The organism is Deltaproteobacteria bacterium RIFCSPHIGHO2_02_FULL_44_16 (genome assembly GCA_001798185.1).
GTDB lineage: Bacteria > UBA10199 > UBA10199 > 2-02-FULL-44-16 > 2-02-FULL-44-16 > 2-02-FULL-44-16.
The window spans coordinates 57,672-102,147 of the sequence record MGRM01000005.1; the positions used below are offsets into that span (position 1 = coordinate 57,672).

The 44,476-nt window shown below is 43.1% G+C and carries 44 protein-coding genes and 2 tRNA genes (1 of these 46 running past the window's edge); 36 read left to right on the forward strand and 10 right to left on the reverse strand.

The features are described from left to right. The 11 genes from A3C46_05925 to A3C46_05975 all read left to right on the forward strand — a co-directional run. Positions 1–415, forward strand: partial view of a hypothetical protein gene (locus A3C46_05925; GenBank protein OGQ23329.1) — the 3' portion only. The gene continues 623 nt to the left of window position 1, outside the view; only the last 415 of its 1,038 coding nucleotides appear in the window; its start codon lies beyond the left edge, outside the window; it ends in the stop codon at positions 413–415. After that, complete coding sequence (locus tag A3C46_05930) at positions 412–1,179, forward strand: hypothetical protein (protein ID OGQ23330.1); 768 nt, start codon at positions 412–414, stop codon at positions 1,177–1,179. Before A3C46_05925 ends, A3C46_05930 begins: the two co-directional genes overlap by 4 nt. Continuing rightward, positions 1,169–1,891 carry a hypothetical protein gene (locus A3C46_05935; GenBank protein ID OGQ23331.1) on the forward strand — a complete coding sequence of 241 codons (723 nt, stop codon included), beginning with the start codon at positions 1,169–1,171 and terminating at the stop codon, positions 1,889–1,891. Before A3C46_05930 ends, A3C46_05935 begins: the two co-directional genes overlap by 11 nt. A 61-nt stretch (positions 1,892–1,952) precedes the next feature. Then, positions 1,953–2,816 (forward strand): hypothetical protein, encoded by an 864-nt coding sequence (locus tag A3C46_05940; GenBank protein ID OGQ23332.1) that lies wholly within the window; start codon positions 1,953–1,955, stop codon positions 2,814–2,816. Further along, positions 2,813–3,694 carry a hypothetical protein gene (locus tag A3C46_05945; protein ID OGQ23333.1) on the forward strand — a complete coding sequence of 294 codons (882 nt, stop codon included), beginning with the start codon at positions 2,813–2,815 and terminating at the stop codon, positions 3,692–3,694. Before A3C46_05940 ends, A3C46_05945 begins: the two co-directional genes overlap by 4 nt. A 3-nt stretch (positions 3,695–3,697) precedes the next feature. Beyond that, positions 3,698–4,426: a hypothetical protein gene (locus A3C46_05950; GenBank protein ID OGQ23334.1), complete on the forward strand. Its 729-nt coding sequence runs from the start codon at positions 3,698–3,700 to the stop codon at positions 4,424–4,426. Further along, a complete protein-coding gene (locus tag A3C46_05955) occupies positions 4,420–5,181 on the forward strand; it encodes a hypothetical protein (GenBank protein OGQ23335.1) in 762 nt (253 codons plus the stop codon). Before A3C46_05950 ends, A3C46_05955 begins: the two co-directional genes overlap by 7 nt. After that, complete coding sequence (locus A3C46_05960; GenBank protein OGQ23336.1) at positions 5,165–6,226, forward strand: hypothetical protein; 1,062 nt, start codon at positions 5,165–5,167, stop codon at positions 6,224–6,226. Before A3C46_05955 ends, A3C46_05960 begins: the two co-directional genes overlap by 17 nt. After that, the gene (locus tag A3C46_05965) at positions 6,223–7,686 is read left to right on the forward strand and encodes a hypothetical protein (GenBank protein OGQ23337.1); all 1,464 of its coding nucleotides are present in this window, start codon (positions 6,223–6,225) and stop codon (positions 7,684–7,686) included. The genes A3C46_05960 and A3C46_05965 overlap by 4 nt, the downstream gene beginning before the upstream one ends. Before the next feature lie 3 nt (positions 7,687–7,689). Continuing rightward, a complete protein-coding gene (locus A3C46_05970; protein ID OGQ23338.1) occupies positions 7,690–8,436 on the forward strand; it encodes a hypothetical protein in 747 nt (248 codons plus the stop codon). Between the two features lie 151 nt (positions 8,437–8,587). Beyond that, complete coding sequence (locus A3C46_05975; protein ID OGQ23339.1) at positions 8,588–9,676, forward strand: hypothetical protein; 1,089 nt, start codon at positions 8,588–8,590, stop codon at positions 9,674–9,676. A 38-nt stretch (positions 9,677–9,714) separates the two neighbouring features. On the opposite strand, the gene A3C46_05980 is transcribed toward A3C46_05975, so the two are convergent. Next, complete coding sequence (locus tag A3C46_05980) at positions 9,715–10,593, reverse strand: hypothetical protein (protein OGQ23340.1); 879 nt, start codon at positions 10,591–10,593, stop codon at positions 9,715–9,717. A 40-nt stretch (positions 10,594–10,633) separates the two neighbouring features. Here A3C46_05980 and A3C46_05985 point away from each other — a divergent pair, with 40 nt between their 5' ends. The 12 genes from A3C46_05985 to A3C46_06040 all read left to right on the forward strand — a co-directional run bounded on the left by A3C46_05985 (position 10,634) and on the right by A3C46_06040 (position 21,659). Further along, positions 10,634–11,476, forward strand: coding sequence for a hypothetical protein (locus A3C46_05985; protein OGQ23341.1), 843 nt, complete (start codon positions 10,634–10,636; stop codon positions 11,474–11,476). After that, the gene (locus A3C46_05990; GenBank protein OGQ23342.1) at positions 11,477–12,034 is read left to right on the forward strand and encodes a dTDP-4-dehydrorhamnose 3,5-epimerase; all 558 of its coding nucleotides are present in this window, start codon (positions 11,477–11,479) and stop codon (positions 12,032–12,034) included. Then, positions 12,031–13,047, forward strand: coding sequence for a dTDP-glucose 4,6-dehydratase (locus tag A3C46_05995; GenBank protein OGQ23343.1), 1,017 nt, complete (start codon positions 12,031–12,033; stop codon positions 13,045–13,047). The genes A3C46_05990 and A3C46_05995 overlap by 4 nt, the downstream gene beginning before the upstream one ends. Then, a complete protein-coding gene (locus tag A3C46_06000) occupies positions 13,044–13,910 on the forward strand; it encodes a dTDP-4-dehydrorhamnose reductase (protein OGQ23344.1) in 867 nt (288 codons plus the stop codon). The genes A3C46_05995 and A3C46_06000 overlap by 4 nt, the downstream gene beginning before the upstream one ends. After that, entirely contained in the window at positions 13,910–14,785 is an 876-nt protein-coding gene (locus A3C46_06005) for a glucose-1-phosphate thymidylyltransferase (protein ID OGQ23345.1), read from the forward strand. The genes A3C46_06000 and A3C46_06005 overlap by 1 nt, the downstream gene beginning before the upstream one ends. Then, positions 14,772–14,969 (forward strand): hypothetical protein, encoded by a 198-nt coding sequence (locus A3C46_06010; GenBank protein OGQ23346.1) that lies wholly within the window; start codon positions 14,772–14,774, stop codon positions 14,967–14,969. The genes A3C46_06005 and A3C46_06010 overlap by 14 nt, the downstream gene beginning before the upstream one ends. After that, positions 14,966–16,081 (forward strand): cell wall biogenesis protein, encoded by a 1,116-nt coding sequence (locus A3C46_06015; protein OGQ23347.1) that lies wholly within the window; start codon positions 14,966–14,968, stop codon positions 16,079–16,081. Before A3C46_06010 ends, A3C46_06015 begins: the two co-directional genes overlap by 4 nt. Positions 16,082–16,245: 164 nt before the next feature. Then, on the forward strand, positions 16,246–17,064 hold the full coding sequence (locus tag A3C46_06020; GenBank protein OGQ23348.1) for a transketolase: 819 nt from the start codon (positions 16,246–16,248) through the stop codon (positions 17,062–17,064). Then, positions 17,061–18,041 carry a hypothetical protein gene (locus A3C46_06025; GenBank protein ID OGQ23349.1) on the forward strand — a complete coding sequence of 327 codons (981 nt, stop codon included), beginning with the start codon at positions 17,061–17,063 and terminating at the stop codon, positions 18,039–18,041. Before A3C46_06020 ends, A3C46_06025 begins: the two co-directional genes overlap by 4 nt. Then, a complete protein-coding gene (locus A3C46_06030; protein OGQ23420.1) occupies positions 18,022–18,753 on the forward strand; it encodes a sugar transferase in 732 nt (243 codons plus the stop codon). Before A3C46_06025 ends, A3C46_06030 begins: the two co-directional genes overlap by 20 nt. Next, positions 18,750–20,597 carry a hypothetical protein gene (locus A3C46_06035; protein ID OGQ23350.1) on the forward strand — a complete coding sequence of 616 codons (1,848 nt, stop codon included), beginning with the start codon at positions 18,750–18,752 and terminating at the stop codon, positions 20,595–20,597. The genes A3C46_06030 and A3C46_06035 overlap by 4 nt, the downstream gene beginning before the upstream one ends. 15 nt (positions 20,598–20,612) lie before the next feature. Continuing rightward, positions 20,613–21,659, forward strand: a complete 1,047-nt coding sequence (locus A3C46_06040) for a hypothetical protein (GenBank protein ID OGQ23351.1) — start codon at positions 20,613–20,615, stop codon at positions 21,657–21,659. A 9-nt stretch (positions 21,660–21,668) separates the two neighbouring features. Here A3C46_06040 and A3C46_06045 read toward each other — a convergent pair whose 3' ends face one another. After that, positions 21,669–23,312 (reverse strand): hypothetical protein, encoded by a 1,644-nt coding sequence (locus A3C46_06045; protein OGQ23352.1) that lies wholly within the window; start codon positions 23,310–23,312, stop codon positions 21,669–21,671. Positions 23,313–23,361: 49 nt separating this feature from the next. Between A3C46_06045 and A3C46_06050 the strand changes: the two genes are divergently transcribed. Continuing rightward, the gene (locus tag A3C46_06050) at positions 23,362–24,975 is read left to right on the forward strand and encodes a hypothetical protein (protein OGQ23353.1); all 1,614 of its coding nucleotides are present in this window, start codon (positions 23,362–23,364) and stop codon (positions 24,973–24,975) included. Between the two features lie 24 nt (positions 24,976–24,999). Here A3C46_06050 and A3C46_06055 read toward each other — a convergent pair whose 3' ends face one another. Next, on the reverse strand, positions 25,000–26,319 hold the full coding sequence (locus A3C46_06055) for an inositol-3-phosphate synthase (protein OGQ23354.1): 1,320 nt from the start codon (positions 26,317–26,319) through the stop codon (positions 25,000–25,002). 143 nt (positions 26,320–26,462) lie between these two features. On the opposite strand from A3C46_06055, the gene A3C46_06060 reads away from it, so the two are divergent. Continuing rightward, a complete protein-coding gene (locus A3C46_06060; protein OGQ23355.1) occupies positions 26,463–26,855 on the forward strand; it encodes a hypothetical protein in 393 nt (130 codons plus the stop codon). Between the two features lie 136 nt (positions 26,856–26,991). Here A3C46_06060 and A3C46_06065 read toward each other — a convergent pair whose 3' ends face one another. The 4 genes from A3C46_06065 to A3C46_06080 are packed head-to-tail and all read right to left on the reverse strand — an operon-like array spanning position 26,992 to position 30,723. Next, complete coding sequence (locus A3C46_06065) at positions 26,992–27,996, reverse strand: hypothetical protein (protein ID OGQ23356.1); 1,005 nt, start codon at positions 27,994–27,996, stop codon at positions 26,992–26,994. Beyond that, a complete protein-coding gene (locus A3C46_06070; protein ID OGQ23357.1) occupies positions 27,993–28,715 on the reverse strand; it encodes a hypothetical protein in 723 nt (240 codons plus the stop codon). The genes A3C46_06065 and A3C46_06070 overlap by 4 nt, the downstream gene beginning before the upstream one ends. Further along, positions 28,712–29,353: a hypothetical protein gene (locus A3C46_06075; GenBank protein ID OGQ23358.1), complete on the reverse strand. Its 642-nt coding sequence runs from the start codon at positions 29,351–29,353 to the stop codon at positions 28,712–28,714. The genes A3C46_06070 and A3C46_06075 overlap by 4 nt, the downstream gene beginning before the upstream one ends. Beyond that, positions 29,350–30,723: a hypothetical protein gene (locus tag A3C46_06080; GenBank protein ID OGQ23359.1), complete on the reverse strand. Its 1,374-nt coding sequence runs from the start codon at positions 30,721–30,723 to the stop codon at positions 29,350–29,352. Before A3C46_06080 ends, A3C46_06075 begins: the two co-directional genes overlap by 4 nt. 132 nt (positions 30,724–30,855) lie before the next feature. Between A3C46_06080 and A3C46_06085 the strand changes: the two genes are divergently transcribed. Next, on the forward strand, positions 30,856–31,827 hold the full coding sequence (locus A3C46_06085; protein OGQ23360.1) for a hypothetical protein: 972 nt from the start codon (positions 30,856–30,858) through the stop codon (positions 31,825–31,827). 104 nt (positions 31,828–31,931) lie between these two features. On the opposite strand, the gene A3C46_06090 is transcribed toward A3C46_06085, so the two are convergent. The 3 genes from A3C46_06090 to A3C46_06100 form a co-directional block, all read right to left on the reverse strand. Beyond that, positions 31,932–32,007 (reverse strand) — tRNA-Thr (locus tag A3C46_06090). 45 nt (positions 32,008–32,052) lie between these two features. Further along, a tRNA-Leu gene (locus A3C46_06095) sits at positions 32,053–32,138 on the reverse strand. Between the two features lie 55 nt (positions 32,139–32,193). Next, on the reverse strand, positions 32,194–32,403 hold the full coding sequence (locus A3C46_06100) for a DNA-directed RNA polymerase subunit omega (protein ID OGQ23361.1): 210 nt from the start codon (positions 32,401–32,403) through the stop codon (positions 32,194–32,196). A 241-nt stretch (positions 32,404–32,644) separates the two neighbouring features. Here A3C46_06100 and A3C46_06105 point away from each other — a divergent pair, with 241 nt between their 5' ends. From A3C46_06105 to A3C46_06150, 10 genes are all read left to right on the forward strand, one after another. Further along, entirely contained in the window at positions 32,645–34,579 is a 1,935-nt protein-coding gene (locus A3C46_06105) for a hypothetical protein (protein OGQ23362.1), read from the forward strand. A gap of 37 nt (positions 34,580–34,616) precedes the next feature. After that, positions 34,617–35,567: a hypothetical protein gene (locus A3C46_06110; GenBank protein OGQ23363.1), complete on the forward strand. Its 951-nt coding sequence runs from the start codon at positions 34,617–34,619 to the stop codon at positions 35,565–35,567. Then, positions 35,530–37,935 (forward strand): type II secretion system protein GspD, encoded by a 2,406-nt coding sequence (locus A3C46_06115; GenBank protein OGQ23364.1) that lies wholly within the window; start codon positions 35,530–35,532, stop codon positions 37,933–37,935. Before A3C46_06110 ends, A3C46_06115 begins: the two co-directional genes overlap by 38 nt. 75 nt (positions 37,936–38,010) lie before the next feature. Continuing rightward, complete coding sequence (locus A3C46_06120; protein OGQ23365.1) at positions 38,011–39,708, forward strand: type II secretion system protein GspE; 1,698 nt, start codon at positions 38,011–38,013, stop codon at positions 39,706–39,708. 6 nt (positions 39,709–39,714) lie between these two features. After that, complete coding sequence (locus tag A3C46_06125) at positions 39,715–40,944, forward strand: type II secretion system protein GspF (protein OGQ23366.1); 1,230 nt, start codon at positions 39,715–39,717, stop codon at positions 40,942–40,944. Between the two features lie 29 nt (positions 40,945–40,973). Next, positions 40,974–41,414 carry a type II secretion system protein GspG gene (locus A3C46_06130; GenBank protein OGQ23367.1) on the forward strand — a complete coding sequence of 147 codons (441 nt, stop codon included), beginning with the start codon at positions 40,974–40,976 and terminating at the stop codon, positions 41,412–41,414. Continuing rightward, on the forward strand, positions 41,383–42,030 hold the full coding sequence (locus A3C46_06135) for a hypothetical protein (protein OGQ23368.1): 648 nt from the start codon (positions 41,383–41,385) through the stop codon (positions 42,028–42,030). Before A3C46_06130 ends, A3C46_06135 begins: the two co-directional genes overlap by 32 nt. Then, positions 42,023–42,493: a hypothetical protein gene (locus A3C46_06140; GenBank protein ID OGQ23369.1), complete on the forward strand. Its 471-nt coding sequence runs from the start codon at positions 42,023–42,025 to the stop codon at positions 42,491–42,493. Before A3C46_06135 ends, A3C46_06140 begins: the two co-directional genes overlap by 8 nt. Then, positions 42,490–43,185 (forward strand): hypothetical protein, encoded by a 696-nt coding sequence (locus A3C46_06145; GenBank protein ID OGQ23370.1) that lies wholly within the window; start codon positions 42,490–42,492, stop codon positions 43,183–43,185. The genes A3C46_06140 and A3C46_06145 overlap by 4 nt, the downstream gene beginning before the upstream one ends. Further along, positions 43,175–44,413, forward strand: a complete 1,239-nt coding sequence (locus A3C46_06150) for a hypothetical protein (protein ID OGQ23371.1) — start codon at positions 43,175–43,177, stop codon at positions 44,411–44,413. Before A3C46_06145 ends, A3C46_06150 begins: the two co-directional genes overlap by 11 nt. Positions 44,414–44,476: the final 63 nt, after the last annotated feature.

A 44,476-nucleotide genomic window follows, 5' to 3' on the forward strand; every position in this document is an offset into this window, starting at 1 on the left:
TGCCTTAGGGAGAGCAAGCACTGGTTCTCTTATTCCGAAAACAACTTCTGCTATTAAGGCTTCGGAAGCAGTATTGAAAAGTCTTCGAGATAAATTTTTATCTATGTCGTATCGTGTGCCGACGATGATTGTTTCATCCGCTGATCTTTCCGTGCAGCTTGAAAAACAGACCACACTTGAAGAAGTCAAGCAGGCTTTTGAAGAGATGGCTCAAAACCAAAAGTGGAATATCATTTATAATAACAAAGAAGCCCTCGTTTCTACGGATTTTACGGGTTGCGCCTCTTCAGCGGTAGTCGACCATCGCTGGATGAGACTGAATGAACATAATTATTTAAAAATGGTCCTCTGGTACGACAATGAGTGGGGTTACTCTTCCCGTGTTGTCGATCTCATTGCTTATATTTCACAATGATTATTCCAAAATGTATTGCTTTTGATTTTGATGGTGTCCTCTGCGATTCTTTAGATGAGACCATGGTTGTTTCCTATTATGCTTATGGTACGTTACATGAATTAAATCGGATACATCCTTATAGCTGTGATCATGTTCCTCAGGAACTCGCAAAAATATTTTTCCATTTCCGACCACTGGTACGAGTTGCAGAGGAATATTATCTTCTGTGGGCGCTCATCCTTGAACGCGCAGATCTCAAAGAGACAGAGCCGCTTTGTGAACAAGCTCAGCACATTCCGTTTCCAAAGCAACAATTTCGCGAGCTTTTTTTTCAAGAGAGGAAAAATTGGAGAGCCAACAATGAAGCATCATGGAAGAGGCATCTCTCACTTTATCCGGAAATGAAACTTACCTTAAAAATTTTAAAAGATCGTGAGACTCCTACTTTTATTGTTTCATCTAAAGATGAAGCCGCGATACGTCAAATTCTTTCCTTGCATGATGTTTCATGGCGAGCTGAAGATATTTTTGGTGCCGAAAAAAACCTTGATAAGGATCGACTTTTTCAGTTGTTATTGAAAGTCAAACAGCTTTCTTCTTCTGAACTTTTTTTTCTTGATGATAATTTAGTGAATCTTCGCTTGGCAAAGCGTATTGGCATACAGGGAGCAATGGCAGCGTGGGGTTATAATTTTAAACACGAACAGAAAATAGCCCTCGATGAGGGATTTGAAATTTTTCAACTTAAAGACATCCACACACGTATTCATTATGTTTCATGAATTGTCATTAAAACAGTATAGTCTTCTCAATTCTCATTACCGTATGATAGAGATAAATAATGTATTGTATCTTGAAAAAAAGATTACTCTTCATCCCTCATGGGGAAGACCTCATGTTGAAGCGCTTTTTGAGCTCACGCTCACCTATATTGAACAATTGCAGAAAGCGAATATTTATTTTCCTGCTGTCAAAACTGCAACTAGAGGAGAAAATTATTTTCTCTTTTTGTGTGAATATAAAGGAATCAATGGGGTTCAGTATATAGAGGAGTATGGGTTTCCCATGTTTCTTGCTCCAGGTGGCTTTTTGAATCAAATGTTTGAAATCATTCGTCAAGCGCAACATCAAAAAATTTCTCTCGATCCCCATATCAAAAATTTTGTCTTTGATGGAGAAAAAGTTTGGTATGTTGATTTTTCCCCGCCGTGGGGAAAGGAATATTATCAGTTACGTTTTTCAGTTGCTTCAGGTGAAGAAAAAAAAATTCTTCGTTCCTTTTTTTCCTGTTTTGAACCAAAACAACTAGGGTATCATGCAGCAAGTGATCTTCTCAAAACTGACTCTTCATCTCTTGCGATGATGCCGAAAATCTATGATGCATTGCATAAGCGAGGTATGGTCACGAGTTTGTATGAATATTTTCTGGAAGAGGGAAGCAGAATTCGTGAGGCTGAAGCAACTCGCGAGATGAAGGACCTTTTCCTTTTATAATAAGTTTTACCTTGATAGGAGATTTTTTATGAAGAGACGGCTGCAATTATTACTGTATTCAATGCGTTCGCAACTTGCACATTTTCCAGGTATGTTTGCTTTACTGAAGATTTTCATGCTGTTTTTACCCAAAAATTTGAAAGCGAATTATTATGGCGTAACCATGTATATCGATTCTCGAGATCTTCGCTCAATGAAGGAAGCTTTTTTAAAATCTCCTTATGAAAACAAAATGCATGAAACTTTTAACAATGTTCTTAAAGCAGGTATGTCAGTTGTTGATATAGGTGCACATATTGGATTGTTTTCGCTTATTGCAGGTCAAAAAGTTGGAGCAGAAGGGCATGTGTATGCTTTTGAACCCATGCCCAGATGTTATGAATTACTGCAAAAGAACATTCAACTTTATAATCTCAATAACGTGGAAGCAATTCAATCCATTGTGACGAATAAACAAGGGAAAACGGAATTGTGGATGGATAAATATTATTCGATTCTGGGTTCGCTTCATAAAGACAATCTTATGAATAAGGGAGAAAAAGTTGAAGTGGATGCTATAACCCTTGATCATTTTTTTCTCGGCACAGATAGTCATGAGCGTCGTATAGATATTATTAAAATGAATATTCAGGGTGCTGAAGGGTTAGTGATTGATGGGGCAAAGCAATTACTTCGCTCAAAAGGACCAACCATATTTATGGAGTTTTGGCCTTTTGGCTTAAAAAAAATGGGGAGTGATCCAGAGCAACTCTTCGATACGTTAACGGGCTATGGGTATCAGGTTTATAGGATCCATATGGATGATGCCAGTTTAAAACCGATGAAGAAAAGTGACATTTTCCCCCTCTCTGATTTTTATATGAAAAAATCAGTAGCAATGTATTTGCTGTGGCAAATGCCCAGAACAAATGAGTTGTCTCTATGAAAACTCTCTTTCGTTTTTTAAAACGTGCTGGTTTGGGTCGGGTTCCTGGTTTGCTGCAGCTCTATAATTTTCTCTATAGTATTTTTATTCGATTCTCTCGCATCGACCCTATTGTTCATCTTGACGGACAAAAAATTCTGGTAAGCAAAGAGGATTTGTCTACTTCAAGAAGATTATTGGTATATGGTGAACATGTTCAAGAAACAGCAGAATTTCTCAAAAATATTGTGAAAGAGGGAATGATCGTAGCTGATATCGGGGCGAACATTGGTTATTATACATTACTTTCAGCAAAGCGCGTTGGGACGAAGGGGCGTGTTTATGCTTTTGAGCCGGATCCCCGTTGTGTTGAGATTTTACAAAAAAATATTTTGCTCAACGCTTATTCAAACATTTCTATTGTGCAGAATGCTGTTTCTCATACAACTGGAAAGACAATTCCAGTCTATCTCGATAAACATCATTTTTCTCTCACATCTTTAGCAAAAGAGAATGTAACTACCACTGAAGAAAAAATCGAAATTACCACTATCTCTTTGGACGATTTTTTTGAGAAACAAATTGGCAATAGTCGTTTGGATTTTGTAAAGATGAATATTCAAGGGGCTGAAGGTTATGTCATTGAAGGTGCGAAAAAATTGTTTCAAAAGAATAACCTCACCTTGATTACGGAATTTTGGCCGGAGGGTCTGGAAAAGTGCGGGACGGATCCACAAAAACTTTTGTTGATGTTGAAAGAGTTAGGTTATACGTGGAGACCTGTTGGTCATAATGAGGAAAAGAAGAAATCATATTCCATTGGTGAGATTATTTCTCTGGGAAACAAGTTTATTCACCAAAAAAAGAAATCTCTCCATCTTGTTGTTTCAAGAGTTTAATTTATGAAAACATTGATTCTGGCTGCAGGTCTTGGCTCACGGCTTCAGCATAAAACACAACATTCACCTAAAGCTTTAGTTCGCATCCATGACAAGCCAATTTTGGCCTATCAGTTAGATGCCTTGTCAGCGTGTGGCATGAAGGATATCGGTATTGTTCTTGGATATCAGGGAGAAATGATCAAAGAGTATATCGAGCAAAATTATTCTTTTCTTCATACGACTTTTTTTTGGAATCATGACTATGCTTCTTCCAATAGTTCCTATTCCTTTTGGATGGCAAAAGATTGGATTGCGGATGAAAGTTATATTCACTTGAATTGCGATATTCTTTTTTCACCCACATTGTTACAGAAACTTCTGAAGCACAGGCATGAAAACGTCATTGCGATAAAACGAGATGTGTCGCTGGGTGGACGCCTTGAACATGTCGTGGTGAAGGGTGAGCAGATCCAAAAAATGTCGATCGAATATGATCCGCAAGCGACAGGAAAAGCCTTTGGCCTGGCGAAGCTTGGAACTTTGAGTCACGTTATTTTACAGAAGCTAATTGCAACGTATCTTGCTCAAGGGGATAAAAATCAAAATTACTTTGGGATGATCCGTCATGCCATTCATCAAAAAATTCCTTATTATGTACTCGATGCCACGCATGAAGAACTTTTTGAAGTGAACACCTTAGAAGATTACAAAAAAGTAGAAGAGTATGTAGCGCACAAAAAACTATGTTGAAATCATTTCTTCTTGCCCTTTTTCCCTTTCGATTTGCACTTCTTCTCTTTTTTTTCGGTCTTCTCTTTTTATTTGTCCGAAAAGAGCGTTTGGCAAAGAGAGTGCTTGTGGTGAGTTTTTGTATTCTTTTTTTGGGGAGTCTTTCTGGTTTTTCTGGGCGGCTTCTTTTCAATCTTGAATCGCGGTATCCTTCATTTGATGTTTTGATCCAAAAGGAAAATCTGGAAAATATAATGTACATTGTTGTCTTAGGAGATGGACATGTTGAAGAAGTTTCCTGGCCATTGACGAGTCAACTCAGCGATGAAATGCTGAAACGAACAGTTGAAGGGATGCGACTGCATCTGCAGTTGCCGCATACCAAAATTGTGGTTTCAGGTGGTAAGCTTACGAAAAAAAGTGAGGCTGAGGTGATGCAAGAGTTGCTCGTTTCACTCGGGATTTCAGCAGACGACATTATCACCGAAAGAAAATCTGCAAATACCTACGAACAAGCACTTTTTTTGAAGCCGATCTTACGGCAGCAGCGGTTTATTCTGGTGACTTCCGCCAGACATATGCCTCGTGCCATGAAACTTTTTCAAGAACATGACCTCCAGCCTCTGGCAGCGCCAACTGCACATTATGTTTTGAGTACCAAAAGTTTTATTCCCAGCTTAAGACATTTTCAAAAACTTGAAATTGCCCTCTATGAATATTTAGGATTGATAAAAAATGCTTTTTTGCAAAGAACCGAACATGAATCTTCCAACTGAAAAAATAAGCGTTGTTATTCCTTGTTACAATGAAGAAAGATACATTGGAAAGTGTCTTGATTCGATTCTTGCGAATGATTATCCACATCACTCTCTTGAAATTATCGTTGTGGATGGCCGGAGTGATGATAGAACAAGAGATATTGTTCATCTCTATCAAGAAAAATATTCTTTTCTTCGTTTATTAGAGAACCCGGAACGTTTTACCACCGCGGCGCTGAATAAAGGTATTCAAGCTGCATCGGGCGAGATCATTTTAAGAATAGATGCCCATTCTGTCTATCCCACCGAGTACATTTCAAAATGTGTGAAATATTTGCGACAGTATGATGCAAGTAATGTAGGAGGTGTTTGGCGTATTCGTCCTGGAGAAGAAACTTTTATCGCGAAAGCCATTGCTCTTGCTCTGGCGCATCCCTTTGGTATTGGGCTTGCTCGATATCGAACCGTCAAAGTGTCGCATTCTCCGCAAGAGGTGGATACCGTTCCCTATGGCTGTTTTCCGAAAAAGATTTTTGAACACATCGGTTATTTTAGAGAAGATCTGCCTCGTTGGAAAGGGAGGTGCAATGAAGACATTGATTTTAATAAACGGATTCGAGAGAGTGGAGGAAAAATTTTTCTCATTCCGGAAATTATTGTCTATTACTATGCACGTGGGACTTTAAAGTCTTTTTTACAACATAATTTTAATAATGGAGTTCTTGTCACCATGCCACTCGGAAATAACGATATGGATTTTTCGTATCGACATCTGGTTCCGGGGTTTTTTGTTCTGAGCTTTATGACATTGATACCTCTCTCTTTTATAAGTCCTTTTTTTCGTACTCTTTTTTTCTTTCCTATGGCACTTTATCTCAGCCTCAGTCTTTATTTTTCCTTTAAAAGAATGTTCGTCTACAAAAATCCTCTTTATTTCTTTTTCATGCCCGTTGTCTTTTTTGTTCTTCATCTCAGTTATGGCTTGGGCTCTCTCTACGGTCTTTTAAAAGCATTTCGCATGAAATGGCAAAATGCGGTGAAGTTGGAGAAACCTCTTTCATGACCATTTCTTCAAAACAGCTTATTCGAAATATTACGAGCATTACATGCGCCTATGTAGGACGGAAAGCTCTGACGTTTATCTATTTTACGCTCATTGCACGATATAGCGGTGTTGAAGTGACAGGCGCTTACTTTTTACTCGTTTCTTTTGCAGCTGTCATCACATCATTTTTGGATTTTGGTTTTTCAAACACTCTTATTCGCGAAGCTTCAAAAGCTCCCGAAAAACTCGCCTTCTATTTAAATAATATTCTAACAGCAAAAATTTTTCTCAGTGCTCTCGCCATTGTTGCGGGGACTTTTATTTTGATTTTTTTCGACTATAGTTTGCGCATAAAAATTTTGGTTGCGATGCTCGTTGCGACCATGATTTTCGAAACATTTGCGGAAACTTTTTTTTCATGTGCGCGTGTGCGTCATCACATGAAAACAGAAGCTCAAACACTTGTTATTGGACAATTTATTACGCTCATGGTGGGAGGACTCTCTCTTTGGCTTTATCCAAGTCTTTATTTGTTGATCTTGGCGCTTCTTTTAAATCAGATGTGTCATTTTTTCCGTTCATACTATCTGGTAGTGCATACCCTGTCTCTTCCATTGCAACTTTCATTTGATAAAACCACGTTCATCTCTTTAACAAAAATTGCAATTCCGTTTCATATCGCGGTTTTATTTGAACAAATTCTTTATGCGGATGCTTTTATTCTGAAATATTTAACCGAAGATAGAATAGTTGGTCTTTTTGGAGTTTCCCACGCTCTTATCAACGCCTTTCGTTTTATTCCCATTGTTCTTGGCTTAGCTATTTTCCCGGCATTAAGTTCCTTCCATGCTTTTTCACCTTCAAAATTTAAAAAACTTTTTCAAGGTTTCTATACAGTTCTTTTAAGTTTAGTGGCGCCATTGGCCATTTTTCTTCTTCTCTTTTCTTCAGAGGCGATCGATCTTCTCTTTGGAGAAAAATATATTGAGTCAAGTAGAACGCTTCAAATTTTAGCACTTTCACTTCTCCCGCTTTTTTTAAGCTATCCTTTTAGTAAATTACTGGATGCTTGTAACAAACAACTTCTGAATGCAACGTTGAAGGGAATATCACTTGTTATTCACCTCACCTTGACTGTTGTTCTTATTCCTTCCTTTGGTGCTGTCGGGATCGCTCTTTCCTGTCTTTTGAGTTATACATTTCTTTTCCTTGCCTCCATGCATTATGGATCAAAAATGCTTCCTCATGTTTATTCATTTTGTTTCAAGAATATGTTGTATGTCATGTTAGCATCCTGTTTTATGGGGTATTGTCTTTTTATTTTAAAACTGTTTCTGCATCCTTTTGTTCTCATTCCTTTTGGATTCTTCCTTTATATATCTTCTCTCATTCTTTTAAGAGGAATGACCCGAAGCGGTTTTAATAAAGATGAAGCTTATAGGGAATGGTTATTACTTGCGAAACGTGCTTTGCGATAAAATATGAACGATAACATTTCCCAACCTGTTATTTTGATTACCGGAGCAAGCGGCGGCATTGGAGCTGGTGTTGCTGATTCTTTATTTGAACGTGGATATACACGGATTGCATGTCAGCATCGTTCGTCTTCGGATCATCTTGGACGCATTATCCAAAAATATACTTTGGATCCCAAACAACATTTATTTCAAGGTGATCTGACAAATGAAGCGTATGTTGAGGAACTCGAAAAAAAAATAAACGAACAGTTTGGTGCCGTCGATGTGCTCATTAATTTAGCAGGAGGCTCAACAAACGGGCTTTCCTGGAAGCTATCGCTCCAAGAATTTCACGATGTTATGGCGATGAATCTTACGACTACTTTTCTGACGTGCCGACAATTTATTCCTCGCATGCGAGAAAAAGGATTTGGAAGAATTATAAACACCTCCTCTGTTGTTGCTTTCAAAGGGACAACAGGAGCGGCGCATTACAGCGCAGCAAAAGCAGCCGTTGTGGGATTTACCAAATCGCTTTCTTTGGAACTCGCGAATAAAAACATCACTGCGAATACGCTTGCTCTGGGATATTTTGATGTTGGCATTATCAATCACGTTCCTGTTGAGATGCAGCGGAAGATCCAGCAAGACATTCCCTTGAAAAGATTTGGTACGGTCAAAGAGATTGGTCGGCTTGTTGAATATCTCTTAAACGATGAGTCTGCATATATTACCGGTCAAATCTTTCATATTAATGGTGGGCTGTATTGAAAAGTCCGCAGGAGGCGATTGTCGAGCGGCGTCTTCAGACACTGGAAACGAAGCCTCAATATCCAGTAGGCTGAAGCACAGGCAAAAATCCGGCGTGTGAGGATTTTTGCCGTAGTGAGACAACGCCTCCGAGAGACTTTTCAATTTATAGATGAAGATCACATTCGATCAATTCAACCGACAAAAAAATTTACACGAGCAGCGAAAACTTTATGCTCACTGCTTTCCCGAAAGCCATTTGTCCGCAGAAGAGAGCGAAGCTCATTATCAATGGCAATTTGCAAGTTTTCCTCATCTTCATCAAGGTAGTGCTAGCTATGAGTATGCAGCTTTCGATAATGATGAAATGGTTGGCTACTATGCAGCGCTTCCTTATCGATATAACATCGAAGGGGTACTTTGTACGTGTGGCATGGTCTGCGATGTCATGACCCATCCGCAGAAGAGAGGACAGGGCATTTTTAAACAACTGGGAATGTTTGCGACAGAAGATCTAAAAAGAGCTCAGCTCCATTTTACCTCTGGGTATCCTATTCGCAAGGATGTGATGCCCGGTCATCTCAGTGTCGGATGGAAAGTCGGTTTTAAATTGCCGATGTTTGTCTCTTTTTTGGCATCGCGTGCGATGCTTCAAAAAATTCATCTTTCTCTTGTGGCTCCATTTGCTGATGCGTTGTTGATTTTTTTCAATGCTCTTTTGAGTTTTTATTGGCGCAAGAAAATTCCCTTCTATGATGTGGAGTCCAGAGAAGCTTCCGAAACTTCCTTACAATCTCTTCTCCCCTTTATTGCTCTTTGGGAAAAAGAGCAGAATTTTTTTTTGATCAAAGATTTTGAGTTTTTGAGGTGGAGACTGGGAAAAAAAAATGCTCATTACAAAATATTTTTTCTTCAAAAAAGTGATGACATTGTCGGTGCTGCGCTGGTTCGATATACAAATTTTTACGGTATTCCCGCGGCAGTCATTCTCGATTGCATGGTTCTTCGGGATCATCTTCAAGCGTCACCACGGATGTTTTCGGAGATAAAGAAAGCGGCGTTTCAAGACAGATGTGAAGCTGTGGTGGTCATGATGAGTGGTCACTGGGGAAAGAGGTATCAACTGCGCAAGGCAGGTTTTTTGAGATCGCCCTATGTGTTTCAATTCATTTCAAAAAAATTGAATTATTCCATGGAAGAAAAAAATTTTCTCGATGAAAAAAACTGGCATCTGATGTGGATCGATTCTGATCGGTTTTAGTGTCGTCATTCCCGCGCAGGCGGGAACAGGGATAACATTCAAGAATGTGATTGATACTTTTTAACATATTCTTCCATTGTGAGAAATTCGACATTGTGTTTTGCAATCCAGGAAAAGAGTTCGTGATTCATGATGTGAATTTTTTCTCCAAGATAACGCCTTCCCATCCAGACACGAAGCGGAAATCCTCGAATAAGCCATGTGCGATGGGGAATGAAAAGTTTCCAGGAAAAAGGAATGCGCTTTTCATAAACAAACTCGTGGGGATGGACCAGATACACAATCGGTTTTCCTGTCAGTTTTGATTCAAGATAAAAAAGTTCAAATAAACATTTCATAAAGGTGACACCAAAAATACGAAGCGTTGTGGAAACAAAAGGGATCATAAAGGCAGAGACTGGAATTTCAAAAAGTTTCATCTCTCCCTTTCGGTAAGGAGATGTTTTGCTGGGATGATAAGGGTTTCGAGGAGCAATAAGCCAGCCAGGATTTATGAGGTTTGAAGAGAGAAAATCGAGTCGCTGGGAACACACGGAAGAATCAACACTGTAGCCGAGCTCTTCGAGGACCGACAGGGTTGAGCTTGAAGTCTTCACGCGAGGAGATCGAAAGGAACGAATGGGTTTGCCGAGAAGTTTTTCAAGACGCTCTGTCGCTTCCCCAAGTATCTGTTGTGCCGCTTCTTTTGGAAGTCGATGAAACTCTTCTGTATCGTCATGATAAAGGCCATGACATCCGATTTCGTGTCCGTCCTGAGCAATTTTCTGAAGCGTTTTGTGTTCAGCGTAAGAAGCTGTATAGAAAAAAGTAGCCTTAATTCCATTTGCTTTTGTAAGCTCAAGCGCATAATCAATGGCCTCCTCGAGCTTCTCGCAGGGATCCACGTCAAAGGTGATAAGCACGGGAACTTTTTTCATAGAGATTGTTTTTCAGAAATAACTGCGGAGCACAAGTGCTATGAATACGGCGTTGCAAAATGATTATTCCTTGATCACCGAACGAGCGGGCGCAAACGTCACACAGGAACAACTTTTGCGTGTCTATCAACGTTATGTGTTTGCGGCGCAGTATTGTCATGGCAAAGATGTTCTTGAAGCAGCATGCGGAAGCGGTGTGGGACTTGGATTGTTAGGAGATGTAGCACATTCTGTGACAGCTCTTGATTGTGAACGAAAAAATTTATTTCATGCAGAAACGACGTATCAGCAAGATTCCAAAGTTCGTATTCTGCATGGAGATGCGCAGGCAATTCCATTTCCAGACAAAAGTTTTGATGTCGTTATTCTCTACGAAGCAATTTATTATTTATCTCATCCAGAAAAGTTTTTTGCCGAATGTAAGCGGGTCTTACGTTCGGGAGGAAGGCTTATCATCGGAAGCGCCAACCGTGAGTGGGCTGATTTTAATCCGAGTATTTACAGTACCCGTTATTTTTCTGCATCTGAACTCTATGAGATGATGGAAAAAGAAGGTTTTCAGACAAAAATTTATAAAGGTTTTCCGATTGAAGAGAGCCAGGGAGGAAAACAAAAAGTACTCTCTCTCATGAAGCGAGTTGCAGTGAAGCTGCATTGCATTCCAAAATCGATGAAGTATAAAAAATTTCTCAAACGCATTTTTGTCGGTCAACTTGTTCCGCTGCCGCCGCGATTGACGCAGGGAAGTGTGGAATATAGAGAGCCAACGCCACTTTCTTTGGGAAAAGAGACGCAGTTCAAGGTGATCTATGCTGTTGGTCACTATCATCCTGAGCCCTTCGGCCTTGCTCAGGACAGGCTTGTCGAAGGACGAGGAGCGTAAATGGGCTGCCGTGTCCTGACAACAGATATTCCTGATGTCAAAATCATTCTTCCGGAGAAATTTGGAGATCATCGCGGTTTTTTTTCGGAAACGTACCATAAGAGAGAGTTCGCAACAGCGGGCATTCATCTGGAATTTGTTCAAGATAATCATGCGCTCAGTGGTCCCAAAGGAACCGTACGAGGGCTTCATTTTCAAACTCCTCCCTATGAAATGTGGAAACTGGTGCGCGTGGTGAGAGGTTCTATTTTTGATGTTGCGGTCGACATTCGCAAGTATTCTCCCACGTATGGAAAGCATGTGGCAGTGGAGCTCAGCGCTGAAAAATGGAATCAACTTCTGGTTCCTGCTGGTTTTGCGCACGGCTATTGTACGCTCGAACCCAATACGGAAGTCGTCTATAAAGTGACGAATTATTATTCTCAAGAGCATGACAAAGGTATTTTATGGAATGACGAAGCTCTCGGGATTCGCTGGCCAGTTGAAGGGAGCGCAGCTCTTTCGGAAAAAGATAAAAAGTGGCCAAGGCTTTCCGCTTCAGGAGTATATTTCTCATGAAACTTCTTGTGACAGGTGGTCTCGGATTTATCGGTTCAAACTTCATTCGATATCAGCTGGAACACGATCCGAGCTGTTCGATCGTGAACTTAGATTGCCAGACCTATTCGGGAAATCCGGAAAACTTGCGCGACATTGAAAACAATCCGCGATATCGATGGGTCAAAGGAGATATTGTTGATGCTGAGGTTGTAGGGCCCCTCATGCAGGAGGCAGAGTGTGTGGTACATTTTGCGGCAGAGTCTCATGTCGATCGCTCTATTCTTGACTCATCTGCCTTTCTTCGGACCAATGTTCAAGGGACGCACGTTCTGCTTGAGGCAGCGAAAAAATATGGCATCGAACTTTTTGTGCATGTGAGCACTGATGAAGTGTATGGTTCTGTTGAAAAAGGGGAGTCGGTTGAGAGTGATCCTTTGGAGCCTAACAGTCCCTATGCCGCCTCAAAAGCTGCGTCAGATCTTCTCGTACGCTCCTATCATGTCACGCATAAGCTTCCGACGATTATTACCAGATGTTCAAATAATTTTGGTCCCTATCAATTTCCCGAAAAAGCGCTTCCACTTTTAATGACGAACGCGCTCGAAGAAAAACCATTTCCTCTTTATGGGAGCGGAGAAAATGTTCGCGATTGGATCTATGTCTTAGATCATGCCAAGGCCATTTCGTTTTTGATTCGCAAAGGAAATGTGGGAGAAATTTATAATATTGGCGGTACGTATTCTGCGCAAAATAAAATTCTCTTCACGAAAATTTTGGAACTGATGCAAAAACCAGCTTCGCTGCTTCACATCGTTGCAGATCGACCGGGCCATGATAAACGTTATGCACTGAACTGCGATAAGTTGAAACGTCTTGGCTGGAGTCCGGAAACACCTTTTGAAGCAGCATTAGAGCAAACGATCAATTGGTATTGCGAAAGAACTGATTGGTGGCAACCCTTGAAATATGGGACTGATTTTCAGCATTACTACACATCGCAATATGCTTCCCGCGCGATGAAAACCTCATGAAGATTCTTCTTCTGGGTGCTTCAGGACAGCTTGGGTTTGATCTCTGTCGTTTGTTTCAGAACAACGAATGTTTCGATGTTTCCCCTCTAACACGAACAGATCTTGATCTCATGCATATTGCCCGCATACCGGAGGTCTTGCATCAATATCAGTTCGATATTCTCATCAACTGTACTGCGTATAATCGTGTCGATGATGCACAATCTCATTCGCAACTTGCATATGCGATCAATACCTATGCTGTGGAAGCACTTGCCAAATACTGTGCAGAAGTTCGAGCAAAGTTCGTCCACGTCAGTTCCGATTTTGTTTTTAACGGTGAGAAAACTTCTCCTTATACAGAGACAGATCTGGTTATGCCGCTGTCTGTCTATGGAACTTCAAAGCTCTTGGGAGAACTCTTTGCGCAGCAATCACATAACGATGTGCTGGTGATTCGTACGGCGTCTCTTTTTGGCGAAGTCGGTTCCTCGGGAAAAGGGGGGAACTGCGTGGAAGCTTTTGTCCACAAGGCTCGTCGCGAAGAAGAGCTGAGAGTCATTAACGATATCACGATGTCGCCGACGTCGACGGCAGATCTTGCGCAGGCCATTATTTCTCTCTTGCAACAGAAAGCTCCTTCTGGAATTTATCATGTGGTCAATGACGGAGTGGTGACGTGGTATGCATTTGCTTCTGAAATCATGAACCAAATGCGTCTTTCGGCACGTATGACTCCGGTTTCACATGCTGAGTTTCCGATGAAGGCTTTGCGGCCTCGGTATAGTGTTCTTGACACCGCAAAGACGGCCAATGTCATTGGAAAGATGCCAACATGGCAAGAAGCGCTGCATCGTTATCTTCAGCAGAAGAGGTATATATAATGAAGGGGATTATACTCGCAGGTGGAGCAGGTTCTCGTTTGTATCCTCTCACTCATGTGGTGAGTAAGCAGCTTTTACCGGTGTATGATAAACCAATGATTTATTATCCTCTTTCATCGTTGATGCTCGCAGGGATTCAAGACATTCTGATTATTTCAACGCCGCAGGATCTTCCGCTTTATCAGCGGCTGCTTCAAGATGGACAACAGTGGGGCATTCGTTTGAGCTATGCGGAACAACCTTTTCCCGGTGGTCTTGCTCAAGCTTTTCTGATTGGGAAATCTTTTATCGGTTCGGATGCCTGTGCTCTCGTGCTCGGCGATAACATTTTTTTCGGAGAGGGTTTTACAAAGCAGCTTGAGCGAGCCGCGCTTAAAAAGAAGGGGGCAACGGTTTTTGGATATTGGGTAAACGACCCCGAACGATACGGCGTTGCTGTTTTTGATAAGACTGGAAAAGTCATTGAAATTGAGGAAAAGCCGGCACGACCAAAGTCGCATTATGCAATCACGGGTCTCTATTTTTACGACCATCGTGTAGTCGATGTCGCATCACGCTTACAACCCTCTGCACGCGGGGAACTCGAGATTACAGATGTGAATAATTTTTATCTTCGCGAACAGCAATTAGAAGTGGAAAAACTCGGTCGAGGGATTGCGTGGCTTGATACGGGCACACATGATTCTCTCGTGGAAGCTTCAAATTTTATTGCGACGATTGAAAAACGCCAAGGACTCAAAGTGGCGTGTCTTGAAGAGATCGCTTGGAGAAAGAGATGGATTTCGAAAGAAGGTCTCGAAGGCCTCATCGAAAGAATGTCGCACAATACGTATCGAGAATATTTAGTGACGATGCTTGAACATGAAGCAGAATGATGACATTGTTGAAAAAAGTCTCTCGGAGGCCGCTTCTCGCTACGGCAAAAATCCTCACATGCCGGATTTTTGCCTGCGCTTCAGCCTGCCGTATATTGAGGCTTCGTTTCCGGCGTCTGAAGACGCCGCTCGAATTCGGCCTCCTGCGGCCTTTTTTCAATGCACAACAAGGAGAATGTTATGAACGAGCAACGAAAGGTTCCATTTTTTAATTATCAAGGAATCTTTGAACATCGACGCGAAGAATATTTGAAAACCATCGAAGATGTTCTTTCACGAGGCGCTTTTATTTTGCAGCGTGATGGAAAAGAATTTGAAACAAACGTTGCTGAATATTTACAGGTGAAACATGCGATTGGTGTTGCGAATTGCACCGATGGCTTAACGCTTGCACTGCAGGCGGTAGGGGTAAAAGCGGGCGATGAAGTGATTTTCCCTTCGCATACTTTTGTGGCAACTGCAGCATCGGCAAAAGCCATAGGCGCTGTTCCAGTTCCGGTTGATTGTGGCAAAGATCATCTGATCGATCCGCAATCGATCAAAAAAGCAATCACCTCTAAAACAAAAGTGATTATGCCGGTGCAACTGAACGGTCGTACTTCTCGTATGGACGAAATCCAGGCGATTGCAGATCAGCATCGTCTTCTGGTCGTCGAAGATGCTGCTCAGGCTTTTGGTTCTACCTATAAAGGTCGACATGCAGGGACATTTGGGCTTGCGGCAGCGTTTAGTTTTTATCCTGCAAAAACACTCGGCTGTTTTGGTGATGGTGGTATTGTCGTGACCAATGATGACCATGTGGCAGAGACGGTGACGCTGCTGCGCGATCATGGTCGCAATAAAGAAGGGGAGATTGTGCAGTGGGGAATGAATTCGCGACTCGATAATCTTCAAGCTGCTCTTTTGAATGTGAATTTAAAATATTATAAAGAGTCGATCCACCGACGTCGGGAAATTGCAGCTTGTTATCACGAAGAACTTGGAGGACTTTCTGAACTGACACTTCCACCTGCTCCAGGAAGTGAGAAAGATCACTACGATATTTTTCAAAATTATGAGATCGAAGCAGATCGTCGCGACGATCTGCGCTCTTTTTTGCAATCGAAAGGTGTGGGAACGTTGATTCAGTGGGGTGGAAAAGCCGTTCATCAACTCAAAGCGCTTCAGTTCACGCAGAAACTTCCGGCGACGGATCGTCTTTTTGAGCGGGCGCTGATGCTTCCCATGCATGCGGTTCTCTCCAATGAAGATGTTCACTATGTCTGTCAGCAGGTGAAAGCGTTTTATCGTGCTTGATTAATACGTGACAAAATGGTCAAAAACAAATTAGAACTTATTTCAAAACTGATAAATCTTCGGGTGGAGTCGACGGTGGATCCCAGGGGTGCCCCGCGTCAGCGGGGAGGTGGAACGCCGGAGGGGACGGGCCCCGTAACAGTGAGTGTTTTGAAATAAGTTCTATGATCACAAAAATGACAACCGAACAACTTGCGAAAAATATTCGATGTCATGCACTTCGTATGACGAGTCGTGGCCAGAGCTCACATATTGCATCGGTTTTTTCGATGACCGACTTGCTTGCCGTTCTTTACGGTGAGATTTTGAATGTCGATCCGCAACTACCGAGCTGGGATGGTCGCGATCGTTTTATTCTCAGTAAAGGCCATGCTGGTGCCGGTATTTATGCGGCTCTGGCAGAGCGTGGTTTTTTCCCCAAAGAACGTCTGGAGACCCATTATCAAGATGGTTCCAACCTTTGTGGACATGTGACGACCAAAGGGATCCCGGGAGTCGATTTTTCCACAGGATCTCTGGGCCACGGACTCTCTGTTGCGACTGGTATGGCGTATGGCGCAAAACTCGATGGCAAAACGCATCGGGTTTTTGCATTGCTCAGTGACGGAGAATGTGACGAAGGTTCAAATTGGGAAGCCATTCTTTTTGCATCACATGCAAAACTCGATAATTTAATGGTTCTTGTTGACTACAATAAAATTCAAAGCCTCGCGAGTGTTGCGGAGACTCTCGCCCTTGAACCCTTTGCACAGAAGTGGAAAAGTTTTGGATGGAGTGTGCACGAAATTGACGGTCATGATCATCACGATATTCTCACCACCTGTCGCCGTCTCCCTTTTGAAACGAACAAGCCGAGTTGCATCATTGCGCATACGGTCAAAGGGAAAGGGGTTTCATTTATGGAAAATACAGTGCTGTGGCATTATCGCTCAGCGCAGGGCGAAGAATATAAAAAAGCACTCGAGGAGTTAGAGCGAACATGAGAAATGCTTTTATCAAAAAACTCTCGCTGCTTGCTGAAAAAGATCCTCGCATTTTTCTTATTACCGGTGATCTCGGTTTTGGGGTGCTCGAAGAATTCGCGCGTTGCTCTCCGCGACAATATTTAAATGTAGGAGTGGCAGAACAAAATATGACAGGCATTGCCACGGGCTTGGCGCTTGAAGGAAGGATTGTGTACACCTATTCGATTGGGAATTTTCCAACGCTTCGTTGTCTTGAGCAACTTCGAAATGACGCTTGTTATCATGGTGCCAATGTCAATGTGGTTTCCATTGGCGGCGGATTTAGCTATGGAGCTCTTGGTTTTTCTCATCATGCGACTGAAGATCTCAGTATTCTCCGTTCTCTTCCAGGAATGACGGTGATGGCTCCGTGCGATACCTGGGAAGTAGAAGAGGCGACATCTGCGCTTTCTCAGAAAAGTGGAGTAGGGTATCTCCGTTTAGATAAATCATCTGCTCCTCTGAAACCAAAAGAAGGAGAAGTTTTTCACATCGGTAAATCACGATGTGTGCGAGAAGGGAATGATCTGACCTTTGTGGTTGCGGGGGGTATTCTCGAAGAAGTTTTGAAGGCAAGCGAACTCTTGAAAGCTGAAGGGATTGAAGCTCGGATTCTCAGTATGCATACGATTAAACCTTTAGACACTGAAGCGCTCTTTGAAGCCGTGCGCACATCAGAAGGGATCGTGACGGTTGAGGAACATACGATTGAGGGAGGTCTTGGTGGAGCGGTAGCTGAAAGTTGTCTTGAGGCAGGAGTCGTTCCACGATTTTTTTATCGTTTTGGATTGCGCCAAGGTTTTTCTTCTTTGATCGGAAGCCAAGCTTATATGCGTCGACTGTATGGTCTGGATGCTGAGGCTATCGCGAAACGTGTTAAGGAGCTTGTTTCAGAGCGAGATGCTCAAAAAATACATCGCCTCGAAAGGTTCCCAAATGCTCAAGAGAATTTTTGAAATCGGCTTTGCTCTTTTCGCACTTCTTGTTGCGAGTCCCGTGTTGATTCCAGTTTTAATTCTGGTTTGGCTGCAGGATTTTCACTCTCCTTTTTACATTGCTCCACGCGTCGGAAAGGGCTGTTGCCCTTTTCAGATGCTCAAAATACGATCCATGGTTGTGAATGCCGATAAGTCTGGTGTTGATTCAACCTCATCAAGTGATCGGCGCATTACTCCCGTTGGAAAGTTTATCCGCGCTTATAAATTGGATGAAGTGGCACAGCTTTGGAGCGTTCTTCTTGGATATATGTCATTGGTAGGCCCACGGCCAAATGTGCCGCGTGAAGTGGATCTTTATACCGAGGTGGAAAAACGTTTGCTTTCGGTAAATCCTGGCATTACCGATTTTGCGTCGATTGTTTTTGCGGACGAAGGAGAAATTTTACGCGAGAGTAAAGATCCAGATTTGGACTATCATCAACTCATCCGTCCCTGGAAAAGTCGACTGGGGCTTTTTTACATTGACAGAAGTGGTTTTTTCCTTGACCTCCAATTAATTGCTTTCACCGTGGTAGCGATTTTTTCGCGCCAGCGAGCTCTTGAGAAGGTGCAGAAATTGTTAGTGAAACTGGGTGCAGATCAAGAACTCTGCCAGGTTGCAGCAAGAAGAGCTCAATTAATTCCTCATGCTCCACCAGGAGCGACACATATTGTGATGACCAGAACATGAATAAACTGACTTTAAAATCTCTGTTTCTCGTTTCTTGCGACGTCCTTTTTTTAACGACTGCTTTCCTTCTGAGCTGCTTTTTGGTCGATTTTCCCATCGTTCATTTTTTGCGGCCACTTCTCTTTTTGTGGCCTCTGTTGTTGGCAGCGCATATCGCTCTTTTTGTGAAATGCGGACTTTATCGCGCGAGCCTTCGATATGCGAGTGTGGACTTTGTAGCGACTATTTTCAAAGCAGTGACCATGGGGATTTTTTTAGTCATTCTGACACTCTATGCTGTTCATATTCAGCTCTCTTTGCGCGTGCTTTTTTTGTCGTGGCTTTTAAGTCTCTTTTTTGTGGGAGGAGTCCGTTTTTCCATTCGATATCTCTTTGATCAGCGTTATATTTTTCGCCGTGGACGTCGCGTCCTTGTTTACGGAGCAGGCGATGCCGGCGTTTTAGCGCTTCGTCAGCTTCGCATGAGTCATGAGGTCGCTTATTCTCCTTTGGCATTCTTAGATGATGATCCTAAAAAGTTGGGAAATACCCTTCAGGGAGTAAAAGTGATTGGCGCTATCGATCGTCTCGAAGCGCTGATCGATGAATTATCGGTGGAAGAAGTGGTGGTCGCTATTTCAGAAATCAAAGGCGAAAAGTTGCGCAGTATTGTAAAACGTTGCCGACAAAAAGGGGTTGTCTGTCGTATTATCCCCTGTTTTTCCAAGATGCTCGAGATGGAACCGAAGATGAGAAATATTGAGCTTGCGGATTTAATGCGACGCGCTCCTCGTGATCTCGATAAACATGTTATTCGTCATTTTCTTCAAGGAAAGATTGTGCTCGTGACAGGAGCCGCAGGTTCCATTGGGAGCGAACTTGTACGGCAGACGCTGAAGTATGGCCCTCGGCTGATTATTGCCGTCGATCATTCTGAGTATGGTCTCTATGCCCTTCGTGAAGAACTCGGTGACCATCTGGTACAATATGTTGTTGGAAATGTGACCAATCGTGCAGGGATGCAGAGAATTTTTAAAGAGACGGTGCCGGAAATCGTTTTTCATGCAGCGGCATATAAACATGTTCCTCTTTTAGAGAACAATGCTCTTGAAGCTATTTCCAATAATGTCGGTGGGACGCAAGTGGTTGCAGAACTTGCTGATCTCCATGGAGTTCAAACATTTGTTTTAATTTCAACGGATAAAGCGGTAAAACCATCGAGTATTATGGGAGCGACAAAAAGAATTTGTGAGCTTTTTGTTCAAAACTTTAACGAACGGAGTAAAACAAAATATGTCTCTGTTCGATTTGGGAATGTCCTGGGGAGTTCCGGAAGTGTGATTCCGAAATTTCTCAAACAGATTCAAGCTCGGCAAACCGTCACCATCACTCATCCCGAAGCCACGCGTTATTTTATGCTTATCGATGAAGCGGTGCAGCTTGTCTTGCAATCTGCAGCGATAGGGCAGGGAGGCGAAATTTTTATTTTGAATATGGGAGAGCCGGTGAAAATTGCAGAGATGGCGGAGGACTTGATTTATCTTATGGGTTTTCAACCTCATCGGGATATCTCCATTGAGTCCACGGGGCTAAGGCCCGGTGAAAAAATGGTCGAAGAACTTTTTCATGATGAAATGGAAGAAAAAACTCAGTTCGAAGATATTACGATCGGAAGAATGGTGAAGCTTGACTGGGACTTGTTTGTGAGTAAATTGTCGACTCTTTTTATGCATACGCAATGCGGCGATCATATCGAAGCCGTAGAGGCATTATGGAATATGATTTCAGATGAGAAGCTTGGCGAAGCCACTAAAAAGTCTCTGGTGAAAGAGATTGAAAGTAATCTGAGAGTTTTGAATTCGTAAAAAACGGGGTGAAAGATGGATGACATTAATATTTTTGAATACTATCGAATTTTTCGGGCACGGAGAAACATTTTTTTTCTGACCGTGCTTATGCTCACCGCAATAGGCGTTGTCTATGCCTATCTGCAGCCTACGACTTATTCCGCGACTGCTGAAATTCTCCCGGTAGGCGGATCGGAAGCAGGCGGCCTTGCAGCTCTTGCAGCACAGGTTCCTGGATTTGCAGGAATTGGAGGCGCCATGGGGGGTGGAGATACTTCAGCAAAAACACTCCTTGCTATTTTAAAAAGTAGGACGCTTGCGGAACAGATCATTCGTCGGAGTCATCTTTTTCAGTATTATTTTGGAAACGATGCACAAGAGAGCCCAGACCTTATGGAAGCTGCGGTTTCGATGCTTCTCAGAAGGAACACCGAGTTTTCAAATTCTCTCAAAACAGGAACTATTATTATTCGAGCCGAATTCAAAGACCCCGCTCTTTCCGCTGATGTTGCAAATGGCTATGTTGAGCTTCTGCAACATTCTCTGCAGAACAATGCTTTTACCAAAGCAAAACGTAACCGCTTTTTTATTGAAGAAAGACTTGCTCAAAACAAACGAGAACTTCTTGAAACCGGGAAACGACTGAATGAGTTTTATCAAGAACGACAAGTTTCGAATGTTGAAGCCAGTGTCGATGTCCCGATTGGCGATGATAATGGTTCTCCTGTGGTGCTGGCAGAACTTGAAAAGTTGGAAAAAGAAAAAGGAGAGTTGAAACAGAAAATTCTCATTATTAAAGATATTCCTCAGCAGATCTACTTGGAATATGTTGCTCAACAAAAAGAGATTTTTGCAAAAATGAATATTTTGCTTTCTCAACAATTTGAAATGGCAAAGATTGAAGAAGCGAAGGAAGATTTAGCATTTCAAATCATTGATCCTGCTCGAAAACCAGTTGGTCGATCTAGTCCCAATCGAAAACTTATTTTTTATCTTTCTTTCTTTGCCTCTCTCTTTATGGGGATTTTTCTTGTCTTTGTGACTGAATATATTGTTCGTGTGAAAAGAGGCCAAATCTAAATTGAGCTGTTAAAACTGATATTGAAGCGCCGCGTCTCCCATCACGACATTTTTATTTTCGTTTCTAAAATCGAAGTGTTCAATGTGTTGAAATCCTCCTGAGAAACGAAGTAGCAGGTGTTGCGTCATCGACAGTGTACTTCCCAAGCGAGAGATGAGTCTCGTCTCTTTTGCAACTCCCCTCCCACTATCTGGAAGTCGATCATAATGAATGTAAGTCGTCTCTCCCCAGAGTTCCATTCGTAATCCTATCAACCGCGAAATCCATACGTGATATTCCGTGGCGGCAGGCCCGCTATCGAGACCAAGAACGCGTCTTTGATGGCTTAATCCCGAAAGATTGGTGGCGTGAGTGTAGGGGATGGTGCGTGCATGACTTGCTTCAAGAAGCAAACGCCATTCCCCATCGGGATCTACATGAGGAATCCAAACTCCTCCATGAAAGACTGTATTTTCCAGAAAAAAATCCCATCCTCCAAAATCGAGTGGATCTTCATCGTAGATATCCAGAAAAATTTCACTTTGCCGCAGAGTTGGAATGCGCCATCGAGCATCCATGCCGAGCACATTATTAAAATCTGTAGGAGCATCTTCTTCCTTTTTAAAGGGGATCATCAAAAAACGTCCCGACTTCCATCGAAGCCCGACAAGTTCAGCAATAGGTTCAAGGGGAAAAAAATCGGAAGCGCCGCTTCCTCCGAAAACAACGGCGCGAGAAAGGCCAAATTCGAGATTGTGGAGCGGCTTCATCATGATTCGTCCCCCGAAAATCATGACATGGGGAAAATGTTGATCTTTATCGAGGACAGTCCAAAAAAGACGATACTGAAAAGGACCGAGGTGCTTTAAAAACCATGGCAATTGCAATGACTGCGGAGAACCAAGCTCGATCAGTTCAAGAGGTTTTGTGTTTTCCGAAAAAAGGACCCGTTTGTCTCGTCCTTGTCCCCAGAGAACAGGAGAGCGTCCTATCTTCATCTGAGCGTTACGCCACGTGAGTTTGAGATGACCTGAATGGAGATTGGATTGAAACTTCGAGGTACCATCTCGAAGAAATGTTGGCTCTACAGAGATATCGAGAAACTCTCCTGCAGAAAGGCCTGTTTTCCCCCGTACCAGCATGTTGTGTCCATGTTGATAGGGGATGCCTTCTCGGTACGCTGTCCAAGGACTTGTGAAGCCATCAAGAGAAGCATAGGGAAAGTCACGTCGATCGTCTTCGAAAACAACATAATGAAATCCAAGCGATGAAGGAGAGAGCGAGAAACCTTTTCGCGGTTCTTTTTTCTCCTCTGCTGCGAAAGCAGTTTGATACTGCTGTTTAAAACGATCAAGCACACGAGAGGGCAACGAGGTTGTTGTACATTTTTTGCTGTTTGCTCTTTGTGTCACTTCGAGATGCTCCTCCATGTCGATGAGAGCTCGGGCCAATGTTTTTTCTGTTAAGATCGCATCTCCGGTGAGGAGACTTGGCATACAACCTGTGGCTCGGAGAACTTCGAGGCCTTCGGACACTGTCAGAGAAGTATCCATGAGATTATCCTGAGGATGAATATCTGGCGACGCATGAACGAAAGAGGAGAAAAAAAGAAAAAGAGAGAGAAAACTAAAAAACAATACCTTGTGATGTTTCAAAAAATAGGTCAAAAACATGTGCTTGGGGTTTTCTCGGCTAGGCCTTTAAATGTCAAGTAAACGAAAGATGCCATCACCGCGCGAAGAGTTATTAAAGCTTCATCAACGTCTTTATCGACGTAACCGGGACGTGATTGAAAGCTCTGTCTTAGTTGAAGAGCCTGGTTTTGATCAGTATGAACGTTCGTATTCTCAGTATGTCCGAGATTATCGTACGCTTTCCAGTCATGAACAGATGGTCAAAGCGCTTTTACGCGCGGATATCATTTATGTTGGCGATTATCATACACTCAATCAATCCCAACGTTCGTTTTTGCGCATTTTAAAAACGACTGTTGTGGAAGATCCCCATTTCATTGTTGGACTCGAACTCTTTCATGAACGTTACCAACCTTTTATTGATCGTTATCTAGCGGGAAAAATCACGGAAAAAACGTTTCTTCAACGCGTGAAGCTGAAAGAACATTGGGTTTTTGATTTATGGGAAAATTTTAAACCTATTTTTGATTTTTGTCGTTATCATCATATTCCTATTCAAGCGATTGATGCAGCGCCTTATGGATCCACAGTCCGTGAGCGGGATCGTGCCACTGCAAAATTGATTGCTCGATTACAACAAGAACATCCGCAAAAAAAGTTTTTTGTTTTTATTGGAGACTTGCATATTGCTCCTCCTCATCTTCCCCGTGATGTAAAACGGGAAATGAAAAAAGCGCATCTTTCGTATCGCGACATCATTCTTTATCAAAACAGTGTTCCGATCTACTGGAAACTTGCAAAAGAAGAACTTCAAGATCGGGTGGAAGTGGTCTACGTCGATGACCGCAGTTACTGTCGCATGCATACTCCGCCGATTATTGCTCAACAGTCCTATCTCAATTGGCTCGACCATGAAGAGGGTGAAATCGATTATGGAAACGTTCGACAAAGTTTTTTGGAACTCGTCGAGCAAATTTCAACTTTTCTCGGAATGCGCATCAAACAAAAAGATTTGGAATCGGTCGAAGTGTTTACCGCTGGAGATTTAAGCTTTTTGAAACGGCTGCGCGAAGCAAAAGTTTTTTCAAAAGAAGAGATCGAAACCATTAAACATCAAATTCTTTCGAGCGAAAGTTATTTTATTGCGAAAACCCGTTTTGTTTATTTAGCAACGCTCTCTCTCAATCACGCTGCAGAAGAAGCGTCGCATTTTATGAAGCATGTCTGTTCAGGATCAGAGTCGCCTCGCGAACTCATTGATGCTTTCTATGCCAATATTCTTCATGAAGCTCTTGGGTTTTGGGGATCGAAAATTATTAATCATAAACGTAAATGTCCCCATGAACAGGATTTTCGCGAACTCGTTGCGTATTTTGAAAGCATTCATGTTCCAGTGGATCGTCGATTAGAACAGGAATCAGCGCATCTCATTCTGGAATATCTTCGCCACGAGCAAAAAGGGAAGCCGCTTGAATATGCTGATATTTTTGCGACTCGAATGGATCTGTTTATTTCAGTGACGCATGCGCTTGGATATATGCTGGGAGAAAAGCTTTATTATGGCCTTATGGACAACGTGATCAGCAAAAAAGAGATACGCCAACTTTTTTGTCGTGCGTGGCGACAAAAAGGAGAACCGCTCACGGTGTATTGGAAGATAAAAAAGAAATTGCAAACGGTTCGATTGCCCAAACGAATTTAGGGTCTCGACCCTAGGGTCAAGACCCTAGGTTTCGTAATATTCTCGTCCCAAATGCGTAATTTGCTCTTCACCCATCAGATAGCGAAGCGTATTTTTGAGTTTCATTTCTTGAATGAAAAGATTGTGCTCTGGATAGAGACCAGCGGCAACCATCGGAGATTTGTAATAGAAGGAGAGCCACTCCTGAATTCCTTTCAGCTTTGCTCGTTTTGCGAGATCCATAAAAAGAGCCAAATCTAAAACCAGAGGAGCTGCGAGAATGGAATCGCGGCAGAGAAAGTTAACCTTGATTTGCATCGGGTAGCCCATCCATCCAAAGATATCGATGTTGTCCCATCCCTCTTTGTTATCACCTCGTGGAGGATAGTAATGAATGCGGACTTTGTGATGCATATCGCCATAGAGATCGGGATTGAGATCAGGTTGCAAAATAGTTTCTAAGACAGAGAGCTTGCTCTCTTCTTTTGATTTGAAGGAACCAGGATCGTCCAACACTTCTCCATCTCGATTGCCTAAAATATTGGTGGAGAACCAACCATTGAGTCCTAATAAACGGGCACGAAATCCTGGCGCTAAAATCGTTTTGATCAACGTTTGACCTGTTTTGAAATCTTTTCCCGAAATAGGAACGCCATTTTTTTCTGCCAGCTCATGGATGGCGGGAGCATCGACCGTTAAGTTCGGAGCTCCATTGGCATAAGGAATCCCTAATGAGAGAGCTGCATAAGCATACAGCATAGAAGGAGAAATATCCGGATCATTTTGATCGAGTCCTTTTTCAAAAGCAGCGAGTGTTTGATGCACCGGCTTTACAGCAGTAAAGACCTCGGTCGATCCGCACCAGACCATGACGGAACGTGAGACACGATTGTGGTCTTCAAATTTTTTGATGTCTGCGATAAGTCCCTCAACCAGTTTACGTTTGGTCGAAGCTTGCTTGGTATGCGTCCCATCGAGTTTTTTGACCCACGTTTTTTCAAATGCTCCTTTAAAAGGAGAGATTTTCGAGAGAGGTTCTTTGAGTTCTTCTAAATCGTGAGGACGAAGAACCCCGGCTTTTTTTGCAGCTTCATATGCATTATCAGGGAAAATATCCCATGCCCCAAAAACAAGGTCGTTTAAATCGGCAAGAGGAACAAAGTCTTTGACTAAAGGACTGCGATGTTCTGTTCTTTTCCCAAGGCGAATGGTCCCCATTTGGGTTAAAGATCCGATTGGCTTTCGGCCATGATTCCGAATGGCTTCAACCCCGGCTATAAAGGTGGTACTGACAGCGCCAAGACCTACTAAAAGGATGCCTAAACGTCCTTCTGCTGGTGCAATCGTCGATACATTTTGTCGCATAACGTTCTCTCCATAATCGTGAAATTTCGTGTGTTGGTGTTAACTTTGCCCACTTCATTTATCAAGCGAATATTTTTTGTATTTATTTTAAATAAAGAAGCAACTTTTGAGAATGCACCTGCGATAAGAAGAGTGAAAGGGATATGGTGCATATGATCGGCAAAATTTTCCATAATATTGTGAATCTCTTCTCTCCTGAAGTGACACAGCAGGCGGCTCTTGAAACCGAGAAAAAAGAGAGATATGAAGCGCCGCCAGGCGTTGATGTTGCTCATCGTGTTTTGTCGGAAGAAGCTGCTCAAAGAAGGGCAGAGCTTGAAAACCTCGTTCGCGTTGGTATGCCGTATGTGAAACGGGATAACATGAAAAAACATATTCGCCGTACGGTCTGGAAAATTGTGGGAGAAAACTTCAAAACAACTGATCCTGATATGATCGAAGAAATTACGGAAAGTATTATTAATGTCGTTGAAATTGATCCTACCTACCAAAAAATCTTTGCTTCTTCTGAGGAGAGCGAAACCAAGAATGCATAACCATTCAAGAGTGCATTTTCAAAGCGCTTGTATGTCATTGCGAGGAGCAGAGCGACGAAGCAATCTCCTGTAGACAGTGATTTCAGGAGATCGCCACGCCCTTTGGGCTCGCGATGACATCCTTTTCAAACAGACTCTAGGCCTCTTCAAATTTTTCTTCATACGCTTTTTTTCGTGTTTCGGCGCCAAGAAACAAAAGCCCAAGCGCTACCCAGCAGCCAGCTCGTAAACGTTTTGCCACCTGAATAGTGATTCCTAAAGAAGGATCGAATCCGAGGAGATAGAGGACGCCACTATAAGCTCCTTCCAAAATACCCAAAGCTCCGGGGACAAAGGTGAAAAGGAGATTAATCATCGGAGCTAAAGCGCATAAAACAAGAGCCGCAAAAAGAGTGAAGTCATCGGAAACAATTCGACCGACCACATAAATTTCAACGACTCCTAAAAAGCGACCTAATGTATGCGCGCCAAGAGCAATGAGAAAATCACGATGATGCGATTGATAGAAATCGATGATATGGCTATCAAGTTCTTCGAAACGTTGAATTGTTTTTTCTGAAAACTTTCGTTCAATTCCAATTTTCTGACAAAAAGAGAGAAAAAAACTAAAAATTCCGCGCCGCTGATGAACAAAAATAAAGCCGATGAAAAGAAGCGCAATGCACAAAACGATCGGAACTCCATATTGAATATTTTCCGGTAAATGATCGAGCGTCAGAAAGGAAATAATAATTCCGATGACCACAACAAGGAGCGTTGCCATGCTATGGAGCGTTCGATCAACGACCACAGAGGCCGCAGCTTCCGTGACCGGAATATTGCGTTTCAGCATATAAATCCGCATGGGGTCTCCACCCACGAAATTCACTGGGGTCAACACATTAACGGCTTCTCCCGCAATTTTGATGCGGAAAAGTTCTGCGAAACGAATTTTCCCTGTGGTTCGTTTGAGAAATTGATTCCATCCGTATGTGTAGAAGAGGTACCAGAGAAAACTGATGCAGAAGAGAGGGAAAAATCTCCAGCCAATCATCCGAATGTCGAACACAATTGTTTTGAGACCAATCTTCTGAATGAGAAGAAATAATAACCCGACACCGACGATGAAGAAAAGATAACGAAAAGAACGTGCTAGGCTCATCGAAGAAAATCCTTCTCTGTCTGAAGAATTTTTTCAGCACGTGCAAGGTCCTGCTCATCATCAATTTCAAGCCATGACATTCCAGAGACGTCACAGAGAGAAATTTTTTCGCCTTGTTGAGCAAGGAGTCCTAAAATCCACTCCACCGGCGCTTGCGCGCCTTTCTGGGTGAGAAGTTTTTCAGCTGCGTGTTGATAGTGAGGAATTGAAGGAGCATCACACAACGTCATTCCGATATATCCTCCGTCATAGGTTTGAAGTTGTTTGTGGATATGAGAGAGAAATCCTTCTTTGTCTTTTTTGACCTTCATATCGTCCGGACCCAGTTGCCGATCAAAATCACAAACAGCAGAAAGTCCTTTTGGTTGCTGAAGTAATGAACGAAAAAGTCGCTGAGGATAGATATGATCTACATTCATCAATAAAAAATCATCGGTCATTGCGGGAAAAGCCTTCATGACCGAAAGAATACTTCCCTGCATAAAATCAGGATTCGAAATAATTTCGACGTCAGGAGCATGTTGTTGTAAAAAGCGACGAAAGACAGGTTCACCGTATCCGACAATGACGGTGGTGTGCGTTATTTCGGGATGATTGAGAAAATCAAAAACTCGAAGAATGAGCTCACGCTGAGCAACGCGTACAAGCGCTTTTGGTCGATCCTGTGTTAATGTGCCGAGACGCGTTCCTGTTCCCGCAGCAAGGACGATTGCTTTCATGTGGAGAAAACTCTTTTGAGTTCCGAAAGTTTTGTAATGGTGGGGCTGCGTGGAAAATGACGCTGAAAATCGTCGCTCGTGAAGGTTCCTGTTTTTCCGATAAAGTCGATGCCAGCTTCTTGCGCGCGCTCACCATCATGAAGAGAATCGCCGATAAACATCATTTCATCGCGTCCAACTCCAAGTTGTTCTTGAATGTAAGAAAAATGAGCTTCTCCTTTGGAGAAATTCGGCTTCCATCCCAAAACTAAGTCAGGTTTAATGCCTGCCTTGTGCAGATATTGATCTGCCAAATCTTGGAAATTATTGGAAGAGACAACGACTTTAAGTTTTTTTTGCTTCAACGCTTGCAACGTTTCAATGGTGTCAGCGTACGCCTTGGTTTCAAAGTAAGCATTTTTTTTTCTTGTTTCAAATGCTTTGACCGCTTTTTTATTCAATGGATTTTCGGGAAAAAGTTTTTCAAGTTGATCATGAAAAGGGAGTCCGGATGTTTCGAGATAAAGCTGGCGAGCTTTTTGAGAATCAATCGTGTAATAAGAATGCATGACGTGAGCTGCGATATCCGCAAATGCTCCCATCGAGTCCACAAGCGTTCCATCTAAATCGAAAATGATCACCTTTTTTTGTTTTTTCATAACGTTGTCGTTAAGGTTGAGGGTGAAGTTTTGCGAAACGAAACCTGTGATGTTAAAGCTTGCGGCATCACCTGAGAGAACGCGAGATATCCCGTAATAAGGACGCCGACGAGAGAAGCAACAAGAGCGATATAAAGCCACCAGTAGATAATTCCAAAAAGAGCGAAGAGAAAAATTGCCAGCGAAAAGAAATCTTTCATCACCACAAATTTTCCGAGCTGAATGAACGTGCCAAGCCAGCGAGGTTGATGGATCATAATTCGGGGAAGAAATTCTTTATGATAGATGGCAAGACTTTTCGACGTCGTAAATTTTCGAAGCGTGTAGAGTTGAAATAAAATAATCGTGATGGTTGCGAGTAAAGTTGTTCCTCCCACAATAAAGGCAATGGAGGAACCGGTATATTGCCAATAGCCGAAGATGAGACCGACAAGTAAACTGAGCAGAGAGGCATTGTCACTAATCGTATCGATATATTGACCAAAACGACTTGTGCGAAATGTGAGCTTTGCGACTTCTCCGTCACATCCGTCCGCGATAGATGCCAATTGGAAAAGGGAAGCTCCCAAGAGAATGGAGGCATAATTCTTTCCATGTGCAATAAAAACTCCAGAGAGAAGGCCAATACACATATTGATGACCGTGATCGTGTTGGGGCTGACCCATATTTTCGAAAGGAGAAGACTGACTGGAAGCGAGAAACGTTTATTGATCCAACGTGCAACAATTCCATTAGTTGCGCGTCGAATGGATTCCGTAAGAAATTTTTCTGCAATGGGACGATCTTCAGGTTTCATGACCAAAAACGAATCTGCTTTTTTTGGTTTTTGGACAACGTGGCAAGAAAGCGTGCTTAAAAGATGTGTGAGACAACTTTCAATGGATCGTGGTTTTTCTGTCGTAAAAGAAAGAAGAGTGTTCAACCCTGAACGTGTAAGGCGAAAGAAGGGGAGGGGATGAACTCCTTCTTGGCAGTGCATGATTTCATGACCACGGACTTCCAAACCATGAAAGCTATTTAAAAGGTGAAGATCGAAAAGAAAATTGCTATTGATCACAAAAAAGCGTTGATCCAGACTTTCCACCATGTCGTTCAGAAGCTTCGGACTCATGCGATAAGGTTCGTCGTACGAGAGAATCGTGAGAGAAGGAAGTGGGGTCGTCCGATAACGTTGAAGAAAGGTCTCAATCTTTTTTTGTTGAGAAGGAGCTACAAGCAGGGTAATTCCTTTTATCCCCGACTGTGCGAGCGTCATAATGCCTCGAATAATGAGAGGGACTCCTGCCAGAGGTCGAGTTGCTGTCACGAGAGCTTCGGGAGTATCCGAAGGGACATAAAGAAGAGCTTCGTTTCGTCGTTGCATTTGCATAGGGGCACCATGTTTTGTCAGGCGCTGTTTACCAGGAACATGCCTGAATTGTAAAGGAGATTTGCCACAGTGGCTTGACGGGTTCTCCCCCCTATGGTAACCACACAACGGTTTTTTCATGAGGAATATTCTATGGAAACAGGAGATCAGGTGGTTCATGCCCCAGCCCCTAAATGGCGTGGAATTTTTTATTATGTTCGTGGAAAGTTAACGCACAGACCAAAACTTCTGAATCTTGAGTTTACAAAACACTGTAATGCCAAATGCAGCTTTTGTGCCTGTTGGCAGGTGGAATCTCCTGGTGAGCTTCAAGATTACAGTGACGTCGTCAAACGATTTAAGCCGCTCGTTTGTTCCGTTTCAGGAGGCGAGCCCCTTCTTCGGCATAACTATGATCAACTCTTAACTGGCATTCGGCCTCATTGTCACTATCTGATGATTATCACCAATGGTGCGCTCCTCAACGAAATTTCTGCGGCGAAACTGGTGAAAGCCGGGGTGGATCAGATCAGTGTCTCCCTCGACTATATTGGCAATGGACATAGTGAGCAGCGAAAAATTGAGGGGCTTTACGAGCATCTGGAAGCAACTGTCCCCGCTCTTACCAAGCGTGGATATAATATCGTGCTCAATACGATCATTATGGAATCAAATCTCGACCATATAATTCCATTGGCGCATAAAGCGCGTGAGTGGGGAGCAAAAATTTCCTACTCTTCTTATTGCACGCTCAAAAAAGATTTGAATGAATTTATGGTGACGCCCGGAAGGTTCGAAGAACTGAAACGCGTCATTGGAGAGTTGAAACAGATCAAACGAAAAACAAAACATATTCGCAATTCGGATTATTATTTCGATCGCATTCCAGAATATTTTCAAAATGGTGGTATTAGTAATTGTCATGCCGGCAAACTTTGGATGCAGGTAACTCCGGATGGATATATCCAGCAGTGCTCTGAGCTTCCGCGTGTTGCGCATTATACAGAATACTCTACCAAAAAAGTGAAAAAGCCGGCGTGTACGAAATGTTGGTATGCTTGTCGCGGCGAAACCGAAGCAAACCCACTCCGCCCAAGTCGTCTCAAAGAACTCCTCGCGCTCTAACCGGACAACAACCCGATGAACTTCAACCTCGCTATGGCAATTTTTTGAAATTATTGATGGCCGAACTTGTATTTATTGAAAAATTCCCAAACTGTTGATGTGAGTTGAGCCGAAGAGGGGATTTGAACCCCTGACCTGCTGATTACGAATCAGCTGCTCTACCAACTGAGCTACCTCGGCATTTCGTTCTTCGTTTTTCGGGAAAATTTGACTGTCCTCAAATTTTTGTGCCGGGGAAGGGACTTGAACCCCCACGGGGTTTCCCCCGGTAGATTTTGAGTCTACTGCGTCTGCCATTCCGCCACCCCGGCGAAAATTTTGCACTGTAAATTTTCCCCCAAGAACGAAGAACGTTTTGTTTTTCACTCAAGCAGCTTTGTCGTTCCCATCATCCGCAATGATTTCCACTTTTCCATCTGCGATTTCGCGAAGTGCGGTGACGATTTCTCTATTTTTACAGTCAATCAAGGGACGTGAACCTTTAAAGATTTGTTTCACTCGACTTGCGGCAATATGAACCAAGGCAAAACGATTCTCTACTTGATCCAAGCAGTCTTCTACGGTAACTCGTGCCATACTTCCTCCTTAGAGCGCGTAACAAAATGAACGATTTGCTTCGTTGCCATCGTCGGCACGGCCTGCGACGTACTTATCAGTACGACTCGGCCGGCCTTCCTCAGGCTGCCTCGCATCTCATTTCATTTTGTTACGCGCTATTCATAAATGAAGGCGCACCCTAGGGGTGACCTTTGAAAAAGTCAACCGGCCTGTTTGACACTTTTGGCGCCCCTGTGGTACCAAATGAACGCTAAAATTCATGAACCGAACCCAAGAACTCGTCAAATGGACGCTCCCGGATTACCGAAAGCGTCATATCTTTGTCGTCAAATTGCGACTGGCTGTTTTTTTAGGTTTTTGGGCATTTTATCTCTATTTTCTTCGAGACGTCCTTGAACAAACAAAAGCCATAACCATCATGATCACGATCTGTTTTGCGGTCAGCCTTGTGAGTTTTCGCAATGTCATCAAAGGAAAATGGTTATTGCTCTCTTTCTTTCTCGATTGCGCTGCTGATCTGACCGCGATCACGACGGTGATTTATCTCTCTGGGGGCCCTTATAGTGACTACTTCATGCTCTATATATTTTATGTCGTGGCTGGAGGACTTTTTTATAGTCATGTGCTCGCAGCGGTTTTAGCGTTGATGTCTATTGTTTGGTACGGAATTTTTTTACTTCTTGTCCATGCTGCTCTTCTTCCCCCGCTCATTCTTGAGTATGGGGATCGTGTTCCCTTACAGACGCATACTCCCGGGCACCATTTCTTTTTTGCGGTCGCTGGACTTTTTCTCACGGTGTATGCCGTGAAAATGGGGAGTGCCTTTTCACAACGTCGAGAGCGACAATTAGAATCCCGTAATCGTGAACTTGCGGCGCTCCAGCGTATGAGTTCTACGATCAAGACAACGCTTTCATTGCGGGATGTCATCGATCAAGTGCTCATTGGTGTATTGGAGGGATTACAATTCGAAGCAGCTTTTCTTCTTCAAATTGAAAAAGGTGAAGAGCAGAAAGTGACGCTTTTTGGATCGTACGAAAATGAAATGGTTCGTCGATTTGAAAAACAATTCGGGATAAATCTTCGACGAGTTTCAATCCCTTCTGAAATTCTTTCGACGTCGCTGATGCAAACGGTACTCCATCAAAAAATTGCGTACCGAAGAAACTTAGCGGAAGCAGTGGAAGGAACACGTCTGTTGCGCACCTCCACCATTGAACAGATTGATCGTTTCTTTGGCATTCAGCGAATTGTGGCAGTTCCTGTTGTTGTGGGGAATCGGGTTCTCGGAGCACTTATTGGCTGTAGTAAAAAACGTTTTGTGGCAGAAGAATCGATGCAGCGACTGGAAGCCTTTGCCTCCCAAGCAGCGCTTTCATTAGAAGCCGCTCTTCTCATCGAGGAACTTCGAAGTATGAATCAACGTTTAGAAAAAGCCAATCGTGTGAAATCTGAATTTTTGGCAACGATGAGTCATGAACTGCGAACGCCCCTTACGGCGATCATCGGATTTTCAGAATTATTGACAGAAGGGGTTCTCGGCGAACTTACCGATGAACAAAAAGAGAGTGTGCGAGAAATTCTTCATAATGGAGCTGATTTATTAGAGATGATTAATAGTCTTCTCGATATGGCAAAGATTGAGTCAGGAAAAATGCAGCTTGAACTTCGTCCTTTTTCTCCGCTGCCGCTTCTGAGTCGCATTCGAAAATTGGTCAATTCCCTCATTCAGAAAAAACATCAAGAAGTAGAAATTGTGGCTGATGAGATTCCTCTTTTGGAAGGGGATGAGCGAAAACTTCAGCAAGTTATTCTCAATCTTCTTTCAAACGCGATCAAATTTACTCCAGAGGGAGGAGCTATTCATATTGCGCTTCGTCATTTTGATTCATGGCGAGCGATTGAAGAGAAAACCGTGTGGAAAAAAAGGCTCAATGGGAAGCGACATCATTTCCAACACGGAGCTTTTGAGTTTTCGATTACAGACACCGGTATCGGCATTCCTCGTCATGAACTGGAAGCTGTGTTCGAACCGTTTCATCAAGCTGATAGTTCCATGACACGTTCCTATGGAGGGACTGGGCTTGGGCTCGCGCTTGCAAAACAATTTGTGGAGATGCATGGAGGGCTCATCTGGGCTGAAACTCCAGAACACCGAGGCGCTCGATTTGTTTTTATTCTACCTTATCGATAATAAGTGAGTATAATGCCGCAAGCATGAAAGAAGGGGTATGGGGGAGTTACTCAAGCAATATTTGTGGATTTTTAATCTTGTGGCGCTTCTTGTCGCCTCCTTTTTTTCGGCAAAAATTGTGGGTGTTTATCTTGCGCAAAAATTGGAGCTGGATCGTTCCATTGCTATCTTTAGCCAACCAGCTCAGAATGAAGACTTCGTTCGAGAAAAAAAAGAACAAGAGGAGTATAAGGTTATTGTCGATCGGAATATTTTCGATTCTGTTGAGCAAGTGGTAAAAAGTGAAGATCGTGATTCATTAATTCAAGACGAGCTGATTCCGACAGGGGAAGCAGTTCCGACGAGTTTAAGTTTAAATGTTCTGGGGGTGCTTGTGGTTGGGGAAGGGCGCGATGGTCGTTCTTCAGCCACGATTGCAGGTTCTGGGAGCACTGAACAAAAAGTGTATGCTGTAGGGGACGAAGAGAGTTTTGCACCGAATACGACTCTTGTTCGCGTTGCTCCTGACAGGATTGAATTTGTGCATAATGGTCGACTGGAATATGCCGAAGTCGGAGGAAAGTTCGGAGAGAGCATTTTTGCTCCTCCTAAACGATCAGAAACCGTAGCATCGATTCCACATGAGAATCAAAAAGCGGTTACTCCACAAGCGGGGGTAAAACAAGAAGTTCCTGGGAATTATGTGGTTGATCAGAAAGAGATTGATCAAGCCCTGCAAAACCTTGATCAGCTTTATACTGAAATTCGCGCAGTTCCGAACTTTTCAGGGGGAAAAGTTTCAGGTATAAAGATTCTCAATGTGAAAACAGGTTCTATTTTTGACAAGCTTGGCATCAAACGAGGGGATATTCTCGTCAAAGTGAATGGCGTTGAATTAGACGCCAAACAAGGACTTACTATTTTTAATCAATTAAAAGATACAAAGACGTTTAACTTAGACCTTTTACGACATGGACAGGCTCAAACTTTCGAATATGAAATACGCTAAAATTCATTTTGTGTTTCTTGGCTTTTTCCTCATTTCATTTTCTCTTTTTGCACAAGAGCCTGATCCTGCTTCGGAAGGGAGTGTTCGTCTTCCGGAAGCAAGTTCTCCTCCTTCTGAACCAGCGCCGGCAGGACAAACCACAACACCTTCACCTCCCACAGAAACAAAACCGGTAACCCCTGCAACCGCGGGTGAAGAGGAGATGGTCTATCTCAATGTCAATGATCAAGAGATTAAAGATGTGATTGCTCAGATTAGCAAGGCAACGGGGCGAAATTTTATCATTGATAATAAACTTCGAGGCAAGGTGACCATTCTTTCTGAAAAGAAGATGACGAAAGAAGAAGCCTATCAAGCTTTTCTTTCAGCGCTTGAAGTTGCGGGGTATACGACGGTGGTGGGACCTGCGGGAATTATTAAACTCGTTGCGTTGAAGGATGCTATTTCCTATCCGATTCCGATCCATGTCGATTCTACGCCGTTTACGGATAGTTATATCACTCGACTTATTACCCTTCAAAATATCAGCGCTCTTGAGATGTCGAATACCATCAAACCGCTTATTTCGAAATTTGGAAATATGTTTGCATATCCCGCGACAAACACGCTCATCATTACGGATTCAGGGACGAATATTGATCGTGTGATGAAAGTCATTAAAGAACTTGATCAAAAAGGTCCGCAGCAAATTGTTCAGATTATTACGATCAAATATGCTGATGCGAAAGAGATTGCGCAAACTGTTCTTCAACTTTTTAGTGCTCAAGGTGCGCGAAGCCAACCAGCCGCAGTCGCTCGTCGTCCTGCAACTGCAGGTCAGCCAGAAGATGTTGAAGATGTTTCTCAAATTATTCCGGATGTTCGGACGAACTCTCTGATCGTGGTGGCCAGTCAGCGAGCGATTAACAAAGTTCATGAGATCATCGCTCAGCTTGATCGACCTTTAGGTGACGGTGAAGGGGGAAAAATTCATGTTCATTATTTAAAGTATGCAAATGCTGAAGAAATCGCAGCGACCTTGAGTGGTGTTACCTCGAAGGCCGGAGCGGCAGGCGCCACGAAGGAGAAGGGAAAAGAGAATGCGATTGCGGAGCTCGAAGGAGGAATTACGCTTGCTTCGGACAAAACAACAAACGCCTTAATTATTACAGCATCTGCAAAAGATTATCGTATTTTAGTGGATGAACTTATTTCCAAACTCGATATTCCACGTCGACAAGTCTATCTTGAATCGATGATTATGGAGCTCTCGATTGATAAAGGTGGAAACTATGGCGTGAAGGGATTTGGCGGTGGAGCGCTCAGTTCGCTCCTTGGATTTGGTCAAACCTTTGCGGCAACGGGAGGGCTTGGATCTCTCTTTTCAAGTGATGGCCTTGTTGGCGGTGTTATCTCGCGTGACAATGTTACGGTCGACGTTCCTATTTTTTCAGGAACGCAAGTGACAACGCAATCTGTTCAGTTGCCAGCGTATTCAGCATTTTTGAATCTGTTGCAGACGTACTCAGATGCAAATGTCATTTCATCACCCAATATTTTGACGCTGGATAACGAAGAAGCAGAAATTAATATTACGTCGAAAATTTATGCACGAAAAACCACAACACTTGCGACTGGTCTTCAGACATCAGAGCCAACACCTCTTGAGTCGGGGCTTATTCTCAAGCTCACGCCACAAATTAATGAAGGAGATTCGGTTCGTCTCAAAATCGAACAAGAGCTCTCAAATTTTACGGGAGGCGCTGATGCGATTACGGGTGCTGCTCCTTCTCGAAAACGAAAAATTAATACAACCGTCATTACCAAAGATGGTCAGACAGTTGTGCTCGGTGGTTTAATGGAAGATAATATTACAAAATCGAAGAGTAAATTTCCGGTTTTAGGTGACATTCCTCTTCTCGGTTTACTTTTTCAAACCTCTTCTTCACGCACAATTAAAAGTAATCTCCTTGTTTTTATAACGCCGCATGTGATTCGAGATCCGACCGATTTCTCACGCGTGATGAAACGTAAAGTAGAACAGCGAAATGAATTTATTCGAGAAAATTATGGAAAGCGCCAACGCCACGTCATCGAAGAGACACTTGCGGCTCATCGCTCTGATCTTTTGGAGTTTGTCCCTCCAGTGCCAACCTCTGAGCTCACTCCACTGACAATGACGCCTCCAGCCCCTTCAGTCCCTGCCCTTTCTGAAGAACGAAAAAACCCTTCCATTCCAAAGGCTTCAGTGCCATCCGTTCAACCATCTCATAAGCTTCCTGAAGCCGTGTTACAGCAAGAGAAAAAGGAAGAACGAGTTCTCCCTCCATCAGCTCCCAAGGAGTTACCGAAAGAGGGGATGTTAGAAGATCTCAACTTAGCCTACTAACTTTATCACCTGCGTGGTGTGCAAAAATGGTGCACCACTAGTTTTTTTCCGTATTTACGCTATATTGATGAAGCTATGGAAGAGAAAAGTCTTGGTGCCATTTTATTAGAAACGAGTTCGTTGACGGATGAACAGCTCGAACAGGCTTTGGCTGTTCAACGTGAGCGTGGCATTCGGCTCGGAGAGGCCCTGGTTCAACTGAAACTTCTTCGAAGCGAGGATATTCTTCGCGCTCTCTCGATTCAGCTTGGATTTCCTTATGAAAATAAACTCGAGGTTGAAAGCATTTCGTCAGATCTGGTTCAAAGTATTCCGATTAGTTACGCAAAGCAAAACGAGGTGCTTCCTCTGCGTCGAGAAAATGGCTCGATTGTTGTTGCCATTGCAGATCCCACAAATTTTTATGCTCTCGATGATCTTCGCATGTTACTGAAGCACGATGTGAAACCGGTTATTGCCAGTTCTTACGAAATTCTGAATGCCATCAATGCGGTGTACAATAAATCCACTGGTGACGAAGCAGCGATTGATGAGCTCAACGAAGAAGATGAAGAGCTTGTGGGCGAGTTTAATGAACCGGTCGATCTTCTCGATGCGGATGATGAAGCGCCAATTATTCGTTTGGTCAATACACTTCTCTTTCGTGCGGTAAAGCAGAAGGCGAGTGATATTCATATCGAACCTTTTGAACGCGATCTCAAAGTCCGTTTTCGTATTAATGGAATTCTCTATGACATTATTACACCGCCCAAGCGTGCTCAGAATGCCATCATCTCACGCGTGAAAATTATGGCGCAACTCAATATTGCGGAGAAGCGTATTCCTCAAGATGGACGCATTCGGATTAAAATTGCCGGGAAGGATATCGATATTCGTGTTTCCACTATTCCCACAGCGCACGGTGAAAGTGTTGTCATGCGTCTTTTGGATGCAAGCGCACTTCTTCTGGATGTCGATAACCTTGGATTTTCAACTTACAATGTCGATATCTTCAAACGAATGATCGATTATAAAAATGGAATTGTGCTTGTGACCGGACCAACTGGTTCCGGTAAAACAACCACCCTCTATGCTGCGCTTTCACGACTCAATACCAATGAAGTAAAAATTCTCACGGCAGAGGATCCTGTTGAATATCAGATCAAAGGGGTGAATCAGATGCAGGTCAATCCAAAGATTGATCTGACATTTGCTTCGTGTCTGCGAGCCTTTCTTCGCCAGGATCCAGATATCATCATGGTGGGTGAAGTCCGAGATCGTGAGACCGCTGAAATCGCGATTCAAGCCTCGTTGACCGGTCACTTGGTTCTTTCCACGCTTCATACGAACGATGCGGCAAGCTCTATTACACGTTTAGTCGATATGGGGGTGGAACCATTTCTGGTGGCCTCGTCTGTGATCGGCATTTTAGCTCAACGACTTGTGCGAACGGTGTGTCGTGATTGCGCACGATCGTACGATCCTGATGAAGACGAGCTTCAAAAAATTGGACTGACACTTGAAGATCTTCAAGGTCGACATCTTTTTCGACCGGTTGGCTGTCCCGAATGTATGGAAACAGGATACGCCGGGCGTTTGGGAATTCATGAAGGGATTATGATTACAGATGCGATTCGTGCTGAGCTCATGAAGGGGTCTGATGCAACACGTATCAAACAGGTAGCGCTTCAAGAAGGAATGAAAACACTTCGTCAAGATGCAGCTGAAAAGGTCGTCATGGGTTTAACGACGGTGGCAGAAGTCTTGCGCGTAACGCAAGAAGAGTCGGGATAATCTTCTATGTCTGTCTTTGAATATTCAGGAATCGATTCAAAAGGAAAAAAATCTGGAGGCATCATCGATGCAGAGAATGAACGTGCTGCACGGATGAAGCTTCGACGGATGGGTATTTTTCCAACACAGCTTGCGCCTGAAGGAGCAAAACAACAAAAAGTTTCTTTAGGGATGAATGTCGATGTGGGAAAATATTTCCAGCGCGTGAAGATTCAAGAAGTTGCCGCGATGACGCGACAGCTTTCAGCGCTCTTGGCTGCAAACATTCCTTTAGTCGATGCTCTCACAGCGCTTGTTGATCAAATCGAAAATGTAAAATTGCGAAGTGTTTTGTCGCAAGTGCGTGAGAAAGTGATCGAGGGAGGAAAGCTTTCAGAAGCCATGAAAGCGTATCCTAAAATCTTTAGTGAAATTTATGTCAACATGGTGAACGCCGGTGAGAATAGTGGTGCTTTAGATCTTGTGATGCAGCGTCTCGCTGATTTTACCGAAGGGCAAGCAAAGCTTCGCAGTAAAATTATGGGAGCGATGATGTATCCCATCATTATGGGAGTGGTCGGTTTTAGCTTGGTGACATTATTGCTCACAATTGTCGTTCCGAAAATGACGGCAGTCTTTGCAGATATGGGAGCAACGCTTCCGCTTCCTACGCGGATTCTTCTGGGTATCAGCAATACCCTGGTGAGTTTTTGGTGGCTCTTTGCATTGCTGGTCGGCTTTTTTATTTATTTTCTTCGACGCTATGTGCGAACGCCAAAAGGGAAAGAAAAATGGCATCGCATGAAATTGAAACTTCCTATTTTTGGAAATTTAAATCGCATGGTGGCGATCTCTCGTTTTTCAAGAACGCTTTCGACCCTTATCGGAAGTGGTGTCCCTTTACTGGGAGCACTCGACATTGTTCGCAATATTGTGAATAATGTTATTCTTCAAAAAGTAATTGAAGAGACCCATAATAATGTTCGTGAAGGACAAGGCGTTGCGGAGACACTCAAAAAAAGCGGTGAATTTCCTCCGCTTGTGACGCATATGATTGGAATTGGAGAAAAAACAGGGGAACTTGAACCGATGCTCGAACGCGTGGCTGATACCTATGATGGCGAGGTTGACACGACATTAGGAGCAATGACCAGTTTACTTGAGCCGGTGATGATTCTCATTATGGCAGCGGTGGTTGTTTTTATCGTGCTTTCGATTTTGTTGCCGATGCTCAAGATGAATCAACTCGCAAGATAACTCTTTGATAACTCTATAAGGGAGGAGAGATGAAAAAAATACTTCACAACGCACGCGGTATGACGCTCATCGAAATTATGGTGGTGATCGCGATCATTGGTTTTATCGGTGGCATTGTGACCACCCAAGTGCTGTCCTTTCTCGATGAAGCGAAAGTCGATACGGCAAAAACACAAATTCGTTCGATTGAAGATTCATTAGAACATTTCCGAAGAGATGCCGGATTTTTTCCTTCGACAGAACAGGGTTTACAATCGCTCCTTACAAAGCCGAATGTTGGTCGAACTCCGAAACGTTATTCCAGTACTGGCTATATGAAAAAAATGCCGAAAGATCCGTGGGGATGTGATTACATCTATTATAGTCCTGGGCTTCAAGGACATCCGTATGAAGTCTATTCTCTTGGAGCGGATTGCAAAGAGGGGGGAGAAGAGATAGATGCCGATATCGCCTCCTTTGAAATCGAATAAAAAAAAGGGATTTACACTCTTAGAGCTGATCGTTGCCATGATCATTGTGGGGCTGATTCTTTCGCTTGGCGCCACACAGGCAAATCGCTTTCTCGATATCGATATGAACCGTGGGGCAAATCGTCTCGGCGCCACCATTCGTTATCTCTATAATAAAGCAGCGACTGAAGGCCTTTATTTGCGCCTTGTCTTTGATTTTGAAAAACAGAGTTATTGGGTCGAGGCCACTTCGGATCCTTATCTTCTCGTTGACCCTTCTGAAGGAAAAAATAAAAAAACAAAAAAGAAAACCGAGAAAGAAGAAGAAAAAAAAGAAGATTCAAAATCTGTTGCACTTCAAAGCAAGGAAGCAGAATTTGCTCAAGTGCATGAGAATTTATTGAAGGGACAAAAATTTCCGAACAGTGTTTTTTTAAAAGATGTGTTTGTAGAACATCATGAAGGAGCTGTGGAGAATGGACAAGTGACCATCGCTTTTTTCCCCAATGGATATGTCGAACGAGCAGTCATCAATCTTCGTGATGAAGATGATGAAGTTCATTACTCGTTAAAAACGAATCCCATTACAGGACAAGTGACGATCGAACAGGAATATCGGAGATTAGAAGATGACTAGCCGCCGCCCTCAGGGCTTTTCTCTCCTTGAGATTATGGTCGCGACAGCGCTTATTGCGATTGCATTGACCGCTGTGATGTCAGCGCAGGGAAATACTTTTTTAGCCAGTCGTCGCGCTGAACTCGTGACCACAGCAACAATGCTTGCTCGGCAAAAAATAGTGGAAGTGGAAATAGAGATTCAAAAGGATATGCGCCGTAATGAATTTCCGGATGAAAAATCTGAAGGAGGAAAGTTCGAAGAGCCTTATGACGATTTTCGATGGGAATGGAGTGTTGAACGCGTTGAGCTTCCAGCGCCAGTTGTTGGTGATGAAGCGAGTGTTCAATCTTTTATCGGAAAACAGCTCACAGAAGAGATTAGCAAATCAGTTCGGAAATTAAAACTGACCGTGCTCTGGAAAGAAGGGGAGGGTGATGAGGAAGAATCGCTGAGTGTGGTCACTCACATGGTTAAACTATGAAACAGGGATTTACCCTCATTGAAGTTTTAGTTTCGGTCGTCATCTTGGCGATCATTATGATGCTCATTCAAAGTACGACGTGGCAGATGCTGGGAGCGAAAGAGCAAATGGAAGCCCGCGATATGGTGTTTCAACAAGCGCGAGTGGCCTTGCGCAAAATTACCGATGATATCACCGGAGCTTTTCTCACTTCAAAGATTCCTTCGACACAGCAGATAACGTTGGGCGGGACAGCAAGCAAAGAAGCAAAAATGACTACTTTTTTTATTGGAGAAGAGCGAGGCGAGCAAGATCAGCTTCGATTGACGACGTTATCGCATATGCGACTTTTTCAGAATGCAAAAGAGTCTGATCAAGCAAGAATCGCGTATACGATTGTCCCTTCTGAGGCTCGTGATCAGACATTCCAATTAATGCGTATGGAAATTCCTTGGCTTGAAGAAGGAAGAGAAGTTCCAGGAAAGGGTTTTCCACTTGCGGAAGGCCTTCTTCAATTTCAGCTTGAATATTATGATGATCGCAAAGAAGAATGGGTTCGAGAATGGGATACCGAAAAGATTGATTGGAAGGATCGTCTCCCTTCTGCTGTGAGAATCTCACTTCTCTTTCCCGATCCAGATGCAGAAGGAGAAACGCTTCATTTTACAACAGCTGTTTTTTTACCTTTGTCGCGAGGTGCGCTTGCTTTTTAAACGTCGCAATGAACGAGGGATTGCTCTCATGCTCGTTCTCACGGCAATCACGATTTTAACCGTGGCGACGGTTGAGTTTGCCTATAACACCAATGTGACGCTTCATCTTGCTTACAATGAACGCGATCGGTTGCAGGCAGAGTATCTTGCCAAATCCGCGTTGCAGTTTATGCTTTTGGAACTCAAATATGATCGGATTTATCAGCAAGTCGTACAGCGACAAAATTTAGGTCAGATGCTGGGCGATACGGCGAATTTGCCTCTTTGCCAGCAATTTCCTCTTTCCACAGGTCTCATTCGCGCTGTTTTTTTAGGTGAAGGCTTAGAAGGAGCGCCACTTCCTGATGATGTGCAAAAAGCGGTCAGTTTAGCGCAAGAACAAGGAGCTGAAGAATTTTTAGATTTTGAAGGAGATTTTGATGCCGAGTGTATTGATGAATCGACCAAAATAAATCTCAATGTTTTTGCAACCGCTGATACGACGCGCTCTGAAGGGAGACTCAGTCCGTATGATCAGCAGATTCAATTTTTCATCCGGTTTTTGAAGCAAGAAAGTTACAAAAATTTATTTGAAGGAAGCGATATTGAAATTGAAGACATTGTTCGTAATATTGCTGATTGGGTCGATCCTGACGAAACCATGTATGAACGTGGTTCTCCCGAAACTTCACTTTATAATGATAAAAAATATCCTCTTCGAAATGGAAAAATAAAAACAATAGGCGAAGTTCATTATATTGCTGGTGTTGAGGATCAATGGTTTGGACCTTTAAAAGAGCAGTTTACGATTTATGGGGATGGGAAAATTAATGTCTGTGCTGCAGACGAAGAGATCGTCAAAGCGCTTCTTCGAAAATATATTGAAATGACTCCAGGTCTTCCACCTCTGCGCCTCGACGACTCTGAGGTCATGGAGAGACTGCTCAAAGCCATCTCCGAGGGATGTTCTTCAGGCGCCGTAGGCGAGCAATTGCCGCAAGTCATTTCCGATAAAGTACAAACAGCGATTACGGCTGAACAGGGAAATTTTCCCGACCAACCTCCATCTGTAGACCCGAATCAAAATCAAGGAAAAGGATTTGCGGAACTTCTTTCGGGTGTGAAACGTTTTTATACTCTGAAACTTCATGGACAGGTGAATGACACCTCAGTTCATATTCATACGGTTGTTGACATTGACAATTCTGATCCCAAAAATTGGCCATTGTTATATTGGAAAGTTTATTAGAGCGTGTTTACAACGCCGTCGTATGTCATTGCGAGGAGTCCCCCACGAATATTGGGGGGGGGG

Coding starts and splice junctions, on each gene's coding strand:
- A3C46_05930 (OGQ23330.1), top strand. CDS start 412: ATGATTATTCCAAAATGTATTGCTTTTGATTTTGATGGTGTCCTCTGC.
- A3C46_05935 (OGQ23331.1), top strand. CDS start 1,169: ATGTTTCATGAATTGTCATTAAAACAGTATAGTCTTCTCAATTCTCAT.
- A3C46_05940 (OGQ23332.1), top strand. CDS start 1,953: ATGCGTTCGCAACTTGCACATTTTCCAGGTATGTTTGCTTTACTGAAG.
- A3C46_05945 (OGQ23333.1), top strand. CDS start 2,813: ATGAAAACTCTCTTTCGTTTTTTAAAACGTGCTGGTTTGGGTCGGGTT.
- A3C46_05950 (OGQ23334.1), top strand. CDS start 3,698: ATGAAAACATTGATTCTGGCTGCAGGTCTTGGCTCACGGCTTCAGCAT.
- A3C46_05955 (OGQ23335.1), top strand. CDS start 4,420: ATGTTGAAATCATTTCTTCTTGCCCTTTTTCCCTTTCGATTTGCACTT.
- A3C46_05960 (OGQ23336.1), top strand. CDS start 5,165: ATGAATCTTCCAACTGAAAAAATAAGCGTTGTTATTCCTTGTTACAAT.
- A3C46_05965 (OGQ23337.1), top strand. CDS start 6,223: ATGACCATTTCTTCAAAACAGCTTATTCGAAATATTACGAGCATTACA.
- A3C46_05970 (OGQ23338.1), top strand. CDS start 7,690: ATGAACGATAACATTTCCCAACCTGTTATTTTGATTACCGGAGCAAGC.
- A3C46_05975 (OGQ23339.1), top strand. CDS start 8,588: ATGAAGATCACATTCGATCAATTCAACCGACAAAAAAATTTACACGAG.
- A3C46_05980 (OGQ23340.1), bottom strand. CDS start 10,593: ATGAAAAAAGTTCCCGTGCTTATCACCTTTGACGTGGATCCCTGCGAG.
- A3C46_05985 (OGQ23341.1), top strand. CDS start 10,634: ATGAATACGGCGTTGCAAAATGATTATTCCTTGATCACCGAACGAGCG.
- A3C46_05990 (OGQ23342.1), top strand. CDS start 11,477: ATGGGCTGCCGTGTCCTGACAACAGATATTCCTGATGTCAAAATCATT.
- A3C46_05995 (OGQ23343.1), top strand. CDS start 12,031: ATGAAACTTCTTGTGACAGGTGGTCTCGGATTTATCGGTTCAAACTTC.
- A3C46_06000 (OGQ23344.1), top strand. CDS start 13,044: ATGAAGATTCTTCTTCTGGGTGCTTCAGGACAGCTTGGGTTTGATCTC.
- A3C46_06005 (OGQ23345.1), top strand. CDS start 13,910: ATGAAGGGGATTATACTCGCAGGTGGAGCAGGTTCTCGTTTGTATCCT.
- A3C46_06010 (OGQ23346.1), top strand. CDS start 14,772: ATGAAGCAGAATGATGACATTGTTGAAAAAAGTCTCTCGGAGGCCGCT.
- A3C46_06015 (OGQ23347.1), top strand. CDS start 14,966: ATGAACGAGCAACGAAAGGTTCCATTTTTTAATTATCAAGGAATCTTT.
- A3C46_06020 (OGQ23348.1), top strand. CDS start 16,246: ATGATCACAAAAATGACAACCGAACAACTTGCGAAAAATATTCGATGT.
- A3C46_06025 (OGQ23349.1), top strand. CDS start 17,061: ATGAGAAATGCTTTTATCAAAAAACTCTCGCTGCTTGCTGAAAAAGAT.
- A3C46_06030 (OGQ23420.1), top strand. CDS start 18,022: ATGCTCAAGAGAATTTTTGAAATCGGCTTTGCTCTTTTCGCACTTCTT.
- A3C46_06035 (OGQ23350.1), top strand. CDS start 18,750: ATGAATAAACTGACTTTAAAATCTCTGTTTCTCGTTTCTTGCGACGTC.
- A3C46_06040 (OGQ23351.1), top strand. CDS start 20,613: ATGGATGACATTAATATTTTTGAATACTATCGAATTTTTCGGGCACGG.
- A3C46_06045 (OGQ23352.1), bottom strand. CDS start 23,312: ATGTTTTTGACCTATTTTTTGAAACATCACAAGGTATTGTTTTTTAGT.
- A3C46_06050 (OGQ23353.1), top strand. CDS start 23,362: ATGCCATCACCGCGCGAAGAGTTATTAAAGCTTCATCAACGTCTTTAT.
- A3C46_06055 (OGQ23354.1), bottom strand. CDS start 26,319: ATGCGACAAAATGTATCGACGATTGCACCAGCAGAAGGACGTTTAGGC.
- A3C46_06060 (OGQ23355.1), top strand. CDS start 26,463: ATGGTGCATATGATCGGCAAAATTTTCCATAATATTGTGAATCTCTTC.
- A3C46_06065 (OGQ23356.1), bottom strand. CDS start 27,996: ATGAGCCTAGCACGTTCTTTTCGTTATCTTTTCTTCATCGTCGGTGTC.
- A3C46_06070 (OGQ23357.1), bottom strand. CDS start 28,715: ATGAAAGCAATCGTCCTTGCTGCGGGAACAGGAACGCGTCTCGGCACA.
- A3C46_06075 (OGQ23358.1), bottom strand. CDS start 29,353: ATGAAAAAACAAAAAAAGGTGATCATTTTCGATTTAGATGGAACGCTT.
- A3C46_06080 (OGQ23359.1), bottom strand. CDS start 30,723: ATGCAAATGCAACGACGAAACGAAGCTCTTCTTTATGTCCCTTCGGAT.
- A3C46_06085 (OGQ23360.1), top strand. CDS start 30,856: ATGGAAACAGGAGATCAGGTGGTTCATGCCCCAGCCCCTAAATGGCGT.
- A3C46_06100 (OGQ23361.1), bottom strand. CDS start 32,403: ATGGCACGAGTTACCGTAGAAGACTGCTTGGATCAAGTAGAGAATCGT.
- A3C46_06105 (OGQ23362.1), top strand. CDS start 32,645: ATGAACCGAACCCAAGAACTCGTCAAATGGACGCTCCCGGATTACCGA.
- A3C46_06110 (OGQ23363.1), top strand. CDS start 34,617: ATGGGGGAGTTACTCAAGCAATATTTGTGGATTTTTAATCTTGTGGCG.
- A3C46_06115 (OGQ23364.1), top strand. CDS start 35,530: ATGGACAGGCTCAAACTTTCGAATATGAAATACGCTAAAATTCATTTT.
- A3C46_06120 (OGQ23365.1), top strand. CDS start 38,011: ATGGAAGAGAAAAGTCTTGGTGCCATTTTATTAGAAACGAGTTCGTTG.
- A3C46_06125 (OGQ23366.1), top strand. CDS start 39,715: ATGTCTGTCTTTGAATATTCAGGAATCGATTCAAAAGGAAAAAAATCT.
- A3C46_06130 (OGQ23367.1), top strand. CDS start 40,974: ATGAAAAAAATACTTCACAACGCACGCGGTATGACGCTCATCGAAATT.
- A3C46_06135 (OGQ23368.1), top strand. CDS start 41,383: ATGCCGATATCGCCTCCTTTGAAATCGAATAAAAAAAAGGGATTTACA.
- A3C46_06140 (OGQ23369.1), top strand. CDS start 42,023: ATGACTAGCCGCCGCCCTCAGGGCTTTTCTCTCCTTGAGATTATGGTC.
- A3C46_06145 (OGQ23370.1), top strand. CDS start 42,490: ATGAAACAGGGATTTACCCTCATTGAAGTTTTAGTTTCGGTCGTCATC.